The sequence below is a fragment of the Hymenobacter fastidiosus genome (genome assembly GCF_039539565.1).
Lineage (GTDB): Bacteria > Bacteroidota > Bacteroidia > Cytophagales > Hymenobacteraceae > Hymenobacter > Hymenobacter fastidiosus.
Genome location: NZ_BAABDJ010000008.1, coordinates 1 through 57,671, shown reverse-complemented (window position 1 = coordinate 57,671; position 57,671 = coordinate 1). Strand labels below are relative to the sequence as shown.

The following is a 57,671-nucleotide window of genomic DNA, read 5'->3' as shown; positions in this document are numbered from 1 at the left end:
TGAGCAGGGCCCGCAGGACTTCGGCGGCGTAGCCTTTTCCCTGGTGCCGGGGAGCCGGAGTGATACCGGTTAGTCTACTTCATCCATGTCCTCGGTTTCCTCGCGGCGGCCGGGCTTTTCGTTGAAGGGCGGATTGCGGGCTATGCGGGCGGCTTCGGCCTCATCTACCAGGCCCATGTGCAGCAGCGCGTCGCCCTGGTTGACCACGGGCATGTGGTTGAGGCCGATAACGTAGCCCGACACGGGCGCCTCCAGGCGCACGGCCCCCTCGCCGTAGGGGTCGGCCACGCTGCCGTATACCTGACCCTTTGCCAGAAAGTCGCCGTTTTGGACGTGGCTGCGGAACAGCCCCGCGAACTTGGCCCGCAGCCAGGTATGGCGCAGACACACGATGCTGGGCCAGGCCGGCGGCGCCGCCTCCGCGACCATGGCCAGATGATGAAGCACCCGGAACGTGCCCGCAATAGCCATGTCGATGCCCGCCTCATCGAGCCGCAGCGACTCGCCGGCTTCGTAGACGATAATGGTTTTCTGCTGCTGAAAGGCCGCTTCGCGCAACGAGCCGGGCCGAAGGGCAGCGTGCAGGGTGAAGGGCGCGGCAAAAGCCCGGGCCAGGGCGTCAGTATCGGGGTGGCCGAGCAGGCAGCGCACCTGGGGCATATTGCTTCGGGCCGCGCCGCCGGTATGAAAATCGATACCACAATCGACCAGGGGCATGATTTCGCGCATGAAGCGGTGGGCTACGCGGCTGGCCAGGGAGCCGCGCGGGTGGCCCGGGAAGCTGCGGTTCACGTCCTTGCCGTCGGGCACCTCGCGGCTGAAATTCAGAAAGCCGTAGATGTTGAGGATGGGAATGGCGATGATGGTACCGCGCAGGGGCTGCAGCAGGTTGCGCCGCACCAGCCGCCGGATGGTTTCGATGCCGTTCACCTCGTCGCCGTGCATCCCGGCCAGCAGCAGCACCGTGGGGCCGGGCACGGTGGAGCGGAATACGTGCACCGGCACGTCAATCACGGTGCCCGAGGGCAGCTTGGAAATCACCAGCCGCGTAAGCACCCGCTCGCCGGGGCGGATGATAAGACCGTTGAGGCAAATATCGGTGGGGAGGCTGGCGGGCGTCAAGAGCGTAAAAGTTAAACCCCCGGCCGACGATGGCGCAGAGCCTTACCGGACCAGCGGATCAGGGCGGAGGAAGCCGGGAGCCCCAGCAGCAGCAGCGCGAGGTTGCTGTTGCCGGTAGCCGACCCCGGTGAAAAAATTCGTCCGCGCGGCAAGCGGAACTACTACCCCGCCCAGCCCTGCCAAGGCGAACCGAAACAGCTGCTGCGGGGGATTATGAAACTATTGGGCCAGCGCTTTCCTAAGACTGCGCCTTAGTTTTGCGGTACGTCGGACTGGGCATCGGGCATCGCGGCGGCGGCTTTGACGGCCGTATCACTCTTGGGCTTGGTTTTGCGGCGGGTGAGCTGCTCCGTGTACTCGATGATCTTGCCGGCAATATCGAGGCCGGTGGCTTTTTCGATGCCTTCGAGACCGGGCGAGGAATTCACTTCCAGCACCAACGGCCCCCGCTTGCTTTGCAGCATATCGACGCCGGCAATGCCGAGGCCCAGGGCTTTGGTAGCCAGCAGGGCCGCGGCCTTTTCGGCCCGGGTGAGCTTGACGAGGGTGCCGGTACCGCCGCGGTGCAGGTTCGAGCGGAACTCGCCTTCCTTACCCTGGCGCTTCATGGCCCCCACCACTTCCCCGTTGACCACGAAGGCCCGCAGGTCCGCGCCCTTGCTCTCGGCAATAAACTCCTGCACGATGATGCGGGCCTTGAGGTTGTGAAAGGCTTCAATCACCGACTGCGCCGCCTTCGCCGACTCGGCCAGCACGACGCCCAGGCCCTGGGTGCCTTCGAGCAGCTTGATGATGACGGGCGCACCACCCACCAGATCAATCAGCTCCGAAACCTCGTTGGAGTAGTTGGTAAACGCGGTTTTGGGCATTCCCACCCCGGCCCGGGACAGAATCTGCATCGAGCGCAGCTTGTCGCGGGAGCGGATGATGGCCTGACTCTCAACGGCCGTCTTGACTTTCATCATCTCGAACTGCCGCACCACGGCCGTGCCGTAGAACGTGGCCGAAGCTCCGATGCGCGGGATGATGGCATCCACTTTTTCGAGCCGGGCATCCTGATACACAATGCCGGGCGCGCCTTTTTCCAGCACCAGGTTACATTTCAGATGGTCGATTACCACCACCTCGTGGCCGCGCTGCTGAGCGGCTTCCACCAGTCGGGAAGTGGAATACAGCTTCGGCTCACGCGACAAAATCGCCAGTTTCATTGGGGAGGGTGCTTGGGGTGGTGAGGGAGGAGCAGAAGCAGGTGTGGCGGCAAAAGTACGTAATACGGCTAAGGCCGCGGCCGGACGACGGTCAAAAACTTGTAGGACACGTTGCGCCGGGTGACGTCGACGACAAACCGCCCCCGCCGCAGCAGCAGCCGCCCGATGAGTACGGGGTAGCGCATATCGGAGCGGTCGGACAGGGAAAACTCGGTGTCGAAATCCTCGTCGAACAGCCGGATGACGGTACGGATAACGTAGCGCTCCTGCACCTCGCCGTTGGAGCTTTTAATATCGCGCAGGGTGAAGTCCACGAATTCCAGGGGCCGGCGGTCGAACTGCGGGTGCTCGTCGTCGAGCAGCAGCACGCGCAGCACCGGGCGGCCGTCGGGCATCGTTTCAACGTGGATATTGGAACAGTGCAGGGCGCCGGTGAAGGCGCCGGTATCGACCTTGGCTTCCACGCCCCACAGCTTGAACTGCGGAAAATCAACCAACTCCCGCCGCCCCACCACCCGCTTCGGAATACGCTGCTTTTTCATCGCCTTAAATGTAACGCGAAGTTTCACTTCGCGAATCGCCCGCGCCGCCGGGTACTTATTCCGTCCGGCGCACCCGGATTAGCGAAGGCAAACTTCGCGTTACCCCTTATAGCTGATCCGGTACACGGCGTCGTTCTGGTCGTCGGAGACGAGCAGGGAGCCGTCGGGGAGCATGAGCAGGCACACGGGGCGGCCCCAGCTTTTCTGGCCCTGCAGCCAGCCGTCGGCGAAGGTTTCGTAGCTGGTGGTCTGCTTACCGCCGGCATCGAGCCTGACCAGGGAAATGCGGTAGCCGATTTTGTTGCTGCGGTTCCAGGAGCCGTGCTCGGGGATAAAGATCTGGTTGCGGTACTGGGCCGGAAACTGCTTGCCGGTGTAGAACTTCATCCCCAACGCCGCCACGTGCGGGCCCAGCTTGCGGGCGGGCCGGGCATAGGTAGCCGCCGACTTGCCCTGGCTGAGCTGCGGATCGGGGACGTCGCCGGCGAAGAAGTAGGGAAAGCCGTAGTGCAGGCCGGGGCCGGCCATGCGGTTCAGCTCGTCGGCGGGTGAGTTATCGCCCAGCATATCCCGGCCGTTGTCGGTGAACCAAAGGGCTTTGTCTATCGGGCTCCAGTCGAAGCCCACGGTGTTGCGCACGCCCTTGGCCACGGTTTCAAAGCCGCTGCCGTCGGCATTCAGGCGGTTGATGGTGCCGAAAATCGGCTCTTCCGGCTCGCAGGAATTACAAGGGGCGCCCACCGGGATGTAGAGCTTCCCGTCGGGGCCGAAGGCGATATAGCGGTAGCCGTGCCAGTCCCTGTTGGGCAGCTCACTGTAGACCACGGCCGGCCGGGGCTTCTGCTTCAGCGTCCGGGCAATGTTGTCGTAGCGCAGGATACGGTTGATTTCGGCCACGTACAGCGCGCCGTTGCGCACGGCCACGCCGTTGGGCGCGTTCAGGCCCGCGGCAATGGTCACGACTTCATCGGCCCGGCCGTCTTTGTTGCGGTCGGGCAGGGCGTATACTTTGTCGTCTTTGGTGCCCACATACACGGTACCATCGGGGCCGACGGCCAGCTCCCGGGCACTTTTCACGCCCTGCGCGAAGTAGCTGATGGTGAAGCCGGCCGGCAGCCTGATTTTGCTGAGGTTGGCATCGGCCGCCGCCGTGGGCGATTCAGCCGTGAAGCCGAAAGCCAGGGGCGCGAGGAAAGCCAGGGGAAGAAGACGACGCATCATACTGCCTCAAACTCCGGTCGTAGTCCGAAGGTTGCGGGCCGACGGACGCAGTGGTTTTGGCGGGGAAGAAGCCGCCGCTAAAGTATCTTCCCCTCCGGCGCGTCTGCTTATTCACTGCTGTTACGCCGGGTGCGGTGGGTTGCCGGATGGTAGAAGTAAGGAGCCGGAAGCTAGGAGCTAGGAGTTTAGGGAGCCGGTGGTAAAAGATGCCGGAACGAAACGGGTGACCAGGCCGACGCACCTTACATCGGCAACCGGCTCGTATTCTTGCTCCTTGCTTCTAACTCCTTGCTCCGAACTCCTCAGTTTCCGTAATGCCCCGCGTAACCTCAGTTGTTCAGCTTCCCCGGCGCTTCTCTTTCTTTGCTGAGCGGCCGGCATCACCTGGGGTCGCCGGCCGGCTACCAACCGCAATCCGCTCTTATTCCCCATTCAGATTATGCGCAACCCTTTGAAAGCGGTGGTTCGCCTGGCGGCCAGCGGCGTGGCCATCCTGCTGGTGGCGGGCGTGGCGTTTGCCAACCTGAGCCCGGAGCTGGGCGGCAAGCCCACCAAGGCCCAGCAGGCCGCCTACGCCCGGTCAGGCCACTACCGGGACGGCGAATTCAGGAACCTGGTACCCACAGAGCTGATGACCGGCAGCAGCACGGTTTCCATGCTCTGGCGTTTCCTGTTCAATAAAGTGCCCGATAAAAAGCCCGCCGCGCCCCTGCCCATGCGGCCGCTCGATTCGCTGGCCATTACCAAAAAACCCATCGATCTGGTGCGCGTGACGTGGTTTGGGCACTCGGCCAGCCTGGTGGAAATAGCCGGCCAAAATATCCTGCTCGACCCCATGCTGAGCGTGGAAATGGGGCCTTTGTCGTGGGTGACGCCGAACCGCTATAACCCGCAGCTGGCCATCACCGCCGAGCAGCTGCCGCCCATCGACGCGGTGCTGATTTCGCACGACCACTACGACCACCTCGACTACCAGACCATTCTGCGGCTCAAGGACAAAACCACGCATTTCTACGTGCCGCTGGGCGTGGGAGCCCACCTGCTGGCCTGGGGCGTGGCCCCGGCCCGGGTGTCGGAGCTGGACTGGAACGACTCGGTGCGGCTGCCGGGCCTGACCATCGTCAGCACCCCGGCCCGCCACTTTTCCGGCCGGGGCCTGACGAACCGCAACGCCACGTCCTGGAGCTCCTGGGTCATTAAGTCGGCTACCAGGCGGATCTTCTACAGCGGCGACGGCGGCTATGGCCCCCACTTTCAAACCATCGGCCGCCGGCACGGCCCCTTCGACCTGACCCTGATGGAATGCGGCCAGTATGACGCGCAGTGGGCCCAGATTCACATGATGCCCGAGCAAACCGTGCAGGCCGCCCTCGACGTGCGGGCCCGGGTGCTGCTGCCGGTCCACTGGGGCGCCTTCACCGAAGCCAACCACGCCTGGAACGAGCCCGTCCGGCGGGCCACGGCCGAAGCGGCCCGCCTCAGGCTGCCCATCACCACGCCCGAGCTCGGCCAGCCCGTCACGCTGAACGCCGGCCCGCTGCCCCAGACGATGTGGTGGCAGTGAGGAGATGCTGCAGCGGCAGGCCGGCCACTTGCTTTCCCGCGCCGGGACCGGGGCAGCCCCTGTTTTCCGCTCACGCACGCCCATTGCGTGGCAATGAGACGCAGCCCACAAAAACAAGTTATCTCCAACAAGACAGGCAGGTGGCCAAAATCGGCCAGCTACCCTGCCTGGGCCACGCCCCGCTTGTGTCGCTACTTCATCTGCTTACGGGTAGGGCAGATAACCAGAATGTCATGCTTCGGCTCTGCCTGATCCGCAGGATGCTCTCCCTGACGGACTTTTTTTGCTGACGGCCCACACGTCGGTTGATCTCTGCGGTCTTTCCCTGTCAGCTCTTGGGCGCTCCTGCGGGCAGTTGTCGACAACAGACTGGGACCGGGCTTACTCATTTGCTCCGTTGTGACGAGTGCCTCCTGTATCCACCTCATCCATTTAATAATGAGAGGCGAGGAACTAACCGGGGTTCTCCATTTGTATAAATGAACAACTGTTCATAAGTTTGCTTCCAGTTATGACTGCTCCTGCCCTGCCCGACGCTGAATTGAACCTGACCACCGAGAAGATGGAAAAGGTCGCTTTTATTCTCAAGACGACGGCCCATCCCACGCGCATCGCCATCGTACAGCTGCTGGCTCAGCAGCAAAGCCTGTCGGTAACTGACCTGAGTGAAAAACTGCAGGTAGAGCAGAGTCTGCTCTCGCACCACCTTTCGGGCATGAAGCTTAAGGGCATTCTGAGTTCGCACCGTGAGGGCAAGAACATCTATTACACCCTGAAGATGCGCGAAGTAGTGGACGTGATTCAGTGCCTGGCCGCGTGCACTTTCCTGTAGGCGGCGCGCCTTTTTTTTAGCAAAACACATGAACAAATTATCATAAACTCATACGTAACCCCGTTCCCCATGCTTCCCTATCTTGGCTACTTCGCGGCAATCTTCATTGGCCTTTCCCTGGGCATAATGGGCGGCGGCGGCTCCATCCTCACCGTGCCGGTATTGGTGTACCTGATGGGTGTGAGCCCCGTGCTGAGCACGGCTTACTCGCTGTTTGTGGTGGGTTCTACCTCGGTAGTGGGGGCTTCGGGCTACTTCCGCAAGGGGCTGGTGTCGCTGAAAACGGCGGTCGTATTCCTTGTTCCCTCGCTGCTGGCCGTGTTTGCGGTGCGTAAGCTGCTCATGCCGGCTATTCCGCCCGAGCTGTTTACGGTGGGCAGCATCGTTTTCACGAAAGACCTGCTGGTGCTGGTAGCCTTCGCGCTATTGATGGTAGTAGCCGCCACCTCCATGATTCGCAGCCAGCAGGCCGAGATGGTGCTGGACGAAGCGCTACACCACCAGCAGGTCTTCAACTACCCGCTGATTCTGGGCATTGGTCTGGTTGTGGGCACGCTTACGGGTTTCGTGGGTGCGGGCGGCGGTTTTCTCATCATCCCGGCTTTAGTACTCGGCGCCCGCCTACCCATGAAGCTGGCCGTGGGCACGTCGCTGGCCATCATTGCGCTGAACTCCCTGATCGGCTTCGCCGGCGACCTGAGCGCGGGCACCCCCATCGCCTGGTCGTTTCTGCTCGGCTTTCTGGCCTTTGCCCTGGTGGGCATCGTGCTGGGCACTTACCTGGCCCGCTTCGTTCCGGGAGCTAAGCTAAAGCCGGCCTTCGGCTGGTTCACGCTGGCCATGGGCACATTTATTCTGACCAAAGAGCTGCTGTTTCATCACCCCTAAAACGTCCATTCCACCTTCTCTCACCCGTTTTTTTGTTGCATCACATGAAAATCGAACAGTTTGAGGACAAGGGCCTGGCCCATTTCTCCTACGCCATCCTGAGCGAGTGCGCCCGCGAAATTGTGCTCATCGACCCGGCCCGCAACCCGCAGCAATACTACGACTACGCGCAAGCGAATGACGCCAGAATCGTAGCCGTAATCGAAACCCACCCCCACGCCGACTTCGTGTCGTCGCACCTGGAAATTGCCCAAGCCACCGGGGCCGCTATCCGCGTGAGCAAGCTACTGGGGGCCGATTACGTCCATGAAGCATTCGACGAGGGCGACGCCTTCACCATGGGCAAGCTCACCTTCCGGGCGCTGAATACGCCCGGCCACTCGCCCGACTCGCTCAGCATCGTGCTGGAGCGGGAAGGCAAAGACGTGGCCGTGTTCACCGGCGACACGCTTTTCATCGGTGACGTAGGCCGGCCCGACCTGCGCGAAAAGACGGGCAACCTGACCGCCCAGCGGGAGGAACTGGCCCGGCAGATGTACCACAGCCTGCGCGAGCAACTCATGCCCCTGGCCGCCGACGTGCTGGTGTACCCGGCCCACGGCGCGGGCAGCCTCTGCGGCAAGGCTCTGAGTGGGGCCAACAGCAGCTCCATCGGAGCCGAAAAAGCCGGCAACCCGATGCTACGCCCTCTGAGCGAGGAAGACTTCGTAAAAGAGCTGCTGGCCAACCAGCCCTTCATTCCCAAATACTTCGGCTACGACGTGGCCCTGAACAAAGCCGGCGCGCCTAACTACGCCCTGAGCGTGCAGCAGGTAACTCGCCTGGCCCCCGGCACGGCGCTGCAAGCCGGCGCGGTGGTAGTGGACACGCGTCCCGAAGCCGAGTTCAAAAAAGGCCATGTGGAAGGCGCCATCAACATCCAGCAGGGCGGCAAGTTTGAAACCTGGCTGGGCTCCATCGTGGGGCCGGAGGAGCCGTTCTACCTGATAGCCGCCGATGAGTCGACGCGGGAAGACCTGATTCAGAAAACGGCCAAAATCGGCTACGAGCCGCTGGTTAAAGGTGCGCTGGTGGGTACCCCGGCCACTGAGGCAACGATGCCGGTGCTGGACGTGAACCAGTTTCGTCGGCACCCGGAGCAGTACACCATCGTGGACATCCGCAGTGCCACAGAGCACCACGACGAGCCGATTTTTGCCGGCTCCCTCAACATTCCGCTGCCTGAGCTGCGCGAGCGGGCCCCGGAGATTCCGACCACCAAGCCGGTGGTGGTGCACTGCGCCGGCGGCTACCGCTCGGCCGCGGGCAGCAGCATCGTGGCCTCGGCCCTGCCCGGCACCGAAGTGCTGGACCTGAGCGAGGCCGTGAAATCTTTTCAGCCCGCAACGGCGGCTCACTAAACTCTAAAGAAGGTCATGCTTTGCGGCGCGAAGCATGACAACCTGTTTTTCACTTTTCCACCTCCACTCATTCCATCATGCTCGATTTCACTAAATCTTCTGCCCCGGCTTTTCAAAACCTGACGCCCGCGCAGTTTGCCGAGGGCCGGCAACAGCCCGGCGCGGTGCTGCTGGACGTACGCCGGCCCGATGAATTCGCCGCCGGTCACCTGCCCGGCGCGTTCAACCTCGATGTCACCGCGTCCGACTTCGGGCCGCGCGTGGCGGCCCTGGATAAAACCCGGCCCACCTACGTGTACTGCCGCAGCGGGGCCCGCTCGGCCAGCGCCGCCGGCCAGCTCGCTACAGCCGGCTTCGCGCAGGTAGCCAACCTGCTCGGCGGCGTGCTCGACTGGCCGGGAGCATTGACCACCAAGTAACCCGCCTATCTCATTTCGAAATCCGTTTTCATGCTTGAACTCCTGCAACAACCCTGGCCCTGGTACGTGGCCGGTCCTTTGATTGGTCTGACCGTGCCCGCGCTGCTGCTCGTGGGCAACAAGGCGCTGGGTATCAGCAGCTCGCTGCGCCATATGTGCGCGGCCTGCGTGCCGGCCGGCATCCCGTTTCTGAGGTATAACTGGCGGGCCGAAATCTGGAACCTGGTGTTCGTGCTCGGCATCGCGCTGGGCGGCTTCATCGGCTACCGGCTCCTGGGCCATCCCACCGTTATCGGCATCTCGCCCGAAACGGTGCGCGACCTGAAAGCGCAGCTGCACCTGACCGACTTTACCGGCTTGCTGCCGCGCGAGCTGTTTGCCCTGGATAATCTGGCCAACTGGAAAGGCTGGGTATTTCTGGTGCTGGGCGGCTTTCTGGTGGGCTTCGGCACGCGCTACGCCGGCGGCTGCACCTCGGGCCACGCCATTTCGGGCCTCTCCAACCTACAATGGGTGTCGCTGGTGGCCGTCATCGGCTTTTTTGCCGGCGGCCTGTTCATGACCTGGCTGATTTATCCGCTGCTGTTTTCACCCTCTCTATGAAATACCTCAAATACCTGGCGCTGGGTACGCTCTTCGGCATCATTCTCACCAAAAGCGAAGTCATCAGCTGGTTTCGGATTCAGGAAATGTTCCGCTTCCAAAGCTTCCACATGTACGGGGTCATCGGCTCGGCCATTCTGGTGGGCCTGATTTCCATTCAGCTTATCAAGCGCAACCACCTCAAAACCATTACGGGCGAATCCATCGTCATTGCCGACAAGAAATTCAACCACGGCGTCTGGATTGGCGGCTTCCTTTTCGGCCTCGGCTGGGCGCTGACCGGGGCCTGTCCCGGCCCGATGTTCGCGCAATTGGGCAGTGGCAGCGGCCCGGCCGCCGTGCTGATTCTGGCCGCGCTGGCCGGCACCTGGACGTATAGCGCCCTGCGCGATAAGCTGCCGCACTAACGGCTACTCACTACCCTCGCCGGCCCGCAGCGGCAGCCCCCAAACAGCCCGGATATCTTACTTTGATTTCAAAGCCCTGATGTCTCCTCCCCGACTTGGCTTGCGCGAAAACTGGCGGCAGTTCGGCCTGTTGGTGCTCATCAATGCCTTTGTGGGCGGCATGGTGGGGCTGGAGCGCAGCATTCTGCCCCGGCTGGCCGAGCAGGAGTTTCATCTGGTGACGCGCTCGGCTATTCTCTCCTTCATCGTCGTCTTCGGCCTCACGAAAGCCGGGGCCAACTACTACGCCGGGGCCTGGGCCAACCGAATCGGGCGCAAAAATCTGCTACTCCTGGGCTGGCTGTTTGGCCTGCCCGTGCCGCTGCTGCTGCTGTGGGCGCCAAGCTGGGGCTGGGTGATTGTGGCCAACGTGCTGCTGGGCCTGAACCAGGGTCTGGCCTGGTCGAGCACGGTAGTGATGAAAATCGACCTTGTCGGCCCCCGGCAGCGCGGACTGGCCATGGGCCTGAATGAGTCGGCCGGCTATTTGGCTGTGGCGGCTACCGCCTTCGCCTCGGGCTGGCTGGCCACGGAATACGGCCTGCGGCCCTACCCGTTCTACCTCGGTATTGGCCTGGCGGTGGCCGGGCTGCTGGGGAGCTTACTGGTGCGCGACACCCGCGCCCACGTTGCGCTGGAAGCCGCGCAGGCCCCGGCCGGTTCTGCTGGCCCGTCGCTTTCCTTCTGGGACGTGAGCTGGCGGCACCCCAACCTGGGCTCCGTAACGCAGGCCGGGTTGGTGAACAACCTCAACGACGGCCTGGTGTGGGGCCTGCTGCCACTGCTGCTGGCCGGCAAGGGCTTTACGCTGACCCAGATTGGCACCGTAGCCGCTGTGTACCCGGCCGTGTGGGGCCTGGGCCAGCTCGTTACCGGCCCGCTGGCCGACCGCCTCTGCAAAAAAGACCTGCTCTTCTGGGGGATGCTGCTGCAAGGCGCGGTGCTGCTGGCTATGGGCTTCACCAATGCTTACCCGGCTTTTCTGCTGCTGGCGGCGCTGCTCGGGGCGGGCACGGCGCTGGTGTATCCCACGTTTCTGGCGGCCGTGGCCGAGTATTCACCGCTCCCGCAGCGGGCGCACAGCGTAGGCATCTTCCGCTTCTGGCGCGACGCGGGCTACGCCATCGGCGCGCTGCTCACCGGCCTGCTGGCCGATGCGTTTGGGCTGGTGGCAGCGCTGGCCGCTGTTGGGGGGCTCACGCTGCTCTCGGCCCTGATCATCTACTGCCGGATGCAGTGCCCGCTACCGTCTTCTCCGGTTACCCCCGCCCCGGCGGCGGCTCCGCCCTTCGGCTGTTTTCCCGCGCTGGGCTGATGGATTTCCGGTTCTGCCCGGGGCGCTGTCTTTCCGGCCGGCGCTGCCGGCGGCAGGTGTTGCGGCTGGTGAGCGGCAGGCGCAGCCCAGCCAGCCGCAACGCCTGTCGCCGGATTTTCTAAGAAGCTGTTTTTCGCCCTCCCAGTAGTGCTACCGCCTTACCAAGCCGGCCTACCGGCACGCGGGTGGCTCAGCGGCCCTCCCGTTGGCGCACCAACCGCTCGTACTCCCGCTCGGAGAGCTGGCCGCCAAAGCTGCTGTAGACCCGGATGCCGTTCATCAGCACGCCAAAGCCCCAGAATACGGTCGGCCAGATGGGCCAGGGGATGTTGAACTGGTTGCGGTTGACGGACCAGCCCCCGTCGCTGTCGGTGAGCAACCAGATAGCCCAGAGCAGAATGTTCACCCCGATATAAATGAACAGGTGGGATTTGAACTTGGCGCGGGCTTTGGCGAGGCGCCACAGTTCGGGGTCGCGGTTGGTAGCTTCCATAAGAGTAGGGCTTTGGCGGTTGGCAATAGTTAAAAGTAACGGAAGCTGATTCATTTCCCAATCTGAATATACCTAAGCGGTAACCCGGGCGGCTGAACCGTGGAATAAGCAAGTTGAAGCGTTGGTGGCTCGCGGCCAGGCCTGCTTCCGGCCCCTATATTCTATCGGCTGCTCCATGACGTCTCCCCTCCCCGACCGGCGCGCCGATGCCCAATCCTTCAGCCGCAACCCCAGGCATTCTTAGTCGAGCACGGCACACCGGAAACCGGGTTTTTCGCGGGGTTTGATCCGCAAAGCCGACGATTGGCTGAGCAGGAGCTGGGTTGGCAATAAGAGTTGTTCCCAAATACTAAAAAGGAGGCGTCATGCTTCATCTGGCGTCCGCAAAGTCGAAGCATCTCGCGTGCTGACGCTGGAATTAGCAATCAGACATCAGCACGCGAGATGCTTCGACTTCGCTCAGCATGACGTTCTGTTTTTTTGGATGTTTGAGTATTTGGGAACAGGTCTATAGGCGGACTACTTACCAGCGCACTTCCGCCGGCTGCTGCCGTAGGTGGGCCGCGACGTCGTGAATAAGGCCGGCATGGCCGGCATTCAGCAGAATGGTGCGGGCATTTTTCAGGGAGGCAATGAATTCCCGCAGGCCGGCGTGGGGAATCACCCGGTCGTGCTGACCCAGGAAAAACGTGACGGGCGTAGGACGGCGGTTCAGGAGGGCGGCCAGCGTTTTCAGCTCGAACACCAGCTGGCGAAACCCTACCCAGCTGCGGTACACGCGCAGGCGCTTTTCGCGGCTGTCGAGCTGCCACTGCGCGAAGCGTACCAGTCCCGAATCGACCAGGCGGCGCTGGGCCAGAGCATCGATAAAGCGCAGCAGGCGCTGGGGGCGCAATACGGCCCGGCCCAGCACCCCGCGCATCCAGGGGGGATAAGTGGCCAGGGCGTACCAGAACCGGGTGCGGATGCCGTCGGGCGCAATCAGCCAGACCTGCTCCACCCGGGCCGGAAACCGCTCCACGGCCACGAGGGCAAACTTGGCGCCCATACTGAAGGCCAGCACGCCGAAGGTATCGATGTGGTGCCCGGTCAGAAACTCGTTCAGCAGCTCCCCCAGACGCTTTTTGCTGAGCGGCGCATCGGCCTTGGCCAGCCGACTCTGACCGTGGTAGAACAGGTCGAAGGCATACACCGTCACGCCATCACCCAGGGCGGCGGCTACGCTGCGCCAGTGGCCTTCGGTCTGACCATAGCCGTGGAAAGCCAGGATAACGCGCGGCCCCGCGCCGTACTGACGGTAATGCAGCGTGGTTTTCAATTATCAATTATCAGTGAGCAATTATCAATGAGCAATAAGGGTCTTATGAGACGGCATGTCTACGCGTAGCCTACGCCCGCGGCCGCCGGCAGTTCGGGCAGGCCCGGCCTGTGCATGGATACCCGTACTCGTTAGCTGAGCTTCGACACGCCGCCCGATACGATGAACTTCATGACTTCGCTACTGGGCAGATCCAGGAACGTGACGTTTTCTTCCGGTACCAGCATCAGCTCGCCCGAGAAGTTGTAGGAGTGCGGAAAGTACACGGCCACGAGGGAGGCACGGCGAATGGCCGTTATGCTGTGCTGGGTCACGAAACCCATCTTGTAGCACTGCGCGGCTTCGTTGATGCACACCAACACGGGTCGGTTAAACTTCTGATTGTCGCCCACGAAGGCATCGAACAGGTCCTTGATGCTGGAGTAGATAATGCTGACCAGGGGCGTGCGGTGCAGCACCCGCTCGGCCAGGATCAGGAAGGGCCGCACCATAAACGACTTGGTGATGAACCCCACCATCGTTATCATCAGCATCACTACCAGCAGCCCCAGGCCGGGAATGTGGTGGTCTTCCCACTTCAGCTCAAACAGGTTATCGAGCCAGCTGATGACGGCAAACAGAATGTAAATCGTGAGGCCAATGGGGGCCACGACGAGAAAGCCGCTGAGGAAGTAGTTGAAAATCTTACGCATCACGAAAAGCCCAAAAGAATGCCCGACCGCAACCGGCCGGGCAAATAACGCTTATTCGCGGGTGCGTTCCTACGCGGGCCGCAGTCCGGGACCAGGCACTCAGGCACTCACCGGGACCGGCGCAATGCGGTCGGCCACGCGCTGCATAAGCCACATGGGCGTGCTGGTAGCGCCGCAGATGCCCACGCTGCCGGCCCCCGCAAACCACTCGTCCTGCAGCTCTTCCTCGTTCTCGATGAAGTAGCTCCGCGGGTTGGTTTTGTTCACCACGCTGAACAGGGCCTTGCCGTTGGAGCTTTTGCGGCCACTCACGAACAGAATCACATCGTGCAGCACGGCAAACTTAGCTAAGGCCGGCTCCCGGTTGCTCACCTGCCGGCAGATGCTGTCGTTGGCGTCGAAGGAAGCCAGCTCCCCCCCCGCGGCGGCGATGCGCGCCTCCATCAGCTGCTTCATGTGGTAGAAACCGGCCGTACTCTTGGTAGTCTGGCTGAAGAGCGTGACGGGCCGGGAAAAGTCCACCTGATCCAGATCGGCTTCGGTCATCACGATGATGGCGCGGTTGCCGGTCTGGCCCGTGAGCCCGGCCACTTCGGCGTGGCCGGGCTGGCCGTAAATCACAATCTGGCCATTCTGCCGCTGGCTGGCGTCGAAAGCGTGCTTCACGCGGTTCTGCAGCTTAAGCACCACGGGGCAGGAAGCATCAATGAGCTCGATGTTGTTGCGCAGGGCCAGCTCGTAGGTTTCCGGCGGCTCGCCGTGGGCCCGGATCAGCACCTTGCAGTCGTGCAGGTTTTCGAGCTGCTCCCGGTCAATGATGCGCAGGCCGTGGGTGTGCAGGCGCTCCACTTCCATGCGGTTGTGCACGATGTCGCCGAGGCAGTACAGGGTTTCGTCCTGCGCCAGCTCGTCTTCCGCCATCTGAATCGCGAATTCAACCCCGAAGCAGTAGCCGGAATTTTTATCGATGGTAACGTCCATGAGTTTAGTGCTTAATGCCTGGTACTTAGGGCCTGGGTTTCGGATAGTTTTCGGCAGGCTCAGGCTATGGTATAACAACAACTATGCTGATTATGGTGCCTGACTCCTAAAAACTAAGCCCCGGGCCCCGGACCCCAGGCCCTAAGCACCAGGCACCCGCTATCCGGCATTATCATCGCCCAGCGCCGCCAGCGAAAACAGGCGGGCCGACACCCGCTCCAGCACGAAATCGACCTGCTCCTCAATCACCATGTGGGTGGTATCGAGCAGGACCGCATCCGCGGCGCGGCGCAGGGGGCTTTCGGTGCGGGTAGAGTCGATATGGTCGCGCTTGCGCAGATTTTCCACGATGTCTTCCAGCGCCACGTGCTCTGCCTTGGCCGCGAGTTCTACCTGCCGGCGCTGGGCGCGGACCAGCACGTCGGCCGTCATAAACACCTTCACCTCGGCATCGGGGAAAACGGTGGTGCCAATATCGCGGCCATCCATTACCACGCCCCGCTTACGACCCATGCGCTGCTGCTGGCGCACCAGCGTGTGGCGCACGGCCGGAATCACGGATACCTCGCTCACGGAGTTGGAAATACGCATCTGCCGGATTTCATCCTCCCGAATCTCACCGTCGAGGCAGAGCTCATTGCGGCCGGTTTTACGGTTGCGCTTGAAGGCAATATGAATGTCGTGCAGCGCCTGCTCGATGCGGGGCAAATCGTCGAAGGCAATGTCGCGCTCCAGCAGGTACAGCGTCACAGCCCGGTACATGGCCCCGGTATCGATGTAGGCGTAGCCCAGCTCGGCAGCCACGGCCTTGGCCGTAGTGCTTTTGCCGCACGAAGAGTAGCCGTCGATGGCAATGACGATTTTTCTCATGGCAAAGTCGGTCGGCGCAGCAGGGTGCGATGGGCTAGAAGACACTATATCCAGGTTTTACGCCGGGGCTCCGCAGCCAGCCGGGCAGGTACACTTGCAAAGAAGTCCGCCACCGACTCCTTGGTTCCCTGAGCCAGCTGCTGCGATACGCGGTAGAAAGGGTTGAGGAACTGATTGCCATTAATGCCCACCCCGGTCGTGCCGTCGGGCCCGGCAGCCCAGGTACCCTGGTACGTATCGACCAGGCACTGGCCCAGAAAGCAGCCGAGCGCTTTGACGACGCCTTCGCGGTCGGCCTCCCTGATGGTGGGCCGTTGCGTTTCAATAAACTCCGCCAGCCGCTGTACGGCAGCCTCGTCGTAGCTGTTGAGCTGCAATTGGTGCCGGACGGCTTCGGCGGCGGCGCGCAGGGCAGCCAGGGGATTTTCGGGGGTCATAAGCAGAATTCAGGGGCGCGGCCGGGCGGCCGTCTGCAGAAATTGCGTGGTGCGGAAATCGGCGTACCGGGTCAGCAGCCGCGGCAGCTGGCCGCGGCCGACCCGCCCGGTTTGCAGCTCCGCCACGGCGGTCGGGTCATCCGCCAGCAATACCAGCATCAGCTGCTGAAAAGCTACTTTCTGCCGGGGGACCAGCAGCCAGCCGTCGGCGTTTTTGCGGATTACCAGCCGGTGCGGCATGATGATCAAATCCAGTATGGATCGGGCTTCATCGGTTACATCGACCAGCTGCATCCCGGCGCCGCGGAATTTCTGACGACCAAATACGGCCGAAAAGCGGCCCAGCTTCCCGGGAGCCAGCCCGGTCACGGTCACGATGGTATCGGCATACTTATCGACGAAGGCCGTCATATCCTCGGGCGAGAAAGCCCGGTAGTAGTCGCCGGTTTCATTCAGGTAAACCCGGTCGGTCAGCCAGTCGGCAATCTGCACGGGGTGCCAGGCCCCATCGAGACCCCGAAAGCTGGCCGGCCGGCCCCCGGGCTCGTAGCGCAAGGTAGGGTCGCGGGTGTTCTTGTCGTAGCTCGTGGGCGGCACGAAGGCCGCGGGCCCCTGCCCGACGCAAGGCCCGGCTACCAGCAGAAAAGCGGCCAGCAGGGGGTTGCGAAGGGCGGAAACAACGGCGCGGCAGTAGGTCACAAACGGAAGAACAGGATAAGAGCAGGATGGACGGCGGTGGGCGGGGCTAATGACTGTCGCAGGGACAGGGCGCCGGCCCCGATTTAGCTTTGCGCTTGTACGACGCGGTTTTCTTCTGTTGGGTAGTACGCCGCGCACAGCCCGTGGAAACCAGGCCGGAGCCGGCAATCAGGGCGGCCAACAGCAAAGTCACGATCTTTCTCACTGGCGCATATTTTCGGCAAATATACGGTTCTTTACCCGTTCGCCCCGTCCAATCTTCCCTTCCGCCTTCTTTCTGCCTGCCCTATGCCCGCCGAATTCAGCCTGCGCGCCAACCTCGTCAACCTGTTCACCCACTCCGTCGCGCCCGGCACGATTCACGTCGCGGAGGGAAAAATCCGGGCCGTGGCGCCTGACCAAAGCTCTGGTGCCGATCCGGCGTTGCCCTACGCCCTGCCGGGGTTTGTCGATGCCCACGTGCACGTGGAAAGCTCCCTGCTGGTGCCCGCCGAGTTTGCCCGGCTGGCCGTAACCCACGGCACGGTGGCCACGGTATCGGACCCCCACGAAATCGGCAACGTGCTGGGCGTGGCCGGGGTGGACTACATGCTGGCCAGTGGCCGCTCCGGGCCGTTTAAGTTCTGCTTCGGGGCCCCGTCGTGCGTGCCGGCCACGCCGTTTGAAACGGCGGGCGCCACCATTACCGCCGCCGACATTGAGCAGCTGTTCCAGAATCCGGCCATCGGCTACCTGGCCGAAATGATGAACTGGCCCGGCGTGCTGAACCGGGATGCGGAGGTGATGGCAAAAATCGAGCTGGCCCGGCGCTACGGCCGCCCCGTAGACGGGCACGCCCCGGGCCTGCGCGGAGCCGACGCCCGGCGCTACGCCGAAGCCGGCATCAGCACCGACCACGAGTGCTTCACCGCCGCCGAAGCCCTCGACAAGCTGGCCGTGGGCATGAAGATCCTGATCCGGGAAGGCTCCGCGGCCCGCAACTTCGACGCCCTGATTGAGCTGCTGCCGGAGCACTTCGAAAACCTGATGTTCTGCTCCGACGACAAGCACCCCGATACGCTCGTCCTGGGGCACATCAACCAGCTGGTACAGCGCGCCGTGGCCCGGGGTCAGGATGTGTTCAAAGTATTGCGCGTGGCCTGCCTGAATCCGGTGCTGCATTACAACCTGCCCGTGGGCCTGCTGCGCGCCGGCGACCCGGCCGACTTTATCGTGGTCGACGACCTGCGGGATTTCCGGGTGCGCCAGACGTATCTGGATGGCGTACTGGTGGCCGAAAACGGTGCAACCCGCATTCCCTCGGTGCCCTGCCCGGTGGTCAACAACTTCCACGCCCCGCCCGTGCAGCCCCAGGATTTTCAGCTGCCCGCGCCCGCCCAACAACCAGAAACCGATAACCAAAAACCAACTATAAGAGTCATCGAATGCTTCGATGGTCAGCTCATCACGGCCCGCCACGACCTGCCGGCCACCGTTGAAAATGGCTTCGTGGTGCCGGATATAGCGCAGGATGTGCTGAAGCTGACGGTAGTGAACCGCTATGAGCCGGCTGCGCCGGCCGTGGCCTTCATCCAGGGTTTTGGGCTGAAGTTTGGGGCCCTGGCCAGCAGCGTCGGCCACGACTCGCATAATATCACTGCCGTGGGCTGCGACGATGAGAGCCTGGCCCGGGCCGTGAATCTGGTGATTGAAGCGAAAGGCGGCCTGGCGGCGGTAGGCGTTAAGGGCGAAGAAATTCTGCTGCCGCTGCCGGTAGCGGGGCTGATGTCGGACCAGCCCGGCCACCAGGTGGCGGCCGCTTACGCCGCCGCTGATGCGCTGGCCAAGCGCCTCGGCAGCCCGCTCGGGGCCCCGTTCATGACGCTGTCCTTCATGGCGCTGCTGGTTATTCCCAGCCTGAAGCTGAGCGACAAAGGGCTATTTGACGGGGAGGCGTTTCAGTTCCTGGACGCAGTAGTGTAAAGCCCGGCGTGGTGCCACGACTTTTTCGTCGTGGTACCACTATCGCGATAGTGGTATGCCTCAGCAGCAATAGTAGCTATGACTCAGCAGCAATAGTAGTTATGCCTCAGCAGCGATAGTGGTACCACGACGAAAAAAGTCGTGGCACCACTTCATACAAAAGGCCGCTGCAACACTTGCAGCGGCCTTTTTTGCACCAATTCGCTCTTAACTAGTTCTGCAGAAACCGCTTTTGCAGCAGCTTCAGCATCTTCTCCTCGGTCAGGGGCTTGGCTAAATACTCCACGCCCTTGAATTTAGCCACCCGAACTGTATCCGCCGAGTGCATGGAGGTGGTCAGCACGGCCAGCACGGTTTTCTCCTTTACCGTTTCCGGCAGCTGGCTGTAGTGTTCCAGAAATTCGAAGCCATCCATACCCGGCATTTTCAGATCGACGAAAACCAGCTGGGGCACGTCCGGGGCCATTGAACCCGCCGCTTCATCTTTCCCCCACAGGAATTCGTAAGCCTGCTCGGCCCGGGTGAAGGTATAGACCCGTTCGGCCACCCCCAACCGGCTTAACAGCCGGTTATTCAGGAAGCTGGTGGTTTCATTGTCGTCCACCAGGACTACGTTGCGCAGCGTCTTTTCCATAATCGGGTTGGGTAAAGGGCGTAGGTTCTAGTGCAGGTAAGCCGGGAACGGCCGGCTTAGAGCCAGCCCTGCTCCCGCATCCAGTCGTCGTTGTAAATTTTGCCGAGGTAGCGCGTGCCGTGGTCGGGCAGAATAATGACCATCACGTCTTCTTCTTTCAAATGCTCTCTGGCGTATTCCAAAGCGCCATGCACGGCCGAACCGCACGACCAGCCGACGAACAAGCCTTCTTCTTTGGCCAGGCGCCGCGTCATCACTGCAGCGTCCTGATCGGTGACTTTAATGAAGGAGTCGATCAGGTCGAAGTTAACGTTTTTCGGCAAAATATCCTCTCCGATTCCTTCCGTCTTGTAAGGATAGATTTCTTTTTCATCGAAGATGCCCGTCTCCTTATACTTCTTGAACACCGAGCCATAGGTATCCAAACCAACCGTCACGACGGCCGGATTCTGCTCTTTCAGGTACTGCGCCGTGCCGCAGATGGTGCCGCCCGTACCTACCCCGCAGGCCAGGTGGGTGATGGTGCCTTCGGTCTGTTTCCAGATTTCAGGGCCGGTGCCTTCGTAGTGCGCCACCGTATTCGACAGGTTGTCGTACTGGTTGGGATAGAAGGAATTCGGCGTTTCCTCGCTCAGGCGTTTGGCTACCGAGTAATAGGAGCGCGGATCTTCGGGCGCTACGTCGACGGGGCAGACGACGACCTGAGCCCCCACGGCGCGTAGGATGTCCTGCTTCTCCTTGCTTTGCTTGTCGCTCATCACGAAGATGCAGCTGTAGCCCTTGGCAATGGCGGCCAGGGCCAGGCCCATTCCGGTATTGCCGCTGGTGCCTTCGACGATGGTTCCACCGGGCTTCAGCAGGCCCGCTTTTTCGGCGTCTTCCACCATTTTAACGGCCATGCGGTCTTTCACCGAGTTGCCGGGGTTGAAATATTCTACCTTGGCCAGCACGGTACCTTTAATGCCGTCCGCGACCTTATTGAGCTTCACCAGCGGAGTATTGCCGATGGCCTCAATGATGTTGTTGAAATACATGAGAGAGGGTGATGTTTGCATGAGAGGACCGCAAAGGTACGGATTTAAGCCCTCACCCCGGGTTGTTCTACCAGATGTCTCACTCCCCGGTCCTCTCCCCGGAATGGGGCCGGGGGGAGGCATTCACCTTGCCCGGGCCCCAAAAAACCCTACTTTTGCACACCGGTAGCGCCGCAGGGCCACTGGCTCCCACCTCCCACCGATATTATCCTCTAATCTCTCCCCGAATGAGCGTTCTGGTCAACAAGGATTCCAAAGTGATTGTGCAGGGTTTTACGGGCTCCGAAGGCTCGTTTCACGCCCAGCAGATGATTGAGTACGGCACCAACGTGGTGGGCGGCGTCACGCCCGGCAAAGGTGGCACCCAGCACCTCGACCGGCCCGTGTTCAACACCGTAGCCGAAGCCGTAGAGCAGGCCGGAGCCGACACCAGCATCATCTTCGTGCCCCCGGCTTTCGCCGCCGACGCCATCATGGAAGCGGCTGATGCCGGCATCAAAGTTATCATCACCATCACCGAAGGCATCCCGACCAAGGACATGATTGCGGTGAAGGAATACCTGAAGGGCCGCGAAGGTCTGCGCATGATCGGGCCGAACTGCCCCGGCGTGATGACGGCCGGTGAGTGCAAAGTGGGTATCATGCCCGGCTTCATCTTCACCAAAGGCAAAATCGGCATCGTCTCCAAGTCGGGTACGCTGACCTACGAAGCGGTGGATCAGCTCACCAAAGCCGGCCTGGGCCAGACCACGGCCATCGGCATCGGCGGCGACCCAATCATCGGCACCACTACCAAGGAAGCGGTGGAGATGCTTATGAACGACCCCGAAACCGAAGGCATCGTGATGATCGGCGAAATCGGCGGTGGCATGGAAGCCGAAGCGGCCCGTTGGATCAAGGAAACCGGCAACAAGAAACCCGTGGTCGGCTTCATTGCCGGCCAGACGGCGCCTCCCGGCCGCCGCATGGGTCACGCGGGTGCCATCGTCGGCGGAGCCGATGATACGGCCGCGGCTAAAATGGCCATCATGCGCGAGTGCGGCATCCACGTGGTGGATTCGCCCGCCGAAATCGGCGACACCATGCTGCGCGTACTGGGCGGGAAGTAATTTCCGGCTCATTATTACTATATAGAAAAGGCCCCGGCGCGAGTCGGGGCTTTTTTATGGCCGTTTTTTGGCGTTGGGTCTGTTTGGCCGGCTGGCAGCCTTCGCCGACGAAAAAGGATATTCACCCTATATTTAAGCACACGTCTCCGGGGTTTAGCAATATCTTTAATCAGATAAGTAGGTGGCGAAAATCGTTTTGCATTAAAAAGAACGTCATGCTGAGCTTGTCGAAGCATCTCTACCGAACACTAAACCAATCGTTTAACGACTAGTTAGAGATGCTTCGACAAGCTCAGCATGACGTTCCAAATAGGTCAAACTAATTCTTGTTGGGTACTTACCCGCCTCAGCCACTACACCTGCTGCCTACATGAGAAACTACTACTGCATTCTTAGCACCCTCCTGTTACTGCTGGCCACCTTGCGGGCCGCTGGGCAGGGCACACCCGGCCTCTCGGTTTCGTCTGCTCCGCCGCTGCCCTTTGCCACCGTGCGCGGCACGCCCTCCAGTCCCGGCGACCTGGTTGTCAGCGGGTTCAATCTAACGGATAATATTACCGTTTCGGCCCCGGGCGGCTTCGAAGTGGCCCTGGCGGCCACGGCCACCTACGCGGCCTCGCAAACGCTGGTCCGCCAATCGAACGGGCTGGTAAACAATGTACAGCTCCTGATTCGCTTGACTGGTGCGGCCGTAGGCACGTTCGGCGGCAACGTCAGCCTCAGCAGCCCCAACGCGGCCACGCTCAGCGTACCGGTAACGGGGCTGGTAGCGGCCACCGCCAACCCAGCCGCTACGCTCACGGGTGTCTCGCCTAGTACGGGCATGCCCGGCACCATCCTGGTTAATTTCTACGGCCGCAACTTTGTGCCGGGAGCCACCGCAGGCATGTCCAATGGCCCATTCAGTGTGGGACCGACCACTTTCGTGTCGCCCGGTCACCTCACGGCCCTGGTTACCATCTTTGGAGTACCTGCCCCTGTCACGGGCTACTGCAGCGTGGGCAACCCACCTCCCGGCGGCGGGGGCACTACGCCCCCCGGTACGGTGCTGTTTACGGCAATACCCGGTCCGCCCACTATTACCAGCTTTTCTCCGGCTTTGGGACTGCCTGGCACGCTGGTGACCATCAACGGCAGCGGCTTTCTGCAGTGTTGTAACAACACCGTCCTGTTTAATGGTGTGCTGGCGCCCCTGGCCTTGTCTCCTTCCAGCGGGCAGCTTACCGTACGCGTACCGGCCGGGGCCACCACGGGACCCATCACCGTAACTACCGTTGGCGGCACCGCTACCAGCGCTACCTCTTTCGTGGTGCCCCCCGTTTTTTTCGAAGATTTTGAAGCCGGTGCTAAAAACAGCTATACCCCGGCCTCGGTCCAGCTGTTCACGACCGGCTGGACGTTCGCCGAAGCGCTGATTGGCACTACGGCCAACGCCGACAAATTCAACGGCACCAAGTCGGCGCGGCTGCGCGGCGGCGGGTTCCTGGAAATGGACACCGACAAACCCAACGGCGCCGGTATTGTGACGGTCAGCGCGGCCCTGTACGGCACCGAAACAGGTGTGTCGTTCCGGCCGGAAATTTCCACCGATGGCGGCATTACCTACACGGACCTGCTGGGCCCTGCTGCGGCCCCGGTGCTCACCGGCACGCTCACCCAGTATTCGTTTACGGCCAACCGCAGCGGCACCGTGCGTCTGCGCTTCAGCAGCACCAACGTCAACGCCGCCACCAACCCCCGCATCAACCTGGACGATATCGGCATCACCAACTTCGGCACGCCTACCGCCGCAGCTTCGGGTCGGGCGTTGCCGGCCCTGCAAGCGTATCCGAACCCGGCCCACGACTATGTGCTGGTCGGGACCGGTACCCGCGAGCCGGTAACGGTAGCCCTTTTCGATAGGCTGGGGCGCGAAGTGCTGCCGACTCAGTCCCTGCCGGCTACGCAGCGCGTCAGCTTGCCCGCTACGCTGCCCGCCGGCCTGTATATGCTGCAGGTGCGGAGCCGTAGCGGCCCGCGCACGATTCGGCTGGTCAAGGAATAGGCCCTTCCGCCCGTATACTCAGCCCCAGTCTCCTGGCTGAACCCCGAAAAGGCTTTCCTCTGCGCGGGAAGGCCTTTTTCGGGGTGCCTACCGCCGGCCTTCCTGCCCGCCCAGATTCACGACAATGCCCAGCTGAAATACCGAGTTGGCCGCCTTCAGGAACTTCCGGTGGCGCAGGCCGAAGTTGCTGCCGCTGATAAACTGGAGCTGAATGGGTCCCACCGCCTGAATCCGCGTGAAGGTGATGGGCTCGAAAAAGATATTGTCTTCCGACTCCCGGGCTTGTCCGTCGATGGTAAAATCGTGGAGCTGCACGTAGCTGGCCCGCATGGCGGCCCCGTACGACATGGGGAAGTCGCGGCCGAACAGGTGCAGGGTTTTGCTTTCCTTCTTGCTGTAGTTCACCTGGAAGAAATACTTTTCCAGGTTGCCTTCCAGGGTTTGGGTGGTCAGGCCGGCGCTGCTTTCGGCCCGCTTGGTGCGGCCCAGGCCGTAGCCGCCGTAGAACTCGATGACCCGTTGGTCCTTCAGACGGGTGAAGTAGCCCAGGCCCAGCTCGCCAAAGTTGTGCTCGTTGTACTCCCGGTTGGCCTTGCTCCCAAAGAAGGACTGTTTTTTATCCGCCTGCAGGAAGGAAAGGCTACCCAGTACACCAATGTGGTCACTGAGGGCGTAAGCCCCCTGCAGGGCCGTATTGCTGCTGAAGTTGGTGTGGATTCCGCCGCTGAACTCGCCTTTCTGGGTGAGCAGCGGCGCCTGGGGCGGAGGCGGGAAGTAAAGCGACGAGCAGCCCATCAGCAACGGCAAAAAAGCGAGCAGCACAATACGGACCAGAACTAGCATAGGCAGCGGAAGGGGACAAGTGGAGGGCAAAACGCAGGCAAGACCGATTTAGTGGATGGCCGCCGGACCCGCCGGGCCGTATAGCCAACCCTTGAGCGTTAAACTCCCCGCTCAGTACGTCCGGCCCGCATTTTCCGCCAATTTCTGCTTTTTATGCCTACTTCATACGATGTGCTGATTATTGGGTCGGGTCAGGCTGGCAACCCGCTGGCTACCGCTATGGCCGACGCGGGCCGGCGGGTGGCGTTGGTGGAAGAAAATCACCTGGGCGGCTCCTGCATCAACTATGGCTGCTCACCCACCAAAAGCCTCCTGGCGGCGGCCGAGCGGGCCCATCAGATGCGTACCGCCGCCGACTACGGAATCCGCAGCCGGGAGCCGGAAATAGACTTCCGGGCCGTGATAGCGCGCAAGGATGCTCTGGTACAACACTCCCGCGACGGCATCCACAGCAACCTGACCCGGGAACATAGCGGCATCACGGTACTGCGCGGGCACGCGGCTTTCACCGGCAAGCACACCATGCGCATCACGCTGGCAGAAGGCGACGAGGTGGAAATTGAAGCGCCGCTCATCTTCCTCAATACCGGCACCCGGGCCGCCGTACCCGAGCTGACAGGACTGGATACGGTGCCTTATCTGACCACCACCGGCCTGCTCGACCTGCAGGAACTGCCCGAGCACCTGCTGATTCTGGGCGGGGGCTACATCGGGCTGGAATTCGGACAGATGTTCCGCCGCTTCGGCAGCCGCGTAACTATCGTTGAATCGGGTATGCACCTGCTGGAACGCGAGGACGACGACGTGTGCGCCGCCATGCAGGCCATGCTGGAGGCCGAAGGCATCGGGTTCGTGCTCGGAGCTGAGGCCCGGCGGGTATCGGAGAATGCGGCGGGGCAGCTGACCATGTCGGCCCACACGCCCACCGGCGAGCGACGCCTGCACGGCTCCCACCTGCTGGTCGCCACCGGCCGCACGCCCAACTCCGACCGGCTCGACCTGAGCAAGGCCGGCATCAAAACCGACGAGAAGGGCTACATCGAGGTCAACGGCAGCCTGCAAACCAACGTGCGCGGCGTGTACGCCCTCGGCGACGTGCACGGCGGCCCGCAGTTCACCCACCTCAGCTACGACGACTACCGCGTGGTGCGCGACGCCATCCTGCACGGCAAGCGTCGCTCGGCTAAGCAACGGCCCCTGCCCTACACGGTTTTCACCGAGCCGCAGCTGGGCCGCATCGGGCTCAGCGAAGACCAGGCCCGGGAGCAGAATATTCCGTACCGGGTGGCCACCATGCCGGTGCGCACCATCGGCCGGGCCCGGGAAACGGGACGCACCACGGGGTTCTGGAAAGTGCTGGTCGACCAGCAGGACCGGATTCTGGGGGCCGCCATCTTCTGCGCCGAAGGTGGGGAGCTGATGACCATGTTCCAGCTGATTATGCTGGGCAAGCTCACCTACCCGCAACTGCAGAACATGATTATTGCCCATCCTACCTGGGCCGAGGGCATCAACAACGTATTTACGAAGCTGCGGAAGCCGGCCTAATCAGAGCGTCGTGCTCAGCATGATGTTTCGGGGCGACGCAAGCATAGGGTTCGGGCTCCGATTAAGGCGTTGCCAGCAAACCTTCCGCTATGTTTGTCTTTTGCTGACCTTACTACCCCTTGCCATGCCTGCCCAACCAACTACCCCGGCCGCCGAAACCCCCGCCCTGCACCCGCGCAACCTGCACCAGGGCCGTTACGATTTCGCGCAGCTGGTGCAGGCTCTGCCCGAGCTGAAGCCGTTTGTGGCCCCCAACGCCTACGGCGGCGAGTCGGTGGATTTCGGCAACTCGGCGGCCGTGCGGATGCTGAACCGGGCGCTGCTGAAGCAGTTCTACGGCATTGAGCACTGGGATATTCCGGCCGACTACCTCTGCCCGCCCATCCCCGGCCGCGCCGATTACCTGCACTACCTGGCCGACCTGCTGGCCGCTTCCAACGGCGGCCAGGTCCCCCGCGGCAAAGCGGTACGGGTGCTGGACGTGGGCGTAGGCGCCAATTGCATCTACCCCATCATCGGCCACCAGCAGTACGGCTGGCACTTCGTGGGCTCCGATACCGACGCGGTAGCTATCCGGACGGCCAAGGCCATTGTGGCCGCCAACAATGCGCTGGCCGGAAATATTGAGCTGCGCCAGCAAACCGATGCCCGCCAGATTTTTACCGGTATCGTCAAGCCCCGCGAGCAGTTCGACCTGACGCTGTGCAACCCGCCGTTTCACGCCTCCCTGGCCGAGGCGGCGGCCGACAGTCGGCGCAAGCAGCATAACCTGGGCGCAAAATATGGCACCAAGCCGGCCCTGAACTTCGGCGGACAGCCGGGGGAGCTGTGGTACCCCGGCGGCGAGGAAGCCTTCGTGCGCCGCATGGTGGTCGAAAGCGCCGAGATTCCGACGCAGGGGTTCTGGTTTACCTCGCTTGTCTCCAAGAAAATCACCCTCCCCGGCATCTACAAAGAGCTGCAATGGGCCAAGGCCCATGAGGTGCGCACCATCGAAATGGCTCAGGGTCAGAAGAAAAGCCGCTTCGTCGCCTGGACGTTTCTCGACGCCGAGCAACAGCAGGCGTGGCGGCAGGCCCGGTGGACCAAGGCGTAGGCCAAGAGCCCGCATGGCGTAGTGCCGCAACAGGTCGTTCCATTACGCCATGCGGGCCTTTTAGCACCAACTATTCACTTCTGCCCGAACAGCTGCGGGCGGAACACCACGCCCAGGCTCACCATTGGGATTGGCAGCAGCGTGCGGTTGGCCTGGTACAGCTGCGGGTTGTCGGTTTCGTCCTGCCGGGCATCAGCGGCCACGGACAAACCCATCGTCCCCTGTAGCTGCCAGCGTTGCGCCGGGTCCAGACTGATCCGGCCGAAGAGCAGCCCCTCATGACGCGTCATCGTTTGCAGCGCCACCGGATAGCGTGCGGGGCCGGATCCGTACGAAATCTGGTCGAAGTGGATGTTGGACAACCGGTACCCCAGCCCGATGGAGCCGCGCTCAAACTCGTGTGTCAGGTTGAGCTGCCCAAACGTTTTGCGGTAACGAGCCTGGTATTCCTCCAGCGTGGGGCAGCCAAAGATGATCGGCACTTCCACGTAGGCCTTGCGGGTGCTGGCGTAGCCGTAGCCCACCAGACCGGTTACCTGCCAATGATGACCCAGCGGGACGTACCCACCCACTCCGGCTTCCCACTGCCGGGTGGTGTTGAAGGTGGAGTCCCCGGTCTTGGGCCGGAAGGTGCCGGCCCCCATCACCAGCAGGTGAGGCAGTGGCGAGTACACCACGCTGCTTTCCACCCGGCCATTGGGCTGGACGCTGGCCGCAATTTCCACCTGCCCCTGCTGGTGAATAGTGGAAATAGTGGGCTGCATGGGCGCGTACACGGTGCAGCCAGTGGCCAGCAATAGTACGGCAGCATAGGGAGTAAACGGCAGGTAAAAATTCCGCGGTTTCATAGCAGGTAAGCGAAGTGGAAAGCAGTAGTTGATTGATGAATCAAACCTACGCCAAACCGGTGTCGCCCAAAAACCAGATTCCCGGTTCGTTAGACTTTTGCCAAGCGCGCAAAAGCGGGTTTGGCACGGCACTAAATATCATCACAGGTCTGAAAAGACCCTTTTTAGTAGCATCAGGCCGAACAAGCACGGACATCTGCGGCCCTTCTAAAGCGCGAAAAAGCAGCCAGGATAAAGAGATAAACCTGATGACGCAACCCTGCTCCGGCGGTAGTGAGAATTCGTCGGTAGTACAACGGATGATGCAGCGAAAGTGGCTTCCGTATCCTGCTTCCCAACTGGCGCGAGTTTAGCGCAGCGTAACTCGTGACCAACCATGACGTGGAGGTTGTACCTCCACTGCCGCAACGCGGCAAGCTGGAACTACGCCAGTACACAGCAGCCATATCGTTCAGCCGGATGAGGCACAGCCTCATGCCATAGCTAGGCACGAGTTACGCTGCGCTAAACTCGCGCCAGTTTAGCCACGAAAAAGCCCCCGCGACTTCCGTCGCCTTGTCCTTACCCAAATCTTTTTTGGACTGCTCAGAGCCCACCAAAAGGCCTTTTCTCACCAGCTGACACGGCCTGAAAAACAGCAAATCAGTTTAGCAACCTCGCAAAAAAGCCCTTCCGGCCACATGGCCGGAGGGGCTTTTGAGTTTTGGGTAAGGACGAGGCAACTGCCGTCGCGGGAGCTTTTTCGTGGCTAAACCTACGCTCTACTTCGCGTAGGACACGGCGCGCATTTCGCGGATTACGGTGATTTTGATTTGGCCGGGGTACTGCATTTCCTTCTCGATTTTCTGCGAGATTTCGTAGCTCAGCTCCTGGGCGCGCTCGTCAGTCACGTTGTCGGCATTCACCATCACGCGCAGCTCGCGGCCGGCCTGAATGGCGTAGCACTGCAACACCCCTTCAAAGCCTACGGCGGTTTCTTCGAGCTGCTTGAGGCGCTTGATGTAGCTTTCCATCATCTCGCGCCGGGCGCCGGGGCGGGAGCCGGAAATGGCGTCGCAGGCCTGCACGAGCGGCGAAATCATGGCCGTCATCTCAATTTCGTCGTGGTGGGCGCCAATGGCATTCACCACGTCGGGGTGCTCCTTATACTTCTTGGCCATCTCCATGCCCAGAATGGCGTGGGGCAGCTCAGGCTCCTCGGTGCTTACCTTACCGATGTCGTGGAGCAGGCCGGCGCGCTTGGCTTTCTTCACGTCGAGGCCCAGCTCGGCGGCCATGGTAGCGCAAAGGTTAGCTACTTCGCGGGAGTGCTGGAGCAGGTTCTGCCCGTAGCTGGAGCGGAAGCGCATCCGGCCCACCATCTTAATGAGCTCGGGGTGCAGGCCATGAATGCCGAGGTCGATGATGGTCCGCTCCCCAATTTCAACGATTTCCTCGTCGATGTTCTTGCGGGTTTTGGCCACGATTTCCTCGATGCGGGCCGGGTGAATCCGCCCGTCCTTCACCAGCAGGTGCAATGACAGGCGGGCTATCTCACGGCGCACCGGATCAAATCCGGAAATGATGATAGCCTCGGGCGTGTCGTCGACGATGATTTCGACGCCGGTAGCCGCTTCCAGGGCGCGGATGTTGCGGCCTTCGCGGCCAATGATCTTACCCTTTACGTCGTCCGACTCAATGTTGAAGATGGACACGCAGTTCTCGATGGCGTGCTCAGCGGCGGTGCGCTGAATGGTTTCGAGCACCACTTTCTTGGCGTCCTTGGTCGCCGAGAGCTTGGCCTGGGCCACCACGTCCTTGATGTAGGAGGAAGCCTGAATCTGGGCTTCGTTCTTGAGCGACTCCACCAGCTGCTCGCGGGCTTCGGCGGCGGTGAGGCCCGAAATGGTTTCGAGCTGGTGCTGCACCTGGCTGAGCTGGGTACTGAGCGCCTCGCGGGTGCTCACCAGCTCTTCTTCCACCTCATCTTCGCGCTGCTGAAGCTTGGCCAGCTGGGTATCCAGGGTGGCGCGGCGCTTTTCTTCCTGGGCATCGAGCCGCTCGCGCTGCTGCTGGGAGTCGTTCTGGAGCTTTTCGCGCAGCGCGTCCATATCCTGCTCCTTCTTCTGAATGCCTTCGAGCTGGCGCTGGGTGGTCTGGGTGAGCTGCTTGATGCTCTGCTCCTGCTCTACCACGCCCTGGCGGCGCTGGGTCAGCTCGGCGTCGAGCTCCTGCTTCTGGCGCTTGCTGTCCTGCTCGAATTCGTTCTTGAGCTGGCGGAACTTGTCTTTCGACTGCTGAATCCGCTCGTCGCGGGTGCGGGTGGCCTGGGCTTCGGCCTCCTGAATGAGGAGCTGGGCGCGGGACTTGGCGTCGGCTTCGTGGTCGAGGTTGACCTTGCCGGCCAGCTGGCGCCCGACCACAATGCCGACCCCAAGGGCAAGCACGGCGGCCAGGATGATATACAAAATGTCGGGCATGAGCTATGGTTTTAGGGAGGTGGGAAGAAACCATAACACGGAAATTATTGCCGACGACGAACGAACGGCGGAGCCGCTTGCCCCACCCGATTCGAGTCTGAAACGTATGCCAATGCCCGGCGTTTTAGCCGAGCACCACCCCCGAAAGCAGCTCATCGAGGCGCGCGAGGCGTTCGGTGAGGGCCGCATCGGTGCCGTCCTTTTCCTTGCTGACCTTCAGGCCGTCAGCCATGGTGGACAAGGCAATCATGGCCAGCAGATCCTGCTTGTCCTGAATGCCGTACTGCTCGCGAAATTCCTTGATCCGCTCGCCCAGCTGGCGGCCCGCCAGGCGTAGGCGTTCCTCCTCCTGCGGGGCTACCCGCATGGGGTAATCCCGGTCGGCAATGCGGATTTTGATCGAAAGGTCGCTCATCGGAGCAGGTGTCGTAGGGTTTGATGGTTGTTACTCCCTCAAATAGGCAAGGCACTTATCTATTTCGCGGATATATTCGTTGAGGCGAAGTTTCAGCTCGTTTGCGTTGGCAGGTTCCCCTGCTATGGTATTGACAAGTTTAGCGATATTCTCCTGATTCTGGAAATCCTTCAGCTGCCGCTCCCGGTCGCGCACGTCGGCGCGCAGCTGCTGAATGGTGGTGTTGGCATCGGCCAGATCCTCGCGCAGGCCCTGATAGGCAGTCACTAACGACGTCACTTGTCGTTCCAGACGGTCTAGTTGCGCAAGTTGCTGGGAAGAGGCCATTTTGTTGGTTTTGGGTTGCTGGTTTTTGGTTTTTGGCAGCAGGCGACAGAATTGGCTTACGACAACCGGACAAGAACTACCCGTTCGGGCGGAACGACGGGCAAAACCAACGGCTAATAACCATAAACCAACAACCAAAAACCAATCTACCGCCGAATCACGGCGCCGGCCTGCTTCTCGAACTGGTCGATGAGACGCTGCATCACCGAGTCGATGGCCTGTTCGGTGAGGGTCTGGGTGGGGTCCTGCAGGCTGAAGCTGACGGAGTACGACTTCTTGCCTTCCCCCAGGTTTTCGCCTTCGTACACGTCGAACACGTTCAGGCCCTGCAGCAGCTTCTTCTCGGTGCGCTGGGCAATCTGGCGGAGCTGGTCGAACGTCACGGCGCGGTCCACGACCAGGGAAAGGTCGCGGCGCACTTCCGGGAATTTTGATAGCTCGCGGGCCGTGAGCGTGTTCTTGTATTTCTTCATCAGCCAGTCCCAGTCCAGCTCGGCGTACCACACCGCCTGACTCACGTCGAGCCGCTTCAGCACGGCTGCTGACACGGCCCCGAGCTGGGCCACGGGCTGGTTCTGGGCCAGCAGCGTAAGCCCCCCCGCCAGATACGGGTGCTGCACGGGTTGCGAAGCAGGCTGGGCAAAGCCGAACGCGGCCAGCACCTGCTGCACCGCGCCGGCCAGCTGGTGGAACGTGGCCTTATCGGATTTCTGCTGCCAGGTTTCGACCGTGGTGTTGCCGGTCAGGAAAAGGACGAGCTTGTTCTTCTCCGAGTACTTGCCATCGGCTTCGCGGTGGTAGGTTTTGCCGAACTCGTAGAGCTTCAGGTCGCGCTGGCGGCGGTTCACGTTGTAGCGAATCACCTCCAGGCCCGAGTGGAGCATGGTGGGGCGCATCACGTTCAGGTCGGCACTGTTGTAGTTGAGCACCGGCACCAGCGTCTCGTCCTTCTCCCCGGCCTTTTCGAAGTAGAGCGAGTTGGTCAGCGAGTTAGTGATGATTTCGGAGAAGCCCTGGCCGCTGAGCAGGCGGGCCGTGTTCTGGCGCAGCACCTCGGGGTCGGGGTTGGGGAACTTGGCCAGGTAGGAAGCCGCGTTGTGGGGCCGCAAAGCCACGTGGTTATAGCCGTAGATGCGCAGGATTTCCTCAATCACATCGGCCTCCCGGGTCACGTCCACCTTGTGCGGGGGCACGCTCAGAATCCAGGTTGGTTGTTGGTTGTTGGTTGTTGGTTGTTGGCTTTGGTCTGGCTCAATCTCTTCCGCAATCAGGATATCCAAGTCGGTCAGGATCTGGCGGATGCGCTCCGGGGCAATGAACTGGCCGACCAGCCGCTCCACCCGGGGCAGACGCAGGCGCACGGCGGTGGGGCCGATGGGCGTCGGGTACTCGTCCACGATGGGGGCGGCCACGGTGGCGCCGGCGACTTCCTGGAGCAGTAGGGCGGCGCGCTTCAGGGCTACCAGAACCATATTTGGGTCGGTGCCCCGCTCGAAGCGGAAGGAGGCGTCGGTCTTGAGCTGATGGGTCTGGGACGTTTTGCGCACGGCCGCGGGCTGGAAGTAGGCGCTTTCCAGAAACACGCGGGTCGTGGCCGCCGATACGCCGGAGGTCTGGCCGCCGAACACGCCGGCCAGGGCCATGGGCGCGCCATTGACGTCAGCAATAACGAGGTCGGCACCTTTCAGGGTACGCTCGGTGCCATCGAGGGTCACGAACTTCTCCCCTTCCACGGCCCGCTTCACGATGACCTTGCCGCCGCTAATCTGGTCGGCGTCGAAAGCGTGCAGGGGCTGGCCCAGCTCGTGGAGCACGAAGTTGGTCACGTCCACCACGTTGTTGATGGGCGACAGGCCAATGCTGCGCAGGCGGCGCTGCAGCCACTCCGGCGACGGGCCCACCAGCACGTTTTCGAGCAGCAGACCAGCGTAGCGCGGGTTGGCTTCCGGGTCCTGAATCTCCACGGTAATGTTCCGCCCGGCCGTGGCCGGGGCGTGAAACTGGCTGATGTCGGGTAGCTGGCAGGGCTGGCGCAGCAGGGCGCGCAGCTCCCGGGCCACGCCGTAGTGCGAAGCCGCGTCGGCGCGGTTAGGCGTCAGCCCAATTTCAAACACCGAGTCGGAGCCCAGGCCGAAGTAGTCGGCGGCGGGCGTGCCGTTGGGCAGGGCGGTATCCAGCTCCATGATGCCGGCGTGGGAGGTGCCCAGGCCGATTTCGTCCTCGGCGCAGATCATACCTTCGGAAGCCGCGCCCCGGATTTTGGATTTCTTGATTTTGAACGGCTCCCCCTGGGCCGGGTAGAGCTGGGCACCTTCTAACGCTACCACTACTTTCAGGCCGGCGCGCACGTTGGCGGCCCCGCACACGATCTGGCGGGCCGTGCCGTCGCCTACATCCACGGTGGTCAGGCTGAGCTTATCGGCGTCGGGGTGCTTTTCGCAGGTCAGCACGGTGCCCAGCACGAGGCCGCGCAGGCCGCCGGGGATGCTTTCGAGCTCCTCAATGCCCTCCACCTCCAGGCCCGAGCCGGTGAGCAGCTTGCCGATTTCCACGGCGGGTTGGTCGGTAGGAATAAGTGTGCGGAGCCAGTCGAAGGATATTTTCATCAGTTGTATCAGTTTCCAGTTACGAGTTGCCGGTTGCCAGTTGACTATCGTTGCACGAACTGGCAACTGGCAACTGGTAACCGGCAACTGAATCAGGGCAAAGGTAAGGATTCGGACGGGGGGCGGATATGGCTCCCGGGGCCAATGCCAATGCCCTGCGCCCGGCCACGGTGGTGCCACGACTCTTTGGTCGTGGTACCACTACCGTTGCAGATGCGTGGGTTCCGTTCAACGATAGTGGTACCACGACCAAAAAGTCGTGGCACCACTCGACCCGATTAGTGGTTGTGGCCGGTATGGTCGATTTCGGGAAAGGTCTTCTCCCCGGCCTGGACGGCTACCGTCAGCCGGTTTTCCGCCGGGGGCACCGGGCAGGCAAAGCTCGGGGCGTAGGCGCAGAAGGGATTGTAGGCCTGGTTGAAATCCAGCGTCACTTCGTTCTCCCCATCCTTGGGCAGGGCAATATCGAGGTAGCGGCCCCCGCCGTAGGTATCGAAGCCATTGGTTTTGTCGGTGAAAGGCACGAAGAGCTTACCGTCTTTTTCGTCGAGCTTGAGCAGCACGACCAGCTGCTGCGGGACTTTCGCCACCTCAAACGTGGCCCGGCCCCAGCGCAGGTAGGCTTCAGTTTTGCCGTCGGTGAGCGGAATCTGCACCTCCTCCGGCTTCCCGAAACGCTCCAGCTTAGCATTCACCACGTAGTCTTTCCGGGGCTGAAAGTAGCGCAGGCTGTCGAACTGGTCGCGCTGCTCCGCGGTAAGGGGCGAGTTTCTGGCGCGGCGGAAGGAGTCGTTTTTTTCCTTGCGGATCTTGTTGATGCCGGCGGCAAACTGATTATCGCCCAGCACGAATTCCTGGAGAAAGTAGCCGAACACCACAAGCAAGCCAACGGCCAGCAGAAGTTTAGGATTGATACGCATAGCTGCAAAGGTAGCTTCAGTTGCCGGTTGTGAGTTGTGAGTTCCCAGTCTTGAGTTCCCAGTTGCCAGTTACCAGTTGCCAGTCTTGAGTTCCCAGTTACCAGTTGCCAGTTGCCAGTTCGTTCAACGACTGCCCTATAAACTGGCAACCGGCAACTCACAACTGGCAACTGGCAACTCACAACTCACAACTCGCAACCGGCAACTCACAACACGCCTTCGTCGGCGAAGCTGTAGTAGCCCAGGTCGGTGTAGATCAGGTGGTCGAGAATTGGCAGATCCAGAAACTGGCCGGCTTCTTTGAGCTTGCGGGTGAGGGCAATGTCGGCGGCTGAGGGGCTGCGGTTGCCGCTGGGGTGGTTGTGCACCAGAATAAGGCTGCTGGCCAGCTGCTCCAGGGCTTCTTTGAAAATCAGCTTCGGATCGGCCACGGTGCCGGCTACGCCCCCGCGGCTGATACTGGCTTTGCGCATCACCACATTGGCGCGGTTGAGCAGAATCACCCAGAATTCCTCGTGGGGCAAATCCTGCAGGTGCGGGCGTACCACATTATAAATATCCCGCGAGCAGGTGATGGTGACCCGGGCGGCGGCGGCGGTTTCCCGGCGGCGGCGGCCCAGCTCCAGCGCCGCCACAATGGTAATGGCTTTGGCCTCGCCAATGCCTTTATGGCGCATCAGGTCCTTGAGCGACAGGCGGGCCAGCTCGTTCAGATCATTGCCCACGGCGGCCAGAATCAGCTTGGCCACGTCCACGGCCGACAGCCGGGCGGTGCCCGAGCCGAGCAGAATAGCGAGCAGCTCGGCGTCGGAGAGGGCCGTGCGGCCTTTTTGCATGAGCTTCTCCCGGGGCCGGTCTTCCTCAGCCCAGCTCTTGATGCTGAAGCTGGCCGGCGTCGGGTAAGGCCCGGGAGTTCCGGATTCTTCGGACAGATTGTCAAACGTTTCCATCTGGTATTGGTGTTGTAGGGCCCAGGCGTATAAAGTAAAGCCGGCCGTCATCCGTCTGGTAAAGTAGCTTTCCGGCACCAAAACTTCAGCCGGACCGCGCAGTTTCTCCCCCACTATGCAAAGAATCATCACCAGCGCGCTGTTTGTCGTGCTTTTGTTAGGAGTCGATTGGTACGTATTTCAGGCCGTGCGCACCGTTAGCCAGGGCGCTACCGCCGGCACCCAGCGCCTGATTTCGGGCGGCTACTGGCTGCTCACCCTCATTTCTCTGGTCGGTGTTGCCTGGATGGCCGTGTCGCGCGGCACGCCGCCTACCGCCCTGCGCACCTACCTCACCAGCGCCATCCTGATCCTGTTTGTGTCGAAGCTGGTGGTAGTGCTGTTCCTGCTGGTGGACGATGCCGGCCGCCTGGTGCGTTATGCGGCCTCGAAGTTCGGCACGCAGCCGGCCCCGATTGGCGACGACGGCAGCCCGGGCATCTCGCGCAGCCAGTTTATCAACCGGCTGGCGCTGCTGGCGGGTGGCATTCCGTTTGCGGCTCTGCTCTGGGGCATGGCCCGGGGCGCGACCAACTACCAGGTGAAGCGCGTGGTGCTGAAGTTTGCCAACCTGCCCGCGTCCTTCGACGGCTTCAGGGTGCTCCAGATTTCGGACCTGCACACGGGCTCCTTCAACGCCAACCCCGAGCCCCTGGAACGGGCCGTGGCCCTGATCAACAAGCAGAACGCCGACCTCGTGTTTATGACCGGCGACCTGGTCAACAACGTGGCCACCGAGGTAGAGCCTCATATCGGCACGCTGGCCAAGATCCAGTCGCGGCACCCGATCTATTCCGTGCTCGGCAACCACGACTACGCCGACTACGTGGACTGGAGCGAGCGGGGCGGGGCCACGGCCAAGAATGCCAACCTCGACCGGCTCAAGCAGAACCACGCCAAAATCGGGTGGCAGCTGCTGCTCGACGAAAGCCAGACCATTGAGCGCAACGGGGAGAAAATCGCCATTCTGGGCGTGCAGAACTGGGGCGCGCAGATGCGCTTTCCGAAGTACGGCAACCTGGCCCGGGCCCACGCCGGCAGCGGCGACGCGGCCTTCAAAATCCTGCTCAGCCACGACCCTTCGCACTGGGAAGCGCAGGTGCTGGAATACCCGGATATTGACCTCACCCTCTCGGGCCACACCCACGGCATGCAGTTCGGCGTGAATCTGCCGGGCTTTAAATGGAGCCCCGTGCAGTACGTGTACAAGCAGTGGGCGGGCCTGTATCAGCAGGGCAAGCAGCATCTCTACGTGAATACGGGTCTGGGCTTTATCGGCTACCCGGGCCGCGTGGGTTTCCTGCCCGAAATCACGGTGTTTGAGCTGCGCCGGGCGTAGCAGCAGTTAATAATACCCGGGCGCTGACCTCTTTCACCACTGCTCCCAAAGGGCCTTCCGTTGCACAATGGAAGGCCCTTTTGTGCTCAGCCAAGATAAAAAGGTAACCACAACGAAGACAGCCGCGTACATGCGCCATCATCGATTTTCCGATGTTTTTTTTCGCAAACGCCCTCCACCATGAAAACTTCCCTCCTTTTCCTGTCCTGCGCCGCTACGCTGGCCCTGGCCTCCTGCTCCCAAGAGAAAACCACCGATACTACCACCATGGATGGCGGTATGACCACCACCACGACGACGACCACAACCTCGCCGGCCATGTATACCGATGAGGCCTACAACAGCCGCGCCGACCGGATTGCCGCCGACATGGCCACCAAGATGAAGCTCGACGACGCTACCCGCACCAAAGTGCGCACGGTATACTACAATCGCGAGAAGCGTTTCGGTGACCTGCAAAGCCAGTATACTTCCGACACCACCGGCATGGCCGCCGCCATGCGCACGGTCTACACCGATACCGACACGGAGCTGAAAAGCGTTTTCACCGACCCAACCCAGTACTCCGCCTACGAGTCGAGCCGCGCTGATTACTACGAGTCGAACTACATGGACGATGCTGCCATGTCGTCGACGGCGGATATGGACGCGACGGGCAGCATGAACTCGTCGTCGGACGTGAGCTCGGCGGATAACGCTGATATGTCCGGTGGTGGTACCGTAACCGAGATGAAAGCCAAGGCCGAAGACGGCAGCAAAATCAAAGTAAAAGACAACGGCAAGGTAAAAACCAAGGATGCCGAAGGCAACAAAACGAAAGTTGAGTAGTCCGCCTGCAGTGCCGATAACCTGAGCGAAAGCCCGTTTCCAACCGGAATCGGGCTTTTTTACGCGGGCAAACCCTACTTATAACCGCACGGCGGCCGGAGCCGTATAGCGGGCATTGTCGGATTTCTATATCCGGCCACTCCTATCTTCTTTTTTTCCTCCCGATGAACAACATCCGTTTGATTCTCCTGAGCGCCGTAGCCGGTGCTCTCACCGTAGCCTCCTGCTCCCAGGACAAAAAAACCGAAACCACCACGGCCATAACGCCGACTGCCGGCGATACGGCCGTAGTGATTGACAACGCGGGCGACATGGAGTATCAGGACCGCGCCGACCGGATTGCCAACCAAATGGCCACCGATCTGAGCCTGACCGATTCGGTGGTCGTAACCAAAGTGCGCACCGTGTACTACAACCGCGCCCGTCGTCTTTCGGATCTGGATAACCAGTATGCTACCGACACGGCCGGCCGCTACGCCGCCGCCCGGGCCGTAAATGCCGAAGCCGACAACGGCCTGCGCACCGCCCTGAACAGCCCCGACAAGTACCGGCAGTACGAAACCAACCGCCTCAGCTACGCTGACACCCGCTACGTGGCCGGCGCCCCGGAAACGGTGGTAGTGGCTACCCCGGCCACGGTGACAACGGTGCGTAACACCGGCCCGCGCAAGGCCGTCAAGAAGCTTGAAAATGACGACGATAACCGCAAAGTGAAATACATGGACGGTTCAAAGCGCAAAGTGAGCAGCGACGGTGACGTTAAAATTAAGCGCGCTGATGGCAGCAAGGTGAAGATCGATGCCGATGGCGAGCGGACGGTAAAGCGGTTCTAAGCCGCACCGTTGGCCTCATTCCTAAGTTCAAGAGCCTGCCCCTGCAACGGAGCAGGCTTTTTTTGGCTCAGTAGTTGGCTACCTTGCAGGCTGCGGCGTTTAGTTTTCCTGATGACTGGTCTATTTTATCTCGTGCGGCGTTCCTGGTTGCCTGTTCTGTGCTCTCTGCTGATTTTCCTGCTGCTGGCGGCCGCCGCTTCGGCGCAGGTACGCGTGACGGGCACCATCTCCACTCTGGCGGGCCGCAAGCCCATTCCGGGCGCCGCCGTGCTGATTCAGGGTACTACCCGGGGCACGGTAGCTAACGAAGAAGGCGATTTTGCCATCGACGTGGCCAACACCGACACCCTGATGTTTCGGGCCGTCGGCTTCAAGCGCCAACGGCTGCCCCTGAACCGCACCGGCCTCTCGCAGATCATCGTTCAGATCTACATGGTGCGCGACAGCGTGCAGCTGGGCGAAGTACGGATTCAGTCCGACCGTCCCGACCGAATCGAGATAAACCGCGCCCTGCGCAACGTGCGCCGGCCTGCGCCTTCCACCAACGTAGTACGGCGCGCCGCGCCGCCCAGGCCTTTGTTTCCGGTCGATACTATTGCCCCCAGGGAGCCCGTTCCGACCCTGGCGAGCCCCATCAGCCTGATTTACGAGCAGTTTTCCCGGGCCGGACAGGAGCGCCGCAAGATGGCGGAGATTCAGGCCGAGCAGAAAGCGCTGGAAGCGGAAAAAGCCCGCCAGAAGTATAACCGCAACTTCAAGAACAACAAAGGCTACGAGTAGAGTGGCAAGTAAGATGACCGTCGATTTTTGGATTCCCCGCTTCACCATCTCCCCTTCGTTCCCGTAAAGCCCGGGTATGAAAATCGGGTATCCCTGCGTCAACGAGTCCCTTACCTGCTCGGCTTCTACCACCTTTCGGCTGGCCTCCTACTCGGCCGAGCGGGTCGAAACGGTAATAGCCAACAACCTGGCGTGCTTGCAGCGCATCCTGGAATACAACGTAGCCCACGGGCTGCACTTTTTTCGCATCGGCTCGGGCATCGTGCCCTTCGGCTCACACCCCATCAACACCTTTCCCTGGCCAACGCGCTTCGCGGCCGAATTCCGGGCCCTTGGGGACTATATTCGGGCTGAAAAGCTGCGCGTATCGCTGCACCCCGACCAGTTTGTGGTGCTGAACTCGCCGAACCCGGATATCGTGCAGCGCAGCATCGCCGAGCTGGAATACCAGGGCACCATGCTCGATCTGATGGAGATGGACTCCACGGCCAAGCTCCAGATTCACGTCGGCGGGCTGTATGGCGACCGGGAAGGGGCCATTGCCCGCTTCATTGCCACCTACCGGGAACTGCCGGAACGCCTGCAACAGCGGCTGGTGATTGAAAACGACGACCGGCTGTTCAGCCTCCAGGATTGTCTGCGGGTGCATGAAGCCGTGGGTATTCCCATCCTGTTCGACAACTTCCACCACGAGTGCCTGAACCACGGCGAGCCGATGGCTGATGCCCTGCGCCTCGCCGCCGCCACCTGGCACCCCACCCGCGACGGCGTGATGATGATGGATTACAGCGCCCAGCAGCCCGGCGAACGGAAAGGCAAGCACACGTCTACCCTGGAAGAAGCGCTGTTCCGGGAGTTTCTGACCCACCTGCACGGCCTCGACGTGGACATTATGCTCGAAATAAAAGACAAGGAAGCCAGCGCCTGCCGCGCCATTGGCGTACTGCGGGAGCTGCAGCTGGTGGCCGCCGAAGCCACTTCCGCCGTTTAATCCCCACCTCTTCCCAACCACCTCTTTCTTTCCCTTATGGCTACTGATTCCTCCGGCACTGACCGCCTCAACGAAACCGTCCGCGCCCTGCAAAACGGCCTGACCGGCCTCCCGCTCAGCGCGGCCATGGACAATACCGAAGCCTGGCAGCAGGAGTTTCTGCAAAGCGGCATTCCCGGCCTGCAGGATATTGCCCGCGAAATCGGCACCCTTCAATCTCTACTTACCGCTGGCAAGCTCAACGGCGCAGCCATCGGCAGCTCGCTCAGCTTGCTGGGCACCCAGACCAACCAGGCCGCCTTCCAGGCTCCGGCCGATCAGCAAGCCGCCCTCCGGTCCCTCGGCGACCTGCTCCTGCGCCTGGCCAGCGAGCTGCAGACCCAGAAGAGCAAAAAGTAGGTTTAGCTTTTCACCAGAAAGCAAAAGTCCCGTTTCCAGGGTTGGAAGCGGGACTTTTACCTGCAAAAAACAACGTCATGCTGAGCGAAGTCGAAGTATCTCGCGGGCTGATGCTGGATTACTCCGCCGACGCTGCCGCGCGGGATGCCTCGGCTGCGCTCGGCATGACGCTCTGTTTTTTCTGACTACCCGTTACGGGCGGCGGTTGATGGCGTTCAGGTCTTCGAAAGCCTGCTTGAGGCGGGTGGCGAAGGTTTCTTCGCCCTTGCGCAGCCATACGCGCGGGTCGTAGTACTTCTTGTTGGGCGAATCGGCCCCGCCGGGGTTGCCGATCTGGCCCTGCAGGAAGCCTTCGTTTTTCACGTAGTAGTCCTTGATGCCCTGCCACAGCGCCCACTGCAGGTCGGTGTCGAGGTTCATCTTGATGGCACCGTAGCCGATGGCCTCGCGGATTTCTTCCTGGCTGGAGCCCGAGCCGCCGTGGAAGACGAAGTCGATGGGCAGGGCCTCGGCGATATTGTGCTTCTGGCGCAGGAACTCCTGGGAGTTGTGCAGAATCCGGGGCTCCAGCTTCACGTTGCCGGGCTTGTACACGCCGTGCACGTTGCCGAAAGCGGCGGCAATGGTGAAGCGGTTGCTTACCTCGCTGAGCTGCTCGTAGGCGTAGGCCACTTCCTCGGGCTGGGTGTAGAGCTTGCTGGAGTCCACGTCGGAGTTGTCCACGCCGTCTTCTTCGCCGCCGGTCACGCCCAGCTCGATTTCCAGCGTCATGCCGATTTTGGCCATGCGCTCCAGGTAGCGCTTGCAGATTTCGATGTTCTCCTCAATCGGCTCCTCCGACAGGTCGAGCATGTGGGAGCTGTACAGCGGCTGGCCGTACTGGGCGAAGTGCTTTTCGCCGGCATCGAGCAACCCATCAATCCAGGGCAGCAGCTTTTTGGCGGCGTGGTCGGTGTGCAGAATCACGGGCACGTTGTAGAGCCCGGCCATCAGGTGCACGTGGTGGGCGCCCGAAATAGCGCCGGCAATGCTGGCCTGCTGCTTGTCGTTGGCAATCGACTTACCGGCGAAGAACTGCGCCCCGCCGTTGGAGAACTGGATAATCACCGGCGAGTTGATGGCGGCAGCCGTTTCCAGCACGGCGTTTACCGTGTTGCTGCCCGTCACGTTGACGGCCGGCAGCGCAAAGGCGTTGGTCTTGGCGTGCTGAAACAGGGATTGTACTTCGTCGCCGTGCAGGACGCCGGCGCGCAGGCCGGTAAGAGTTGGTGCTGACATAGGAGGGAATGAAAGTGGATTCAGAAAACGAAATTGGAGTTTATCGGCCAGAGTGCAAGCGCCGCCGCCCAGATAGTGGCCGTCAACCGCCGGTTGCGGCCCCGAAGGTACGGATGCGAGAAATACAGTCTGTCATCTGTCATCCTGAGTTTGCGAAGGACCTTCCTCTGATAAGCAGAAAACCTCTTTAATTGAGCAAGGCCCTTTTCTGCCGGGTGCGAAAAAGGGCTTTGGCCATTCATAAGGGCTCAGCAATTGGCAAGAGGAAGGTTCTTCCTTCCGCTTCGCTGCACTCAGGATGACAACTGCCTCCCCTACTCCACCCTGGTCACGCGCAGGTGGTCGAGCATGGCCTGGTTCACGGCGCCGTTCATGTTTTCGTTGGCCGCTTCGAAAGTGAGCAGCAGCGTCTGGGAGCCTTTTTCCAGCCGGGCCAGAATCGGGTTCGTGAAGCCCCAGTCCGACCACTCGTCCACCCCGCGCTGGGGCAGCACTACGGTGCCCAGCGGCTCGGCGCCCCGGCGCAGCGTCCGCAGGGCGCACTTGTTGCTGGTGTTGATGGGGCCGTTGCCGTTGGCGTAGCGGAAGTCCAGGGCGTAGAGGCCGGCCGCGGGCACCTGCACCTTGATGCTGATGGTGCGGTTCACGGTTTTGCTGATTTCCACGAAGCCCTTGCCGGTATAGCCCTGGTAGGGTTTGGCCGATTTGGGCGTGGCCGTTTCCAGCTCGTAGGTGCGGCGGAATTTATTGGCTTCTACGGGCAGCGGCTCACTGGCAAAGCCATCGAAGCCCTGCGCATCCACGGCCAGCACCTGGTATTCGGTGTAGGCGGTGGGCGTCGACACGGCGTAGGCTGGTTCGGTGGTGCGGGCGGCAAACTGGCCGTTGCGCAGCACCTGGTAGGCTTGGGCCCCTTCCACGGCGGGCCAGCTGAGGCGGCCGCCGGCGTAGCTTACGGCGGGCGTCATGGGGGCCACGTGGTGCGGCACTTTGTTCTGAGCAGAGGATCCGAACTTGTCGCCGGGCAGTTCGATGCGCACGTCGTGGGGACCGGTGAGGGTGGCGGGCAGGGTGGCATCGGGCAGGGGCTGGCCGTCGAGGGTGATGCGGCGGATGCCCTGACCGAAGCCCACCATTTCGATGCTGAGCACGGCGCCCCGGTAGCGGAAGCCGGTGAGCTTGCGCGTGCCCCCCAGCGCCTGGGGCACGAAGGGCCGGAACGTGAGGTGGTCGGCCTGGAAATCCATCCCAAACAGGCCCTTATACACCAGCCCCAGCGTACCCGACAGGCTCCAAAGCATGTTGCTGCTGTTCACCTGCGTGCCGGCGAAGTCGCCGTTGGAGGCCACGAAGTTTTCCTTGTCGGTCAGGAACATGGCCGCCGGCCGGGCCACGGCCATCAGGCTTTCCATAAACGCGGTTTCGTTGCCGGCTTTGGCGGCGGCCAGCCCCCAGTAGCTCTGCACGAAGGGCCATACGGCGTTGTTGTGGTAGGGTGGAATGCCGGCAATCTGCGGGTAGATGCAGGGAATGCCGTAGTCCATGACGGGCGTGCGGGCCACCACCTGCTGAGACCGGCTGCCCTCGGCAATGCCGAAGAGCACCGTAAGGGCCTCGCCCAGCGCCTCGGCTTTGGGCGAAAGCACCGGGAACGTGCGGCCGTAGCGGTACTGGCCGTAATAGCCCTGCTCTTCCAGCCACAGGTAGCGGTTGATGCCAGCTTTGATCCGGTCGGCGCGGGCCTGGGCCATACGGGCCACGGCGGCCTCGCCCAGCTGCTCGGCCATCAGGGCCAGCACGCGGTTGCCCTGGTAGTGGGCGGCGTTGGTGCCCAGGCTTTCGCTCTGGTAGATGTCCGCCGGCTGCATCCACTTGGGGTAGGTCTGCTCGCGCCAGTCCAGAAACGACGACTCGCCCCGCACCATGCCGGTGGTGGCGTCGTAAGCGTTCAGCTCGTCGTCGTCAATGGAGGCTTTGATGATCGGGTAAGCTTTGCGCAGCCAGTCCTCGTCGCCGGTGGCCGTATAGATTTCCCAGGCCGCGGTGGCCCAGATGATGCGGTCGGTGGAGCACGGGTAGGCGCCGCCGGTGCCGGTGTCCTGAATGATGCGGCCATCCGGGCTCACCTTGCGCAGCAGGCTGGTTTTGGCTGCTTCGGGCTGCAGCAGCGCCTGGGAGAGAATAATGCTGTAGCTGATGTCGCGGGTCCAGACGCCGGCCCACTCCTGACCGGTCCGGAAGGTGCCATCGGGTTCCACGGCCCGCCTGGCTTCTTCCAGCGCCAGGTTATAGAGCGCGTCCAGCATCGGGTAGTCCGACGTCAGCTGGGGCAGGGCCGATACGTCAAGGCTTTGCTGCCACGTTCCGGCGGTGGTTTTTACGTCGGAGTGGGCGTTGAGCACGATGGTGGCCTCGTAGATGCCGTCGCCGTCGGCGTCCAGCAGCTCCAGCTGGGGCTTGTTGATCAGGTTGTCGAAATCCCAGCTCAGCGGCGTGGTGTTGCCGGCCACGAACACGTGCTTCAGGTCGTCCTTGTAGAGCTTCTGGCCGTTGTAGAGCGGATAAAAGCCCTGCTTCCGGAATGCGGCCAGCACGGGACGCAGGTCCAACCGGATTTTGAGCGGCGTGTTCGGAGCCAGGTAAGTGTTGGCCGGCACCGGGGTTTGGTCCACGTACTGCTGCCCGAACACGATAACCGGCGTTTCGAGCGGCTGCCCGGCTTTGGGCACGGCAATAAACACGTGGTCCTGGCCGGGCTGCATTTCATTGTCCTTGCCGTTGAGGCTGAACTTGAAGCTCACCTGCGGGCTCTGAAACGCGTTGGCCGGGCTCCGGTAGTTCGACGTCAGCTCGGTGCGCGACCGGGCGCGGGCCACGTACCGGCCCTGCACGATACTGTCGCGGTACATGGAGTAGGCCGCTGACTGCCAGACCAGCGGCGCAGGCGTAATTGACGAGGCAGAAGCGGTAGCAGCGGGCATTTTCTGGGTCTGGCAAGCGGTCAGAAACGAGCAGGCCAGCAGCAGGCCGGCGGAAAAACGGGAGACGTCCATAAGGGCAGGGCCAGCAGCATTACCCGGGGCCGGATGCGGACCGGGAGCAGCTGGCGGGGAAAGGAGAAGCCCGAAAATAAGCGTTCCGGTTTTAATCGGCTTCTCCCCGCCGCCGGAAGCTCAACCAGCCCCGGTCTTCTCCCGGCCGCAGGTCGGGATGGTGCCACGACTTTTTGGTCGTGGTACCACTATCGTCGCTGATGCGTAGATGCCGTTTAACGATAGGTCAACGATAGTGGTACCACGACCAAAAAGTCGTGGCACCACGCCACTACCGCTTCCAACTAACCTTCCTCACCCATGAATATGCACTACCTCCGCCGCGGCACCGGCCGCCCTCTGCTTCTCGTTCACGGCATCGGCGGCAGCCTGGGCTCCTGGAACACCATCATCGACGCCCTAGCCGCGGAGCGCGACGTTATTGCCGTCGACTTGCCCGGCCACGGCAAAACGCCGCCGCTGCCCGGCGAAAACTCCATCGGCACCCTCGCCGACGCGCTGACCGCTTTTCTCACCACCCACGATTTGCTCGGCACCGACGCGGTGGGCAGCTCCATGGGGGGCCGGCTGGTGCTGGAGCTGGCCCGGCGCGGCGGCGTGCTCGGCGCCGTCGTTTCCCTGAACCCCGGCGGCTTCTGGCAGGGCTGGGAAATTCCGGTTTTCTACCACTCCGTAGCCATTTCCCAGAAGCTTGTGAAGGCATTGCAGCCCGTGATGCCCGCTATTGCCGGCTCGGCCGTGGGGCGCACGGTGCTGCTGCCCCAGTTTTCGGCCCAGCCCTGGGCCATCGATTCGCAGCAGGCCATCGATGAAATGCACACGTTTGCCAACACCCCCGTTTTCGAGGAATTGCTCGACCGGCTGGCCCACGGCGAAGTACAGAAGGCCGCGCCCCAAGGCAGCATCACGGAGCCTTTGGTGATTGGCTGGGGCCGCCAGGACCGGGTGTGCCTACCCGGCCAGGCCAGGCTGGCGCTGGAGAAATTCCCCGATGCCCGCCTCTACTGGTTTGAAAACTGCGGCCACTTCCCCCAGTGGGACCAGCCCGGGGAAGCTACGCGCCTGATTCTGGCGGCCACCAGTCGCCACGCCTTCACCGACGAATCGATTGCCCGGCGCAAGTCAGCCAAGGATTCTGCCCCGGCCGTGCCTAAGGCCGCAGTAATCGGGGGCGTGCTGGCGCTGCTGGCGGGTGGAGTCTGGCTGCTGGCGAGTCGGCGGAAGTAGTCCTGATTACAGACGGGAAACCATAAAAAAAGCCCCGAATCATCCGATTCGGGGCTTTTTTGGGGATGTTTGCGAAGCAAACTGTGGAGCTGCAGGGATTCGAACCCTGGTCCAGACAAGGAAACCGACGAGCCTTCTACGTGCGTATCTACGCTTGGATTTTCGTGGTAGTCCGGGCGCGCATCAGGCCCGTAGACTCCCCTTAGATGCAGTTGGTTTTCGCCCCGAAGTCACACCTCCTTCGAAACTATCTTCTACTTACGACGCCCCGTGCTCACCCGTGTAAAAGAAAACGGATGCGGGACGATGACATTACTTAGTACCTAGACTAAGCAGCCATGGCGTAGCTATACTCGCCAGTTATTGTTCGGACGAATTGTTAACGAGTGGTTCGCCCAACACTCGGCACGCTTACTCGCGACCTGCGCAAGCTGTCAATTCCGGTCAGCCCCAAATGGTAAAGAACGATGCCCGCCACAAGTAGCGGGGTGCGAATGTACGCACATCAGGAGGAAAACGTTGGCGGACCCCGAAAATGTTCCGGCTGGTGAGGTGCCGGCTAACGTAAATGCCGGGCATCGACCGGCATCCTACCACCCGGCAGGCTATTTCGCAACCGCCAGTTTTGGCCGGAAGGCCGGGGCTCCCGTTTGCCACAGGCCGAAAGCCAGCAGGTCGGCCATGCTTTCAAACTGCTTCTGCTTGGAGTCGCCGATGCCGTGGCCGGCTTCGTAGTCGGTGAAGAACAGGACGGGCTTACCCGAGGTGGTGCTGGCCTGCAGGCGGGCGGCAAACTTGGCCGGCTGCCAGGCAATGACGCGCGGGTCGTTCATGCCGGCCGTGATGAGCGTGGCGGGGTAGTTGGTGCCCGGCTTCACATGCAGGTAAGCATCCATCTCCAGCAGGGCCTTGCACTCATCTTCCTTCTGCACCGTGCCGAACTCGGGCGCATTCACGGGGCCATTGGGCGAGTTTTCCATCCGGACAGCGTTCAGGCAGCCCACTTCCGGAATAGCCGCCGCAAACAGATCGGGCCGCTCGGTCAGGGCCCGGCCGATAAGGATGCCGCCGGCGCTGCCGCCGTTGATGGCAATGCGGCCGGGCGCGGTATACTCGTTTTTCACCAGGTACTCGGCGCAGGCAATGAGGTCTTTCCAGGTGTTGGGCTTGGTCATTTTCTGCCCGGCTTTGTGCCAGGCCTCGCCCAGCTCGCCGCCCCCGCGCACGTGGGGCACGGCCAGCACGCCGCCCTGCTGGGTCCAGAGCAGGTAAGCCGGGGAGAAAAACGGATTCATGGAAATGGAATAGGCCCCGTAGCCAAACATCAGCGTCGGCGCGGTACCGTCGTGGGGGGTGCCTTCCTTGTAGATCAACGACAACGGCACCAGTACGCCATCGTGCGAGGGCACCATCAATTCCTCCACCGTGAGGTTGTCGAATTCAGGGTACTGGGCCTCCGACGACAGTGGCTCCGGGGTGAATTTCTTCGTGGCGGCAGTGTAGCGGTAGCGTTTGCGGTCGGCCGTCCAGCCCACCGGCGTCACCCACAGGTCCGGCGAACCGGCATTTTTGGCCTGCAGCATCAGGCTGCCCGCCGGCTGGGGTAGGGCAATATGCTTCATCTTGTTGGTGCCCTTGGCCACGAAGTACAGCTTGGCTTCCACCCCATTCCGGGTCCGCACGAAGTACAGACCGTCTTTGGTAGTCCGCAGCTGCTCTACGTCCAGGGCCTCGTCGGGGCTTTCGGGTACCAGCGTTTCGGCGGTGGCCACGTTGGGCCGGGCCACGGGCATCCGCATGATTTTCTGGCGGGGTGAGTTCTTCGACGTGGTGAAGTAGATGTACTGGTCGTCGGTGGCGAGGGCGGTGACTTCCTGCGCCGGCTTGAAAAGCGGCTGCCAGGCTATTCTGGGCTTTGCCAGTTCGGCCACCGGGGCGTAGTAGGCGTGCAGGTAGCGCTCCACGGTGCTGATAAAGCCGTACAGGAGCCTGGTGTCCCGGTCGTACCCGGCGTAGGGATAGTCAGCGGGCTTGATGTTCAGCGCCGGGTAGAGTCGGGCCGAAAACACGGGCCGGTCCTGGCTTGCCGGCGTGCCGACGCGGTGCATCAGCGACTGGGTGTTGAGGCGGGCCGCCGGGTCCTTCACGTCGCGGCCGTTGAGGGGCAGGTAGGTAAAGCTGTTGCCATCGGGCAGCCACTCGCCGGCCCCCCACGTATTCTCAATCTTCTCCGGATATAGCTTCCTGGTTTTCACCTCCATAATCCGCAGCGTGCCCACCTCGGCCCCCATCTCGCTGATTTCGAAAGCCACCCTGGAGCCGTCGTAAGAGGGCGAGAAGCTGCCGATGGTGTACGTCTTACCCGGCTCAAACGTCTCCGGGTCGAAGAGCAGCACCTCCGTCCCCCGGTAACCGCTCCGGCAGTATAGCTTGGGCTGCTGGTCCTGAGGGCGGGTTTTAAAGTAGAAATACCGGTCGTTGTCGGCCACCTTCAGCCCCCGGACCTGCGCGGCTTTGCGAGCGTCGAACTCCTTCATCTGGTCGATGAGGCCCTGGCGGCCGGGGATGCCGTCGAGGGTCTGGCGGGCATAGTCGGCCTGAGCCCTGATCCAGGTCTGCACGGCCGGGTCAGTCAGGTTTTCCAGGTTGCGGTACGGATCCACCACTTTCACCCCGAAGTAAGTGTTAGTGGCCGGCACTGAGGGCGCCGCCGCCGGATTCGGCTGGGCCTCAGCCGGCAGCCCCAGCAGGCCGGCGGCGCTGAAAAACAGGAAAAGCTTTTTCATGGGCTTAAGAAGTAAGATGAGAAAAATGATCTTGATCCACGGGCTTTAAACCCTGCTTGACAGGCAATCACGCCGGCCCCGGCTGGTTCTGCCCGTCGAATCGTCAGCCCGGCGGCAACCCAGCAGCAAATCCAGATTCTCCAGGCCCTCGGCGGAGTCAGCGGGCCCCGGGCCCAAGGTAAGCTATAAATACTATTTATTATATATATAATTATACAATTACAGATCACGGCTTCTCTCCCGGCAAACAAATTGGTATTCTGCCATCCGTTTTACCAGGCAGATTCGCCCGGGGTATTGCCTATCTTTGTGGTCAGCACTTATGGAGAATTTCGTCGTTTCGGCCCGTAAATACCGTCCTGCCACGTTTCGGAGCGTGGTAGGGCAGCAGCACGTCACTACCACGCTGCAGAACGCCATTACCAGCCAGCATCTGGCCCAGGCCTTCCTGTTTTGCGGCCCCCGGGGCGTGGGCAAAACCACTTGCGCCCGGATTCTGGCCAAGACCATCAACTGCGAGTTCGTGGAGGAGCACGTGCGCCAGGGCCGGCCGGTATCGGAGCTGATCCGCACCCGCCCCGACATCGTGCCCGCCGCCCTGCGGCAGGCCGCTGACCCCGACAATACACCCTTCGAGCTGGAAGCCTGCGGACAGTGCTCGTCGTGCCGGGCCTTCCAGGAAAACGCCTCCTTCAACGTCCACGAGCTCGATGCGGCGTCGAACAACTCGGTGGAAGACATCCGCAGCCTGGTGGAGCAGGTGCGCTACGCCCCCCAGCAGGGCCGCTTCAAGGTGTACATCATCGACGAGGTGCACATGCTCTCGAACGCGGCGTTCAACGCCTTTCTCAAAACGCTGGAAGAGCCGCCGGCCTACGCCATCTTCATCCTGGCCACTACCGAGCGGCACAAGATCATCCCCACGATTCTGTCGCGCTGCCAGATTTTCGACTTCAACCGGATTCGGGTCGACGACATTCGCGGGCACCTGCGCTACGTGGCCACCCAGGAGAAAATCGGGGCCGAAGACGACGCGCTGCACCTGCTGGCCCAGAAAGCCGACGGCGGCCTGCGCGACGCGCTGAGCATGTTCGACCAGATGGTGACCTTTTCGGGCCATAACCTGACCTACAAGGACGTCATCCAGAACCTGCACGTACTCGACTACGAGTACTACTTCCGGCTGATTGACGCCCTGCTGACCGAAAACCTGTCGCAGACGTTGCTGCTGCTCGATGAGGTGATGCAGAACGGCTTCGACCTGCACAACTTCGTGGTGGGCGCGGCCGAGCACCTGCGCGGACTGCTGGTGTGCAAAGACCCGATTACGGTGCAGCTGCTGGAAGTGTCGGACGGCATCCGGGCCAGATATGTGCAGCAGGCCCAGGCCGCCCCGCTGGCCTTTCTGCTCTCGGCCCTGAACCTGGTCAGCCAATGCGACCGGGATTTTAAGCAGGCCAAAAACCAGCGCCTGCACGTCGAGCTGATGCTCATGAAGCTGGCCTACCTCAACGGAGCGGTGCAGTTTGCCCGCGACCTAAGCGCCGGCCCCGCCGCCTCGACCAGCAACGGCGAGGCTAAAAAAAAAACTAGTGTAACGCCGGCCGCCACCCCGGCCCCGGTTTCAAACGGCCTGCTCCGTACCACTGGCACCGCCGAAGCGCCGACAGCTTACCACCCGGCTTCGAATACCGCGCCGCCAGCACCAGCCAACACCCAAAAACCAGCACCCAAAAACCAATCAGCCCCCGCCGACCCGGAGCCTATCGTGCCCATCGAAAATGGCGTGGAGGAGCTGCACGCGACGCCGAGCATTGAAGACGAAGCCAGCACGGAAGTGCCCACCACCCGCCAGCTGCGCGACACGGTGCCCCACGTGGAAATCGGGCGGCCCAGCATTGCCGGGCACGAGCCGGGCCAGCCGGCGGTAACGGCCGCCCCCCTGCCCCCGCCCCGCCCCAGCCTGGCGGCTCCCAAGCCGCTTGGCCTGGGCACCAAGCTGCCGGGTCTGGGCAGCCTCAGGGAAATGCAGGCCCAGCGCGAGCAGGAAGCGGCGGCCAACAAAGCCCCCGTGGAAGCCGAGCTCAGCGGCCCGGTCACCGGCCTGCCGGCGGTCGACCCGGCCCTGCTGCAGCGGGTGTGGAGTGAAATAACGGAGGAGCGCAAGCCGAACAGCCTGAGCGAATACACCATTCTGAACCGCGCGTTTCAGGCCAACGAGCAGCACCTGATTGTGCTCCGCGTCGACAATCCGATTCAGGAAGACCAGTTCAACGAGTTCCGGGCCGGCTTCCTGGGTGAGCTGCGCCGCCGCACCGGCTACCCCCGCCTCAACGTGCAGGCCGAAGTGGTGGAGCGGGTCGACACCGGCCGCAAGCTCTACACCTCTTCCGACAAGCTGGAGTACCTGATGGAGAAATTCCCCATGCTCTCTGTCATGAAGCAGCAGCTGGGCCTGGACACCGATTAAACCCCGGATTCGGGCGGCCTGGATGGATTCCGGACTGACTTCGATGGCTGAAACCAGTGTTGGCGGATGGCCAAAGAATGCGTCGGTCCCGCTGAGCGAAGCCGCGGCAGCTCGCGGGCTGATGTTAAGTTAGTAATCCAGTGTCAGCACGCGAGCTGCCGCGGCTTCGCTCAGCAAAACGGTCTTACCGGGGAAGCCGGTGCTTCGTTTAAAAGCCCTCCTTTGGGGGACTTTCTGCTTTCCATAAAGAAAAATTTCCACTTCGCGCCGAATCAGGGGTCCAACGGGGCGGGCCGCGCTTTTTATTCCAATACCAGCCGCCTATCTTTGATCCTTATTGCCTTGCCCTGAATACCGCGCCGGAACATCCCGTGAAAAAATCCTTTCTGCTTCTATTTCCGGCGTTGGCAGTATTGAGCCTTACCCAGTGTCAGACCAGCAAACCCGCGGTTTCGACCACCACTGCGCCCCCGGCAACCGCCGCCGTGCCCGCTCAACCCAGGGCATACACGTACGAAACTGTTGCCGGCGACCCGCTCAAGGCCCGCATCTACACGCTCGATAACGGCCTGACGGTCTACCTCTCGGACTACAAGGATGCCCCGCGCATTCAGACCTATCTGGCCGTACGGGCCGGCTCCAAGAACGACCCGAGTACCGCCACCGGCCTGGCCCACTACCTCGAGCACATCGTGTTCAAGGGTACCTCCCGGCTGGGCACCCAGAACTGGGCCGCCGAAAAGCCCGAGCTCGACAAGATTGAGGCGCTTTACGAAGTATACCGCACCAAAACCGACCCGGCCGAGCGGAAGCGCCTCTACCACCAGATTGACTCCATCTCGGGCGTGGCGGCCAGATATGCCGTGGCCAACGAGTACGACAAGCTGATGGGCGCTATCGGGGGCAAGGGCTCGAATGCCTACACCTCGGTGGAGCAGACGGTGTACCAGGAGGATATTCCCGCCAATCAGCTCGAGAAGTGGGCCGCCGTGCAGAGTGAGCGGCTGGGCGAGCTGGTGCCGCGCCTGTTCCACACGGAGCTGGAAGCGGTGTACGAGGAGAAAAACCGGGGCCTCGACAACGACTTCAGCAAGGAGTACGAGGCCCTGAATCGCAGTCTGTACCCGACTCACCCCTACGGCACGCAGACGACCATCGGCACAATCGAGCACCTGCAGAACCCGTCCATCACGGAAATCAAGAAGTACTTCCAACAGTACTACGGGCCCAACAACGTGGCCCTGTGCCTGTCCGGCGACCTGGACTACGACCAGACCATCCGCGTCATCGACCAGTATTTCGGCAAGCTGAAAAGCCAGCCGGTGCCCGCCTTTACGCCCGCCCGGGAAGCGCCCATCACTGCCCCTATTGTGCAGGAAGTGCTGGGGCCGGATGCGGAAAACGTGATGCTGGGCTTCCGCTTTCCCGGCACCACCACCCACGAGGCGCTGCTGGTGCGCATGACCGACAAGATTTTGACCAACGGCCAGGCCGGGCTGATTGACCTGAACCTGAACCAGCAGCAGAAAGTACTGCAGGCCACCAGCTTCGCCGACATCAACAACGACTACTCCGCGCACGTACTCTACGGCACCGCCCGCCAGGGCCAGAGCCTGCCGCAGGTGCGCGACCTGCTGCTGGCCCAGCTCGGGGAAATCAAAAAAGGCAACTTCCCCGACTGGCTCATTCCGGCCATCATCAACAACGAGCAGCTGCAGCGCACCAAAAGCTACGAGAGCAACGAGGCCCGCGCCGGCGCCTTCGTGGCCGCTTTCGTGGCCCGCGAGAACTGGCAGGACTTTCTGGCCCAGTACGACGAGTTCGGTAAGATCACCAAGGCCGAAGTGGTGGCCTTCGCCCAGAAAAGCTACGGCCAGAACTACGCCCTGATCTACAAGCGCACGGGCAAGCAGCTGAACGCCGCCAAAGTGGTAAAGCCCGCCATTACGCCGGTACCGGTGAACCGGGAGGTTTCTTCGGCCTTCTACCAGGAAGTCACGGCGCAGAAAGCCCCCGAGCTGCAGCCGGTTTTTGTCGATTACAAGCAGGACATTCAGGAAGTGAAGCTGGCTTCGGGCGTGCCGGTGTACTACACACGCAACACCGAAAACGGCCTGTTCAACCTCTACTACGTGCTCGACCTGGGCACCAACAACGACCCGCGCCTGGGCCTGGCCGCCGACTACCTGCAGTACCTGGGCACCGATAAGTACACCGCGGCCCAGCTGCAGCAGGAGTTCTACAAGCTCGGCTGCTCCTTCGGCGTGAGCAGCGGCCCCGACCGGGTGTTCGTGAGTCTGAGCGGGCTGGACCAGAACTTCGAGCCGGCGCTGCAGCTGTTCGAAAGCCTGCTGGCCAACCCCAAGCCCGACGCCGCGGCCCTGAAAAACATGGTGGCCGGCACGCTCAAGGCCCGGAAGGACGCCAAGCTCAACAAGCAGGTGATTCTGAGCCAGGGCTTGGTGAACTACGCCAAGTACGGCCCCAAAAACCCGTTCACCAGCCAGCTTTCGGAAAAGCAGCTGCTGGCCCTGAAACCTACGGACCTCACGGCCCTGACCAAAAAGCTCACCAGCTACCAGCACCGCGTGCTATACTATGGGCCACGTCCGGCTGATGGCTTGGCGACTGTTCTTAACCCTAACCACCGCGTACCCGCCAAGCTCACGCCCGTTCCCGCCGACAAGGATTTCGTGGAGCAACCCATCAACTCCCGCAAGGTCTATTGGGTGGACTACAACATGGTGCAGGCCGAAATCCTGTTCCTGACCAAGGGCGACCTGTACGATAAAAACCTGGTGCCCACCACTAGCCTCTACAACGAGTACTTCGGCGGCAGCATGGGCAGCATCGTGTTCCAGGAGCTGCGCGAGTCCAAGGCCCTGGCCTATGCCGTGTCGTCGAGCTACGCCAATGCCGGCAAGCTGGGGCGCTCCAACTACATCCTGTCCTACATCGGGGCGCAGAGTGATAAGGTGCCCGAGGCCATGGCCGGCATGACGGCCCTGCTCACCAACATGCCCGTGGCCGAAGCCAACCTGCAGATTGCCAAGGACGCCATCCGCAACAGTATCGCCACCGAGCGCATCACCAAGTCCGATATCCTCTTCAGCTACGAGCGCGCCAAGCGTCTGGGCCTCGACTACGACCTGCGCCGCGACGTGTACGAGCAAACCCCGAACCTGACCTTCGCCCAGCTCAGCCAGTTTCAGCAAGCCAAAATAAAGGGCCAGAACCAGACCATTCTGGTCATCGGCTCCAAAGACCGCCTCAACTTCAAGGAGCTGGCCAAGTACGGCCAGCTCCGGCAACTCACGCTGAAAGAGATTTTCGGCTACTGACATGTTCAACGAAAGCCTCACCCCCTAGCCCCCTCTCCCAAGGAGAGGAGGAACTAGCCTTAGAAAACTAGAAAAACTACTTCTAGAAAACGCTAGAGCTAGTTCCCCTCTCCTTGGGAGAGGGGCTAGGGGTGAGGCCCCGCCCGAACATCCTTCCATAAAATCAATCCAAACACTAATAACTGTCAACTAACCACTGGCAACTTTTTAACAATGGCAGAACAGAAAATCACCATCCGGAACGGCAAGCTGAACGTGCCGAATACGCCTATCATCCCTTTCATTGAGGGCGACGGTACGGGGCCCGACATCTGGGCCGCTTCCGTGCGCGTGTTCGATGCCGCCGTGGCTAAAGCCTACAATGGTGAGCGGAAGCTGATGTGGAAAGAGGTGCTGGCTGGTGAGAAGTCCTTCAAGCAATCCGGCAACTGGCTGCCCAACGAAACCCTCGAGGCCTTCCGCGAATACCTCGTGGGCATCAAAGGCCCCCTGACCACGCCCGTAGGCGGCGGCATCCGGAGCCTGAACGTGGCCCTGCGTCAGGAGCTGGATCTGTACGCCTGCCTGCGCCCCGTGCGCTGGTTCGAAGGCGTGCCTTCGCCCGTGAAGCGCCCCGACCTGACCGACATGGTGATCTTCCGCGAAAACACCGAGGACATCTACGCCGGCATCGAGTACATGAACGGCACGCCCCAGGCCCAGAAAATGCTCGAATTCCTGCAGGACGAGATGGGCGTGAAGAAAATCCGCTTCCCCGAGTCGTCCTCGTTCGGCATCAAGCCGGTGAGCAAGGAAGGCACCGAGCGCCTGATCCGGGCCGCCATTCAGTATGCGCTGCTGCACAAGAAGCCGTCGGTGACCATCGTGCACAAGGGCAACATCATGAAGTTCACCGAGGGGGCCTTCAAAACCTGGGGCTACGAGCTGGCTGAGCGCGAGTTCGGCGACAAAGTATACACCTGGAGCCAGTACGACCGCACCCTGGCCAAGCAGGGCCAGGAAGTGGCCGACGCCCAGCAGAAAGCGGCCCTCGACGGCGGCAAGCTGCTCATCAAGGACAGCATCGCCGATGCCTTTTTGCAGCAGATCCTGCTCCGCCCTTCCGAGTACTCGGTGGTAGCCACCCTGAACCTGAACGGCGACTACATCTCCGACGCGCTGGCTGCCATCGTGGGCGGTATCGGCATCGCGCCGGGCGCCAACATCAACTACCTCACCGGCCACGCCATCTTCGAGGCCACCCACGGCACGGCGCCCAAGTACGCCAACCAGGACAAGGTGAACCCCGGCTCGGTGATTCTGTCGGGGGCCATGATGCTCGAGCACCTGGGCTGGCAGGAAGCGGCCGACCTGATCTACAAAGGCATCGAAGCCGCCATTGCCGCCAAGCGCGTCACCTACGACTTCGAGCGCCAGATGGAAGGCGCCACGCTGCTGAAATGCTCGGAATTTGGGGATGAGGTTATTACCCGGATGTAGTAGCTTGGCCGTAGCCAAATAACAAACCCCGCGTTGGCTTCGGCCGGCGCGGGGTTTTATGTTTTCCGCAGTTTCGTTTCGCCGTCGCTCGGCTATGCCGAGTGACGACTACGCTTTGAGCAGCTGTGCTGCGAATCCGCCCGCGCCGTTCGAACATCCCGCCCTAGCAGCGTGGGACGCTCGCGGCAAAGCCGCTCCGGCGTAGTCGTCACTCGGCACAGCCGAGCGACGGCGCAGTGCTTATATTCCTGGTGGATACCACTATTTCCCCCCGCCGTCGCTCGGCTATGCCGAGTGACAACTACGCTTTGAGCAGCTGCGCTGCGAATCCGCCCGCGCCGTTCGAACATCCCGCCCTAGCAGCGTGGGACGCTCGCGGCAAAGCCGCTCCGGCGTAGTCGTTACTCGGCACAGCCGAGCGACGGCGCAGTGCTTATATTCCGGGCGGCTACCACTATTTCCTATTCCGATGTCGGAGCTGCGCAAAACGTACCCGGATGGTTTATTTTTCCTGACCCTGACCGTGATGGGCTGGGTAGACGTGTTTATCCGGCCGCGCTACGCCGAAATCATGGTAGAAAGCCTGCGCTACTGCCAGCAGCACAAGGGCCTGGAGCTGTATGCCTACGTGATTATGAGCAGCCACGTCCACCTGATTGCTGCCCGCCAACTGCTCAAAGCCGTTGCCGAAGACGAGCATGAAAGCCGCCGCGAATGGATGATGCGCCTGTTTGCCTACTACGCCCGGCCCCACCGCCAGAACGAAGCGTACATGTTCTGGCAGAAAACTAACTATCCCGTCCCGCTGCACACGCCCGCCGTTACGCAGCAGAAGGCGGATTACATGCACAACAACCCCGTGGCCGCCGGCCTGGTCACGGCCCCCGAACATTATCCGCTGAGCAGCGCCTGCTATTAGACTTGATTCGGAAAAGGGTGCTAAGTTAACTCGTGCGAGGCAGCCGTAACTTTGGGGATGGATT

At 61.8% G+C, this 57,671-nt stretch carries 48 protein-coding genes, 1 other RNA gene and 1 pseudogene (1 of these 50 running past the window's edge); 24 read left to right on the top strand and 26 right to left on the bottom strand.

Annotation, left to right across the window (positions count from 1 at the left end):
• The 5 genes from ABD833_RS19335 to ABD833_RS07580 form a co-directional block, all read right to left on the bottom strand.
• On the bottom strand, positions 1-7 hold the start of the coding sequence (locus ABD833_RS19335) for a GNAT family N-acetyltransferase (RefSeq protein WP_425553586.1). The gene continues 161 nt to the left of window position 1, outside the view; the window shows 7 of its 168 coding nt (coding positions 1-7); the start codon lies at positions 5-7; the stop codon falls past the left edge of the window.
• A 62-nt stretch (positions 8-69) separates the two neighbouring features.
• Entirely contained in the window at positions 70-1,122 is a 1,053-nt protein-coding gene (locus ABD833_RS07595) for a succinylglutamate desuccinylase/aspartoacylase family protein (RefSeq protein WP_345072078.1), read from the bottom strand.
• A 251-nt stretch (positions 1,123-1,373) separates the two neighbouring features.
• Entirely contained in the window at positions 1,374-2,330 is a 957-nt protein-coding gene (gene rimK, locus ABD833_RS07590; RefSeq protein WP_345072077.1) for a 30S ribosomal protein S6--L-glutamate ligase, read from the bottom strand.
• A gap of 68 nt (positions 2,331-2,398) precedes the next feature.
• Positions 2,399-2,872, bottom strand: a complete 474-nt coding sequence (locus tag ABD833_RS07585) for an ATP-dependent zinc protease family protein (RefSeq protein WP_345072076.1) — start codon at positions 2,870-2,872, stop codon at positions 2,399-2,401.
• Positions 2,873-2,971: 99 nt separating this feature from the next.
• Positions 2,972-4,093, bottom strand: a complete 1,122-nt coding sequence (locus tag ABD833_RS07580) for a PQQ-dependent sugar dehydrogenase (protein ID WP_345072074.1) — start codon at positions 4,091-4,093, stop codon at positions 2,972-2,974.
• A gap of 439 nt (positions 4,094-4,532) precedes the next feature.
• On the opposite strand from ABD833_RS07580, the gene ABD833_RS07575 reads away from it, so the two are divergent.
• From ABD833_RS07575 to ABD833_RS07540, 8 genes are all read left to right on the top strand, one after another.
• The gene (locus ABD833_RS07575; protein ID WP_345072073.1) at positions 4,533-5,657 is read left to right on the top strand and encodes an MBL fold metallo-hydrolase; all 1,125 of its coding nucleotides are present in this window, start codon (positions 4,533-4,535) and stop codon (positions 5,655-5,657) included.
• Between the two features lie 511 nt (positions 5,658-6,168).
• Complete coding sequence (locus ABD833_RS07570; protein WP_345072071.1) at positions 6,169-6,489, top strand: ArsR/SmtB family transcription factor; 321 nt, start codon at positions 6,169-6,171, stop codon at positions 6,487-6,489.
• Between the two features lie 69 nt (positions 6,490-6,558).
• Positions 6,559-7,377, top strand: a complete 819-nt coding sequence (locus ABD833_RS07565; protein ID WP_345072070.1) for a sulfite exporter TauE/SafE family protein — start codon at positions 6,559-6,561, stop codon at positions 7,375-7,377.
• Positions 7,378-7,421: 44 nt separating this feature from the next.
• Positions 7,422-8,777 (top strand): MBL fold metallo-hydrolase, encoded by a 1,356-nt coding sequence (locus ABD833_RS07560; RefSeq protein ID WP_345072068.1) that lies wholly within the window; start codon positions 7,422-7,424, stop codon positions 8,775-8,777.
• A gap of 77 nt (positions 8,778-8,854) precedes the next feature.
• On the top strand, positions 8,855-9,196 hold the full coding sequence (locus ABD833_RS07555; protein ID WP_345072067.1) for a rhodanese-like domain-containing protein: 342 nt from the start codon (positions 8,855-8,857) through the stop codon (positions 9,194-9,196).
• 30 nt (positions 9,197-9,226) lie between these two features.
• On the top strand, positions 9,227-9,799 hold the full coding sequence (locus ABD833_RS07550) for a YeeE/YedE family protein (RefSeq protein WP_345072065.1): 573 nt from the start codon (positions 9,227-9,229) through the stop codon (positions 9,797-9,799).
• Entirely contained in the window at positions 9,796-10,206 is a 411-nt protein-coding gene (locus tag ABD833_RS07545) for a DUF6691 family protein (RefSeq protein WP_345072063.1), read from the top strand. Before ABD833_RS07550 ends, ABD833_RS07545 begins: the two co-directional genes overlap by 4 nt.
• Positions 10,207-10,285: 79 nt before the next feature.
• Positions 10,286-11,560 (top strand): MFS transporter, encoded by a 1,275-nt coding sequence (locus tag ABD833_RS07540; RefSeq protein ID WP_345072061.1) that lies wholly within the window; start codon positions 10,286-10,288, stop codon positions 11,558-11,560.
• A 190-nt stretch (positions 11,561-11,750) separates the two neighbouring features.
• Here ABD833_RS07540 and ABD833_RS07535 read toward each other — a convergent pair whose 3' ends face one another.
• From ABD833_RS07535 to ABD833_RS07505, 7 genes are all read right to left on the bottom strand, one after another.
• The gene (locus tag ABD833_RS07535; RefSeq protein WP_345072060.1) at positions 11,751-12,053 is read right to left on the bottom strand and encodes a 2TM domain-containing protein; all 303 of its coding nucleotides are present in this window, start codon (positions 12,051-12,053) and stop codon (positions 11,751-11,753) included.
• A 523-nt stretch (positions 12,054-12,576) separates the two neighbouring features.
• A complete protein-coding gene (locus tag ABD833_RS07530) occupies positions 12,577-13,371 on the bottom strand; it encodes an alpha/beta fold hydrolase (protein WP_345072058.1) in 795 nt (264 codons plus the stop codon).
• A 131-nt stretch (positions 13,372-13,502) separates the two neighbouring features.
• Entirely contained in the window at positions 13,503-14,063 is a 561-nt protein-coding gene (locus ABD833_RS07525; RefSeq protein ID WP_345072057.1) for a DUF502 domain-containing protein, read from the bottom strand.
• A 99-nt stretch (positions 14,064-14,162) separates the two neighbouring features.
• A complete protein-coding gene (locus tag ABD833_RS07520; protein WP_345072056.1) occupies positions 14,163-15,044 on the bottom strand; it encodes a 4-hydroxy-3-methylbut-2-enyl diphosphate reductase in 882 nt (293 codons plus the stop codon).
• Positions 15,045-15,203: 159 nt separating this feature from the next.
• Entirely contained in the window at positions 15,204-15,914 is a 711-nt protein-coding gene (cmk, locus tag ABD833_RS07515) for a (d)CMP kinase (RefSeq protein WP_345072055.1), read from the bottom strand.
• 44 nt (positions 15,915-15,958) lie between these two features.
• A complete protein-coding gene (locus tag ABD833_RS07510) occupies positions 15,959-16,351 on the bottom strand; it encodes a hypothetical protein (protein ID WP_345072054.1) in 393 nt (130 codons plus the stop codon).
• A 9-nt stretch (positions 16,352-16,360) separates the two neighbouring features.
• Positions 16,361-17,050 (bottom strand): hypothetical protein, encoded by a 690-nt coding sequence (locus ABD833_RS07505; protein WP_345072053.1) that lies wholly within the window; start codon positions 17,048-17,050, stop codon positions 16,361-16,363.
• A gap of 288 nt (positions 17,051-17,338) precedes the next feature.
• On the opposite strand from ABD833_RS07505, the gene ade reads away from it, so the two are divergent.
• Positions 17,339-19,012 (top strand): adenine deaminase, encoded by a 1,674-nt coding sequence (gene ade, locus ABD833_RS07500; RefSeq protein ID WP_345072052.1) that lies wholly within the window; start codon positions 17,339-17,341, stop codon positions 19,010-19,012.
• Positions 19,013-19,223: 211 nt separating this feature from the next.
• On the opposite strand, the gene ABD833_RS07495 is transcribed toward ade, so the two are convergent.
• Both ABD833_RS07495 and ABD833_RS07490 read right to left on the bottom strand, forming a co-directional pair.
• Positions 19,224-19,646 (bottom strand): response regulator, encoded by a 423-nt coding sequence (locus ABD833_RS07495; protein WP_345072051.1) that lies wholly within the window; start codon positions 19,644-19,646, stop codon positions 19,224-19,226.
• A 59-nt stretch (positions 19,647-19,705) separates the two neighbouring features.
• Positions 19,706-20,680 (bottom strand): annotated as a pseudogene (locus tag ABD833_RS07490) (PLP-dependent cysteine synthase family protein); the annotation flags it as partial.
• Positions 20,681-20,907: 227 nt separating this feature from the next.
• Here ABD833_RS07490 and sucD point away from each other — a divergent pair.
• Together sucD and ABD833_RS07480 are read left to right on the top strand one after the other, a co-directional pair.
• On the top strand, positions 20,908-21,789 hold the full coding sequence (gene sucD / locus ABD833_RS07485; protein WP_345072050.1) for a succinate--CoA ligase subunit alpha: 882 nt from the start codon (positions 20,908-20,910) through the stop codon (positions 21,787-21,789).
• A 370-nt stretch (positions 21,790-22,159) separates the two neighbouring features.
• Entirely contained in the window at positions 22,160-23,833 is a 1,674-nt protein-coding gene (locus ABD833_RS07480; protein WP_345072048.1) for a T9SS type A sorting domain-containing protein, read from the top strand.
• Between the two features lie 87 nt (positions 23,834-23,920).
• Here ABD833_RS07480 and ABD833_RS07475 read toward each other — a convergent pair whose 3' ends face one another.
• A complete protein-coding gene (locus ABD833_RS07475) occupies positions 23,921-24,676 on the bottom strand; it encodes a hypothetical protein (protein ID WP_345072046.1) in 756 nt (251 codons plus the stop codon).
• Between the two features lie 153 nt (positions 24,677-24,829).
• Here ABD833_RS07475 and ABD833_RS07470 point away from each other — a divergent pair, with 153 nt between their 5' ends.
• Together ABD833_RS07470 and rlmF are read left to right on the top strand one after the other, a co-directional pair.
• The gene (locus ABD833_RS07470) at positions 24,830-26,224 is read left to right on the top strand and encodes a mercuric reductase (protein WP_345072044.1); all 1,395 of its coding nucleotides are present in this window, start codon (positions 24,830-24,832) and stop codon (positions 26,222-26,224) included.
• 124 nt (positions 26,225-26,348) lie between these two features.
• Positions 26,349-27,320, top strand: coding sequence for a 23S rRNA (adenine(1618)-N(6))-methyltransferase RlmF (gene rlmF, locus ABD833_RS07465; RefSeq protein ID WP_345072042.1), 972 nt, complete (start codon positions 26,349-26,351; stop codon positions 27,318-27,320).
• A 74-nt stretch (positions 27,321-27,394) separates the two neighbouring features.
• Here rlmF and ABD833_RS07460 read toward each other — a convergent pair whose 3' ends face one another.
• The 7 genes from ABD833_RS07460 to radC form a co-directional block, all read right to left on the bottom strand.
• Complete coding sequence (locus ABD833_RS07460) at positions 27,395-28,168, bottom strand: hypothetical protein (RefSeq protein WP_345072041.1); 774 nt, start codon at positions 28,166-28,168, stop codon at positions 27,395-27,397.
• Between the two features lie 761 nt (positions 28,169-28,929).
• Positions 28,930-30,627 carry a ribonuclease Y gene (rny, locus tag ABD833_RS07455; RefSeq protein WP_345072039.1) on the bottom strand — a complete coding sequence of 566 codons (1,698 nt, stop codon included), beginning with the start codon at positions 30,625-30,627 and terminating at the stop codon, positions 28,930-28,932.
• Between the two features lie 124 nt (positions 30,628-30,751).
• On the bottom strand, positions 30,752-31,042 hold the full coding sequence (locus ABD833_RS07450) for a cell division protein ZapA (protein WP_345072038.1): 291 nt from the start codon (positions 31,040-31,042) through the stop codon (positions 30,752-30,754).
• Between the two features lie 30 nt (positions 31,043-31,072).
• Positions 31,073-31,369: a hypothetical protein gene (locus tag ABD833_RS07445; RefSeq protein ID WP_345072036.1), complete on the bottom strand. Its 297-nt coding sequence runs from the start codon at positions 31,367-31,369 to the stop codon at positions 31,073-31,075.
• Between the two features lie 146 nt (positions 31,370-31,515).
• Complete coding sequence (pheT, locus tag ABD833_RS07440; RefSeq protein ID WP_345072035.1) at positions 31,516-33,975, bottom strand: phenylalanine--tRNA ligase subunit beta; 2,460 nt, start codon at positions 33,973-33,975, stop codon at positions 31,516-31,518.
• A gap of 278 nt (positions 33,976-34,253) precedes the next feature.
• Entirely contained in the window at positions 34,254-34,895 is a 642-nt protein-coding gene (locus ABD833_RS07435) for a DUF1684 domain-containing protein (RefSeq protein WP_345072034.1), read from the bottom strand.
• Positions 34,896-35,101: 206 nt separating this feature from the next.
• The gene (gene radC / locus ABD833_RS07430; protein ID WP_345072032.1) at positions 35,102-35,845 is read right to left on the bottom strand and encodes a RadC family protein; all 744 of its coding nucleotides are present in this window, start codon (positions 35,843-35,845) and stop codon (positions 35,102-35,104) included.
• Between the two features lie 115 nt (positions 35,846-35,960).
• On the opposite strand from radC, the gene ABD833_RS07425 reads away from it, so the two are divergent.
• The 6 genes from ABD833_RS07425 (at position 35,961) to ABD833_RS07400 (ending at position 41,054) form a co-directional block, all read left to right on the top strand.
• Positions 35,961-37,223 (top strand): metallophosphoesterase, encoded by a 1,263-nt coding sequence (locus ABD833_RS07425; RefSeq protein WP_345072030.1) that lies wholly within the window; start codon positions 35,961-35,963, stop codon positions 37,221-37,223.
• A 180-nt stretch (positions 37,224-37,403) separates the two neighbouring features.
• Positions 37,404-38,051, top strand: a complete 648-nt coding sequence (locus ABD833_RS07420; RefSeq protein WP_345072028.1) for a hypothetical protein — start codon at positions 37,404-37,406, stop codon at positions 38,049-38,051.
• A gap of 164 nt (positions 38,052-38,215) precedes the next feature.
• Positions 38,216-38,884, top strand: coding sequence for a hypothetical protein (locus tag ABD833_RS07415; protein ID WP_345072027.1), 669 nt, complete (start codon positions 38,216-38,218; stop codon positions 38,882-38,884).
• A gap of 132 nt (positions 38,885-39,016) precedes the next feature.
• The gene (locus tag ABD833_RS07410) at positions 39,017-39,664 is read left to right on the top strand and encodes a carboxypeptidase-like regulatory domain-containing protein (RefSeq protein ID WP_345072026.1); all 648 of its coding nucleotides are present in this window, start codon (positions 39,017-39,019) and stop codon (positions 39,662-39,664) included.
• A gap of 76 nt (positions 39,665-39,740) precedes the next feature.
• Positions 39,741-40,655: a UV DNA damage repair endonuclease UvsE gene (gene uvsE / locus ABD833_RS07405; protein ID WP_345072024.1), complete on the top strand. Its 915-nt coding sequence runs from the start codon at positions 39,741-39,743 to the stop codon at positions 40,653-40,655.
• Positions 40,656-40,691: 36 nt separating this feature from the next.
• The gene (locus ABD833_RS07400) at positions 40,692-41,054 is read left to right on the top strand and encodes a hypothetical protein (protein ID WP_345072022.1); all 363 of its coding nucleotides are present in this window, start codon (positions 40,692-40,694) and stop codon (positions 41,052-41,054) included.
• Positions 41,055-41,246: 192 nt separating this feature from the next.
• Here ABD833_RS07400 and fbaA read toward each other — a convergent pair whose 3' ends face one another.
• Complete coding sequence (fbaA, locus tag ABD833_RS07395) at positions 41,247-42,332, bottom strand: class II fructose-bisphosphate aldolase (RefSeq protein WP_345072020.1); 1,086 nt, start codon at positions 42,330-42,332, stop codon at positions 41,247-41,249.
• Between the two features lie 314 nt (positions 42,333-42,646).
• Positions 42,647-45,385 (bottom strand): alpha-L-rhamnosidase-related protein, encoded by a 2,739-nt coding sequence (locus ABD833_RS07390; RefSeq protein WP_345072018.1) that lies wholly within the window; start codon positions 45,383-45,385, stop codon positions 42,647-42,649.
• 300 nt (positions 45,386-45,685) lie between these two features.
• Between ABD833_RS07390 and ABD833_RS07385 the strand changes: the two genes are divergently transcribed.
• Complete coding sequence (locus ABD833_RS07385; protein WP_345072017.1) at positions 45,686-46,612, top strand: alpha/beta fold hydrolase; 927 nt, start codon at positions 45,686-45,688, stop codon at positions 46,610-46,612.
• An 81-nt stretch (positions 46,613-46,693) separates the two neighbouring features.
• Here the strand turns inward: ABD833_RS07385 and ssrA are convergent.
• Positions 46,694-47,064, bottom strand: a transfer-messenger RNA (tmRNA) gene (ssrA, locus tag ABD833_RS07380).
• A gap of 153 nt (positions 47,065-47,217) precedes the next feature.
• Positions 47,218-49,398, bottom strand: coding sequence for a prolyl oligopeptidase family serine peptidase (locus ABD833_RS07375; RefSeq protein ID WP_345072016.1), 2,181 nt, complete (start codon positions 49,396-49,398; stop codon positions 47,218-47,220).
• A gap of 322 nt (positions 49,399-49,720) precedes the next feature.
• On the opposite strand from ABD833_RS07375, the gene dnaX reads away from it, so the two are divergent.
• From dnaX to ABD833_RS07355, 4 genes are all read left to right on the top strand, one after another.
• Positions 49,721-51,868: a DNA polymerase III subunit gamma/tau gene (gene dnaX / locus ABD833_RS07370; protein ID WP_345072014.1), complete on the top strand. Its 2,148-nt coding sequence runs from the start codon at positions 49,721-49,723 to the stop codon at positions 51,866-51,868.
• Between the two features lie 371 nt (positions 51,869-52,239).
• A complete protein-coding gene (locus ABD833_RS07365) occupies positions 52,240-55,209 on the top strand; it encodes a M16 family metallopeptidase (protein WP_345072012.1) in 2,970 nt (989 codons plus the stop codon).
• 213 nt (positions 55,210-55,422) lie between these two features.
• Positions 55,423-56,688 carry an NADP-dependent isocitrate dehydrogenase gene (gene icd / locus ABD833_RS07360; RefSeq protein ID WP_345072010.1) on the top strand — a complete coding sequence of 422 codons (1,266 nt, stop codon included), beginning with the start codon at positions 55,423-55,425 and terminating at the stop codon, positions 56,686-56,688.
• Positions 56,689-57,157: 469 nt separating this feature from the next.
• Positions 57,158-57,607 carry a transposase gene (locus ABD833_RS07355; protein ID WP_345072009.1) on the top strand — a complete coding sequence of 150 codons (450 nt, stop codon included), beginning with the start codon at positions 57,158-57,160 and terminating at the stop codon, positions 57,605-57,607.
• Positions 57,608-57,671 lie beyond the last annotated feature (64 nt).

Coding starts and splice junctions, on each gene's coding strand:
- rimK (WP_345072077.1), bottom strand. CDS start 2,330: ATGAAACTGGCGATTTTGTCGCGTGAGCCGAAGCTGTATTCCACTTCC.
- ABD833_RS07585 (WP_345072076.1), bottom strand. CDS start 2,872: ATGAAAAAGCAGCGTATTCCGAAGCGGGTGGTGGGGCGGCGGGAGTTG.
- ABD833_RS07580 (WP_345072074.1), bottom strand. CDS start 4,093: ATGATGCGTCGTCTTCTTCCCCTGGCTTTCCTCGCGCCCCTGGCTTTC.
- ABD833_RS07575 (WP_345072073.1), top strand. CDS start 4,533: ATGCGCAACCCTTTGAAAGCGGTGGTTCGCCTGGCGGCCAGCGGCGTG.
- ABD833_RS07570 (WP_345072071.1), top strand. CDS start 6,169: ATGACTGCTCCTGCCCTGCCCGACGCTGAATTGAACCTGACCACCGAG.
- ABD833_RS07565 (WP_345072070.1), top strand. CDS start 6,559: ATGCTTCCCTATCTTGGCTACTTCGCGGCAATCTTCATTGGCCTTTCC.
- ABD833_RS07560 (WP_345072068.1), top strand. CDS start 7,422: ATGAAAATCGAACAGTTTGAGGACAAGGGCCTGGCCCATTTCTCCTAC.
- ABD833_RS07555 (WP_345072067.1), top strand. CDS start 8,855: ATGCTCGATTTCACTAAATCTTCTGCCCCGGCTTTTCAAAACCTGACG.
- ABD833_RS07550 (WP_345072065.1), top strand. CDS start 9,227: ATGCTTGAACTCCTGCAACAACCCTGGCCCTGGTACGTGGCCGGTCCT.
- ABD833_RS07545 (WP_345072063.1), top strand. CDS start 9,796: ATGAAATACCTCAAATACCTGGCGCTGGGTACGCTCTTCGGCATCATT.
- ABD833_RS07540 (WP_345072061.1), top strand. CDS start 10,286: ATGTCTCCTCCCCGACTTGGCTTGCGCGAAAACTGGCGGCAGTTCGGC.
- ABD833_RS07535 (WP_345072060.1), bottom strand. CDS start 12,053: ATGGAAGCTACCAACCGCGACCCCGAACTGTGGCGCCTCGCCAAAGCC.
- ABD833_RS07525 (WP_345072057.1), bottom strand. CDS start 14,063: ATGCGTAAGATTTTCAACTACTTCCTCAGCGGCTTTCTCGTCGTGGCC.
- ABD833_RS07520 (WP_345072056.1), bottom strand. CDS start 15,044: ATGGACGTTACCATCGATAAAAATTCCGGCTACTGCTTCGGGGTTGAA.
- cmk (WP_345072055.1), bottom strand. CDS start 15,914: ATGAGAAAAATCGTCATTGCCATCGACGGCTACTCTTCGTGCGGCAAA.
- ABD833_RS07510 (WP_345072054.1), bottom strand. CDS start 16,351: ATGACCCCCGAAAATCCCCTGGCTGCCCTGCGCGCCGCCGCCGAAGCC.
- ade (WP_345072052.1), top strand. CDS start 17,339: ATGCCCGCCGAATTCAGCCTGCGCGCCAACCTCGTCAACCTGTTCACC.
- ABD833_RS07495 (WP_345072051.1), bottom strand. CDS start 19,646: ATGGAAAAGACGCTGCGCAACGTAGTCCTGGTGGACGACAATGAAACC.
- sucD (WP_345072050.1), top strand. CDS start 20,908: ATGAGCGTTCTGGTCAACAAGGATTCCAAAGTGATTGTGCAGGGTTTT.
- ABD833_RS07480 (WP_345072048.1), top strand. CDS start 22,160: ATGAGAAACTACTACTGCATTCTTAGCACCCTCCTGTTACTGCTGGCC.
- ABD833_RS07475 (WP_345072046.1), bottom strand. CDS start 24,676: ATGCTAGTTCTGGTCCGTATTGTGCTGCTCGCTTTTTTGCCGTTGCTG.
- ABD833_RS07470 (WP_345072044.1), top strand. CDS start 24,830: ATGCCTACTTCATACGATGTGCTGATTATTGGGTCGGGTCAGGCTGGC.
- rlmF (WP_345072042.1), top strand. CDS start 26,349: ATGCCTGCCCAACCAACTACCCCGGCCGCCGAAACCCCCGCCCTGCAC.
- ABD833_RS07460 (WP_345072041.1), bottom strand. CDS start 28,168: ATGAAACCGCGGAATTTTTACCTGCCGTTTACTCCCTATGCTGCCGTA.
- rny (WP_345072039.1), bottom strand. CDS start 30,627: ATGCCCGACATTTTGTATATCATCCTGGCCGCCGTGCTTGCCCTTGGG.
- ABD833_RS07450 (WP_345072038.1), bottom strand. CDS start 31,042: ATGAGCGACCTTTCGATCAAAATCCGCATTGCCGACCGGGATTACCCC.
- ABD833_RS07445 (WP_345072036.1), bottom strand. CDS start 31,369: ATGGCCTCTTCCCAGCAACTTGCGCAACTAGACCGTCTGGAACGACAA.
- pheT (WP_345072035.1), bottom strand. CDS start 33,975: ATGAAAATATCCTTCGACTGGCTCCGCACACTTATTCCTACCGACCAA.
- ABD833_RS07435 (WP_345072034.1), bottom strand. CDS start 34,895: ATGCGTATCAATCCTAAACTTCTGCTGGCCGTTGGCTTGCTTGTGGTG.
- radC (WP_345072032.1), bottom strand. CDS start 35,845: ATGGAAACGTTTGACAATCTGTCCGAAGAATCCGGAACTCCCGGGCCT.
- ABD833_RS07425 (WP_345072030.1), top strand. CDS start 35,961: ATGCAAAGAATCATCACCAGCGCGCTGTTTGTCGTGCTTTTGTTAGGA.
- ABD833_RS07420 (WP_345072028.1), top strand. CDS start 37,404: ATGAAAACTTCCCTCCTTTTCCTGTCCTGCGCCGCTACGCTGGCCCTG.
- ABD833_RS07415 (WP_345072027.1), top strand. CDS start 38,216: ATGAACAACATCCGTTTGATTCTCCTGAGCGCCGTAGCCGGTGCTCTC.
- uvsE (WP_345072024.1), top strand. CDS start 39,741: ATGAAAATCGGGTATCCCTGCGTCAACGAGTCCCTTACCTGCTCGGCT.
- ABD833_RS07400 (WP_345072022.1), top strand. CDS start 40,692: ATGGCTACTGATTCCTCCGGCACTGACCGCCTCAACGAAACCGTCCGC.
- fbaA (WP_345072020.1), bottom strand. CDS start 42,332: ATGTCAGCACCAACTCTTACCGGCCTGCGCGCCGGCGTCCTGCACGGC.
- ABD833_RS07390 (WP_345072018.1), bottom strand. CDS start 45,385: ATGGACGTCTCCCGTTTTTCCGCCGGCCTGCTGCTGGCCTGCTCGTTT.
- ABD833_RS07385 (WP_345072017.1), top strand. CDS start 45,686: ATGAATATGCACTACCTCCGCCGCGGCACCGGCCGCCCTCTGCTTCTC.
- ABD833_RS07375 (WP_345072016.1), bottom strand. CDS start 49,398: ATGAAAAAGCTTTTCCTGTTTTTCAGCGCCGCCGGCCTGCTGGGGCTG.
- dnaX (WP_345072014.1), top strand. CDS start 49,721: ATGGAGAATTTCGTCGTTTCGGCCCGTAAATACCGTCCTGCCACGTTT.
- icd (WP_345072010.1), top strand. CDS start 55,423: ATGGCAGAACAGAAAATCACCATCCGGAACGGCAAGCTGAACGTGCCG.
- ABD833_RS07355 (WP_345072009.1), top strand. CDS start 57,158: ATGTCGGAGCTGCGCAAAACGTACCCGGATGGTTTATTTTTCCTGACC.